This is a genomic window from Companilactobacillus nuruki (assembly GCF_002872255.1).
Taxonomy (GTDB): Bacteria; Bacillota; Bacilli; order Lactobacillales; family Lactobacillaceae; genus Companilactobacillus; species Companilactobacillus nuruki.
This window is the reverse complement of sequence record NZ_NIPR01000021.1, coordinates 1-57,671: the sequence shown is the minus strand read 5'-3', so window position 1 is coordinate 57,671 and position 57,671 is coordinate 1. Positions and strand designations below refer to the sequence as shown.

General features: G+C 33.7%; 56 protein-coding genes, 2 pseudogenes and 2 riboswitches (1 of these 60 running past the window's edge). Of the genes and pseudogenes, 13 read left to right on the top strand and 45 right to left on the bottom strand.

Features of this window, described 5'->3' with window-relative positions; all coding sequences use genetic code 11:
• The 7 genes in view from dprA to CBP76_RS06840 are tightly spaced (at most 49 nt apart) and all read right to left on the bottom strand, a layout consistent with a single transcriptional unit that may run on beyond the window.
• Window positions 1-712 carry the 5' portion of a DNA-processing protein DprA gene (dprA, locus tag CBP76_RS06870; RefSeq protein WP_102196193.1) on the bottom strand. It extends 107 nt beyond the left edge of the window, so only the first 712 of its 819 coding nucleotides appear in the window; it begins with the start codon at window positions 710-712; its stop codon lies off the left edge, out of view.
• A gap of 49 nt (window positions 713-761) precedes the next feature.
• On the bottom strand, window positions 762-1,535 hold the full coding sequence (locus CBP76_RS06865) for a ribonuclease HII (protein ID WP_102196192.1): 774 nt from the start codon (window positions 1,533-1,535) through the stop codon (window positions 762-764).
• A complete protein-coding gene (gene ylqF / locus CBP76_RS06860; RefSeq protein WP_102196191.1) occupies window positions 1,525-2,379 on the bottom strand; it encodes a ribosome biogenesis GTPase YlqF in 855 nt (284 codons plus the stop codon). Before ylqF ends, CBP76_RS06865 begins: the two co-directional genes overlap by 11 nt.
• Window positions 2,380-2,398: 19 nt before the next feature.
• The gene (locus CBP76_RS06855; protein ID WP_102196190.1) at window positions 2,399-2,623 is read right to left on the bottom strand and encodes a YozE family protein; all 225 of its coding nucleotides are present in this window, start codon (window positions 2,621-2,623) and stop codon (window positions 2,399-2,401) included.
• A gap of 12 nt (window positions 2,624-2,635) precedes the next feature.
• Complete coding sequence (locus CBP76_RS06850) at window positions 2,636-3,229, bottom strand: YpmS family protein (protein WP_245865661.1); 594 nt, start codon at window positions 3,227-3,229, stop codon at window positions 2,636-2,638.
• Window positions 3,230-3,231: 2 nt separating this feature from the next.
• Window positions 3,232-4,080, bottom strand: coding sequence for a DUF459 domain-containing protein (locus CBP76_RS06845; protein WP_102196188.1), 849 nt, complete (start codon window positions 4,078-4,080; stop codon window positions 3,232-3,234).
• Window positions 4,081-4,126: 46 nt separating this feature from the next.
• On the bottom strand, window positions 4,127-4,969 hold the full coding sequence (locus CBP76_RS06840; protein ID WP_102196187.1) for a DegV family protein: 843 nt from the start codon (window positions 4,967-4,969) through the stop codon (window positions 4,127-4,129).
• A 219-nt stretch (window positions 4,970-5,188) separates the two neighbouring features.
• Here CBP76_RS06840 and trhA point away from each other — a divergent pair, with 219 nt between their 5' ends.
• A complete protein-coding gene (gene trhA, locus CBP76_RS06835) occupies window positions 5,189-5,839 on the top strand; it encodes a PAQR family membrane homeostasis protein TrhA (RefSeq protein WP_102196186.1) in 651 nt (216 codons plus the stop codon).
• On the opposite strand, the gene CBP76_RS06830 is transcribed toward trhA, so the two are convergent.
• From CBP76_RS06830 to CBP76_RS06810, 6 genes are all read right to left on the bottom strand, one after another.
• Window positions 5,836-6,327, bottom strand: coding sequence for a dihydrofolate reductase (locus CBP76_RS06830; RefSeq protein ID WP_102196185.1), 492 nt, complete (start codon window positions 6,325-6,327; stop codon window positions 5,836-5,838). The two genes, trhA and CBP76_RS06830, sit on opposite strands and share 4 nt — an antisense overlap.
• Before the next feature lie 9 nt (window positions 6,328-6,336).
• Window positions 6,337-7,287: a thymidylate synthase gene (locus tag CBP76_RS06825; RefSeq protein ID WP_102196184.1), complete on the bottom strand. Its 951-nt coding sequence runs from the start codon at window positions 7,285-7,287 to the stop codon at window positions 6,337-6,339.
• Between the two features lie 9 nt (window positions 7,288-7,296).
• The gene (locus tag CBP76_RS06820) at window positions 7,297-9,195 is read right to left on the bottom strand and encodes an ABC-F family ATP-binding cassette domain-containing protein (RefSeq protein ID WP_102196183.1); all 1,899 of its coding nucleotides are present in this window, start codon (window positions 9,193-9,195) and stop codon (window positions 7,297-7,299) included.
• 104 nt (window positions 9,196-9,299) lie between these two features.
• A complete protein-coding gene (locus CBP76_RS13175; protein WP_166667212.1) occupies window positions 9,300-9,473 on the bottom strand; it encodes a hypothetical protein in 174 nt (57 codons plus the stop codon).
• A 67-nt stretch (window positions 9,474-9,540) separates the two neighbouring features.
• Complete coding sequence (locus CBP76_RS06815; RefSeq protein ID WP_102196182.1) at window positions 9,541-10,005, bottom strand: hypothetical protein; 465 nt, start codon at window positions 10,003-10,005, stop codon at window positions 9,541-9,543.
• Between the two features lie 53 nt (window positions 10,006-10,058).
• Entirely contained in the window at window positions 10,059-11,261 is a 1,203-nt protein-coding gene (locus CBP76_RS06810) for a CCA tRNA nucleotidyltransferase (RefSeq protein WP_102196181.1), read from the bottom strand.
• A gap of 218 nt (window positions 11,262-11,479) precedes the next feature.
• Here CBP76_RS06810 and CBP76_RS13170 point away from each other — a divergent pair, with 218 nt between their 5' ends.
• Entirely contained in the window at window positions 11,480-11,668 is a 189-nt protein-coding gene (locus tag CBP76_RS13170; protein WP_102196180.1) for a hypothetical protein, read from the top strand.
• Between the two features lie 59 nt (window positions 11,669-11,727).
• On the opposite strand, the pseudogene CBP76_RS06800 reads toward CBP76_RS13170, so the two are convergent.
• The 3 genes and pseudogenes from CBP76_RS06800 to CBP76_RS06790 form a co-directional block, all read right to left on the bottom strand.
• Window positions 11,728-12,570: pseudogene (locus CBP76_RS06800) on the bottom strand (IS3 family transposase); the annotation flags it as partial.
• Window positions 12,571-12,575: 5 nt separating this feature from the next.
• A complete protein-coding gene (locus CBP76_RS06795) occupies window positions 12,576-13,109 on the bottom strand; it encodes a helix-turn-helix domain-containing protein (protein ID WP_102196178.1) in 534 nt (177 codons plus the stop codon).
• Between the two features lie 135 nt (window positions 13,110-13,244).
• On the bottom strand, window positions 13,245-14,372 hold the full coding sequence (locus CBP76_RS06790) for an LCP family protein (protein ID WP_102196202.1): 1,128 nt from the start codon (window positions 14,370-14,372) through the stop codon (window positions 13,245-13,247).
• Window positions 14,373-14,624: 252 nt separating this feature from the next.
• A riboswitch (M-box (ykoK) riboswitch) is annotated at window positions 14,625-14,788 on the top strand.
• A 55-nt stretch (window positions 14,789-14,843) separates the two neighbouring features.
• Between CBP76_RS06790 and CBP76_RS06785 the strand changes: the two are divergent.
• The 3 genes and pseudogenes from CBP76_RS06785 (at window position 14,844) to CBP76_RS06775 (ending at window position 18,367) form a co-directional block, all read left to right on the top strand.
• Window positions 14,844-16,597, top strand: a pseudogene (locus CBP76_RS06785) (ABC transporter permease subunit).
• A gap of 12 nt (window positions 16,598-16,609) precedes the next feature.
• The gene (locus CBP76_RS06780; RefSeq protein WP_102196177.1) at window positions 16,610-17,410 is read left to right on the top strand and encodes an ABC transporter ATP-binding protein; all 801 of its coding nucleotides are present in this window, start codon (window positions 16,610-16,612) and stop codon (window positions 17,408-17,410) included.
• A 90-nt stretch (window positions 17,411-17,500) separates the two neighbouring features.
• Window positions 17,501-18,367, top strand: a complete 867-nt coding sequence (locus CBP76_RS06775; protein ID WP_102196176.1) for a LysR family transcriptional regulator — start codon at window positions 17,501-17,503, stop codon at window positions 18,365-18,367.
• A 239-nt stretch (window positions 18,368-18,606) separates the two neighbouring features.
• On the opposite strand, the gene CBP76_RS06770 is transcribed toward CBP76_RS06775, so the two are convergent.
• From CBP76_RS06770 to CBP76_RS06685, 18 genes are all read right to left on the bottom strand, one after another.
• Window positions 18,607-19,440, bottom strand: coding sequence for a metallophosphoesterase family protein (locus CBP76_RS06770; protein WP_102196175.1), 834 nt, complete (start codon window positions 19,438-19,440; stop codon window positions 18,607-18,609).
• Entirely contained in the window at window positions 19,433-20,524 is a 1,092-nt protein-coding gene (locus CBP76_RS06765) for an ABC transporter ATP-binding protein (protein WP_102196174.1), read from the bottom strand. Before CBP76_RS06765 ends, CBP76_RS06770 begins: the two co-directional genes overlap by 8 nt.
• A 9-nt stretch (window positions 20,525-20,533) precedes the next feature.
• Window positions 20,534-21,355, bottom strand: coding sequence for a carbohydrate ABC transporter permease (locus CBP76_RS06760; protein WP_102196173.1), 822 nt, complete (start codon window positions 21,353-21,355; stop codon window positions 20,534-20,536).
• The gene (locus CBP76_RS06755; RefSeq protein WP_342746075.1) at window positions 21,348-22,028 is read right to left on the bottom strand and encodes a carbohydrate ABC transporter permease; all 681 of its coding nucleotides are present in this window, start codon (window positions 22,026-22,028) and stop codon (window positions 21,348-21,350) included. The genes CBP76_RS06760 and CBP76_RS06755 overlap by 8 nt, the downstream gene beginning before the upstream one ends.
• Window positions 22,029-22,215: 187 nt before the next feature.
• Entirely contained in the window at window positions 22,216-23,493 is a 1,278-nt protein-coding gene (locus CBP76_RS06750) for an ABC transporter substrate-binding protein (RefSeq protein ID WP_245865658.1), read from the bottom strand.
• 160 nt (window positions 23,494-23,653) lie between these two features.
• On the bottom strand, window positions 23,654-25,069 hold the full coding sequence (gene nhaC, locus CBP76_RS06745; RefSeq protein ID WP_102196170.1) for a Na+/H+ antiporter NhaC: 1,416 nt from the start codon (window positions 25,067-25,069) through the stop codon (window positions 23,654-23,656).
• Between the two features lie 522 nt (window positions 25,070-25,591).
• A complete protein-coding gene (locus CBP76_RS06740) occupies window positions 25,592-26,839 on the bottom strand; it encodes a tetratricopeptide repeat protein (protein WP_102196169.1) in 1,248 nt (415 codons plus the stop codon).
• Window positions 26,840-26,908: 69 nt separating this feature from the next.
• A complete protein-coding gene (locus CBP76_RS06735) occupies window positions 26,909-27,184 on the bottom strand; it encodes an HU family DNA-binding protein (RefSeq protein ID WP_010019909.1) in 276 nt (91 codons plus the stop codon).
• 186 nt (window positions 27,185-27,370) lie between these two features.
• Window positions 27,371-28,684 carry a ribosome biogenesis GTPase Der gene (gene der / locus CBP76_RS06730; protein WP_102196168.1) on the bottom strand — a complete coding sequence of 438 codons (1,314 nt, stop codon included), beginning with the start codon at window positions 28,682-28,684 and terminating at the stop codon, window positions 27,371-27,373.
• 15 nt (window positions 28,685-28,699) lie between these two features.
• Complete coding sequence (gene cmk, locus CBP76_RS06725) at window positions 28,700-29,359, bottom strand: (d)CMP kinase (RefSeq protein ID WP_102196167.1); 660 nt, start codon at window positions 29,357-29,359, stop codon at window positions 28,700-28,702.
• A gap of 59 nt (window positions 29,360-29,418) precedes the next feature.
• Window positions 29,419-30,528 carry a LysM peptidoglycan-binding domain-containing protein gene (locus tag CBP76_RS06720; protein WP_102196166.1) on the bottom strand — a complete coding sequence of 370 codons (1,110 nt, stop codon included), beginning with the start codon at window positions 30,526-30,528 and terminating at the stop codon, window positions 29,419-29,421.
• An 82-nt stretch (window positions 30,529-30,610) separates the two neighbouring features.
• On the bottom strand, window positions 30,611-31,162 hold the full coding sequence (locus CBP76_RS06715) for an ECF transporter S component (RefSeq protein ID WP_102196165.1): 552 nt from the start codon (window positions 31,160-31,162) through the stop codon (window positions 30,611-30,613).
• A 68-nt stretch (window positions 31,163-31,230) separates the two neighbouring features.
• Window positions 31,231-31,353, bottom strand: a riboswitch (FMN riboswitch).
• A 460-nt stretch (window positions 31,354-31,813) separates the two neighbouring features.
• On the bottom strand, window positions 31,814-32,533 hold the full coding sequence (locus tag CBP76_RS06710) for a pseudouridine synthase (protein ID WP_102196164.1): 720 nt from the start codon (window positions 32,531-32,533) through the stop codon (window positions 31,814-31,816).
• On the bottom strand, window positions 32,520-33,065 hold the full coding sequence (scpB, locus tag CBP76_RS06705; protein ID WP_245865655.1) for an SMC-Scp complex subunit ScpB: 546 nt from the start codon (window positions 33,063-33,065) through the stop codon (window positions 32,520-32,522). The genes CBP76_RS06710 and scpB overlap by 14 nt, the downstream gene beginning before the upstream one ends.
• Before the next feature lie 2 nt (window positions 33,066-33,067).
• The gene (locus CBP76_RS06700; RefSeq protein ID WP_102196163.1) at window positions 33,068-33,790 is read right to left on the bottom strand and encodes a segregation and condensation protein A; all 723 of its coding nucleotides are present in this window, start codon (window positions 33,788-33,790) and stop codon (window positions 33,068-33,070) included.
• Window positions 33,790-34,176 carry a RibT protein gene (locus CBP76_RS06695; protein ID WP_102196162.1) on the bottom strand — a complete coding sequence of 129 codons (387 nt, stop codon included), beginning with the start codon at window positions 34,174-34,176 and terminating at the stop codon, window positions 33,790-33,792. The genes CBP76_RS06700 and CBP76_RS06695 overlap by 1 nt, the downstream gene beginning before the upstream one ends.
• A gap of 10 nt (window positions 34,177-34,186) precedes the next feature.
• Window positions 34,187-35,107 (bottom strand): site-specific tyrosine recombinase XerD, encoded by a 921-nt coding sequence (xerD, locus tag CBP76_RS06690; protein ID WP_174683321.1) that lies wholly within the window; start codon window positions 35,105-35,107, stop codon window positions 34,187-34,189.
• Between the two features lie 12 nt (window positions 35,108-35,119).
• On the bottom strand, window positions 35,120-35,989 hold the full coding sequence (locus CBP76_RS06685) for a CvfB family protein (protein ID WP_102196161.1): 870 nt from the start codon (window positions 35,987-35,989) through the stop codon (window positions 35,120-35,122).
• A 316-nt stretch (window positions 35,990-36,305) separates the two neighbouring features.
• Here CBP76_RS06685 and CBP76_RS06680 point away from each other — a divergent pair, with 316 nt between their 5' ends.
• Genes CBP76_RS06680 through CBP76_RS06665 form a run of 4 tightly spaced genes read left to right on the top strand, consistent with a single transcriptional unit; the run spans window position 36,306 to window position 39,658 of the window.
• Window positions 36,306-37,178 carry an ABC transporter ATP-binding protein gene (locus CBP76_RS06680; RefSeq protein WP_102196160.1) on the top strand — a complete coding sequence of 291 codons (873 nt, stop codon included), beginning with the start codon at window positions 36,306-36,308 and terminating at the stop codon, window positions 37,176-37,178.
• A complete protein-coding gene (locus tag CBP76_RS06675) occupies window positions 37,171-37,932 on the top strand; it encodes an ABC transporter permease (RefSeq protein WP_102196159.1) in 762 nt (253 codons plus the stop codon). The genes CBP76_RS06680 and CBP76_RS06675 overlap by 8 nt, the downstream gene beginning before the upstream one ends.
• The gene (locus CBP76_RS06670; RefSeq protein WP_102196158.1) at window positions 37,929-39,047 is read left to right on the top strand and encodes a sensor histidine kinase; all 1,119 of its coding nucleotides are present in this window, start codon (window positions 37,929-37,931) and stop codon (window positions 39,045-39,047) included. The genes CBP76_RS06675 and CBP76_RS06670 overlap by 4 nt, the downstream gene beginning before the upstream one ends.
• A gap of 2 nt (window positions 39,048-39,049) precedes the next feature.
• Window positions 39,050-39,658, top strand: coding sequence for a response regulator transcription factor (locus CBP76_RS06665; RefSeq protein WP_102196157.1), 609 nt, complete (start codon window positions 39,050-39,052; stop codon window positions 39,656-39,658).
• A gap of 102 nt (window positions 39,659-39,760) precedes the next feature.
• Here CBP76_RS06665 and CBP76_RS06660 read toward each other — a convergent pair whose 3' ends face one another.
• From CBP76_RS06660 to dnaE, 4 genes are all read right to left on the bottom strand, one after another.
• The gene (locus tag CBP76_RS06660) at window positions 39,761-40,564 is read right to left on the bottom strand and encodes a DUF4931 domain-containing protein (RefSeq protein ID WP_102196156.1); all 804 of its coding nucleotides are present in this window, start codon (window positions 40,562-40,564) and stop codon (window positions 39,761-39,763) included.
• 118 nt (window positions 40,565-40,682) lie between these two features.
• Window positions 40,683-42,452, bottom strand: coding sequence for a pyruvate kinase (pyk, locus tag CBP76_RS06655; protein ID WP_102196155.1), 1,770 nt, complete (start codon window positions 42,450-42,452; stop codon window positions 40,683-40,685).
• Between the two features lie 67 nt (window positions 42,453-42,519).
• Window positions 42,520-43,479 carry a 6-phosphofructokinase gene (gene pfkA / locus CBP76_RS06650; protein WP_102196154.1) on the bottom strand — a complete coding sequence of 320 codons (960 nt, stop codon included), beginning with the start codon at window positions 43,477-43,479 and terminating at the stop codon, window positions 42,520-42,522.
• Window positions 43,480-43,582: 103 nt separating this feature from the next.
• Entirely contained in the window at window positions 43,583-46,909 is a 3,327-nt protein-coding gene (dnaE, locus tag CBP76_RS06645) for a DNA polymerase III subunit alpha (protein WP_102196153.1), read from the bottom strand.
• A gap of 93 nt (window positions 46,910-47,002) precedes the next feature.
• Here dnaE and CBP76_RS06640 point away from each other — a divergent pair, with 93 nt between their 5' ends.
• A complete protein-coding gene (locus CBP76_RS06640) occupies window positions 47,003-47,209 on the top strand; it encodes a YjzD family protein (RefSeq protein ID WP_102196152.1) in 207 nt (68 codons plus the stop codon).
• Window positions 47,210-47,394: 185 nt separating this feature from the next.
• Here the strand turns inward: CBP76_RS06640 and CBP76_RS06635 are convergent, their stop codons facing one another.
• The 7 genes from CBP76_RS06635 to obgE form a co-directional block, all read right to left on the bottom strand.
• Window positions 47,395-48,129, bottom strand: coding sequence for a hypothetical protein (locus CBP76_RS06635; RefSeq protein WP_102196151.1), 735 nt, complete (start codon window positions 48,127-48,129; stop codon window positions 47,395-47,397).
• Between the two features lie 60 nt (window positions 48,130-48,189).
• Window positions 48,190-48,372, bottom strand: coding sequence for a 50S ribosomal protein L32 (rpmF, locus tag CBP76_RS06630; RefSeq protein ID WP_057881784.1), 183 nt, complete (start codon window positions 48,370-48,372; stop codon window positions 48,190-48,192).
• A gap of 89 nt (window positions 48,373-48,461) precedes the next feature.
• Entirely contained in the window at window positions 48,462-48,776 is a 315-nt protein-coding gene (locus tag CBP76_RS06625; RefSeq protein ID WP_102196150.1) for a lipopolysaccharide assembly protein LapA domain-containing protein, read from the bottom strand.
• Window positions 48,777-48,787: 11 nt separating this feature from the next.
• A complete protein-coding gene (locus CBP76_RS06620; protein WP_102196149.1) occupies window positions 48,788-49,585 on the bottom strand; it encodes an SDR family NAD(P)-dependent oxidoreductase in 798 nt (265 codons plus the stop codon).
• Window positions 49,586-49,600: 15 nt separating this feature from the next.
• Window positions 49,601-50,527, bottom strand: coding sequence for a ribonuclease Z (gene rnz / locus CBP76_RS06615; RefSeq protein WP_102196148.1), 927 nt, complete (start codon window positions 50,525-50,527; stop codon window positions 49,601-49,603).
• 13 nt (window positions 50,528-50,540) lie between these two features.
• Window positions 50,541-52,466: an acyltransferase family protein gene (locus tag CBP76_RS06610; RefSeq protein ID WP_102196147.1), complete on the bottom strand. Its 1,926-nt coding sequence runs from the start codon at window positions 52,464-52,466 to the stop codon at window positions 50,541-50,543.
• A gap of 14 nt (window positions 52,467-52,480) precedes the next feature.
• Complete coding sequence (obgE, locus tag CBP76_RS06605; protein ID WP_102196146.1) at window positions 52,481-53,761, bottom strand: GTPase ObgE; 1,281 nt, start codon at window positions 53,759-53,761, stop codon at window positions 52,481-52,483.
• Window positions 53,762-53,962: 201 nt separating this feature from the next.
• Here obgE and CBP76_RS06600 point away from each other — a divergent pair, with 201 nt between their 5' ends.
• From CBP76_RS06600 to CBP76_RS06590, 3 genes are read left to right on the top strand one after another with little or no spacing between them, the layout of a single operon-like run.
• Window positions 53,963-54,715 (top strand): DeoR/GlpR family DNA-binding transcription regulator, encoded by a 753-nt coding sequence (locus tag CBP76_RS06600; protein WP_102196145.1) that lies wholly within the window; start codon window positions 53,963-53,965, stop codon window positions 54,713-54,715.
• Entirely contained in the window at window positions 54,716-55,636 is a 921-nt protein-coding gene (pfkB, locus tag CBP76_RS06595; protein ID WP_102196144.1) for a 1-phosphofructokinase, read from the top strand. It abuts the gene before it with no gap.
• 20 nt (window positions 55,637-55,656) lie between these two features.
• Window positions 55,657-57,594 (top strand): PTS fructose transporter subunit IIABC, encoded by a 1,938-nt coding sequence (locus tag CBP76_RS06590; RefSeq protein ID WP_102196143.1) that lies wholly within the window; start codon window positions 55,657-55,659, stop codon window positions 57,592-57,594.
• The last annotated feature ends 77 nt before the right edge of the window (window positions 57,595-57,671 follow it).

Below are 57,671 nucleotides of genomic sequence, written 5' to 3'. Positions count from 1 at the left end.
GACCATTCTCCAGAGCCAAATCAGCAGTTATCAAGGCCCCACTTCTTTTTCTTGCTTCAGTAACAATAATTTTTTTACTCAATCCGGCAATAATCCGATTCCGTGCCGGAAAATGTTGTCGCTGTATATTAGTATGTGGTGGATACTCACTGATTACCAAACCATTATTCATAATTTGATGCTGCAAATCAAGATTTTCTTTTGGATAAGCAATATCTAAGCCACTGCCTATAACCGCAATTGTATTTCCCTGATTATTTAGTGTGTGCCTATGAGCAAAAGTATCCGCTCCCATAGCCATTCCGCTCACAATAGTATAACGATTTACTAAGCGTGGGACAAGGCCACCAATGCAACGAAAACTATAATTTGTCGCCTGTCTAGCTCCGATTATAGAAATACATTCAGTTTTAAGTAAAGCAATATTACCGGAAAAATACAAGAGTGCTGGTGGATTATAGATATTCCTTAAAATCTGCGGATAGGCCGAATCCAAAAAATTAATGGCCTGAATAGCTACATCATTTTGATGTCTTAATAATAGAAGAAACTGAGTAAATTTTTCTAAACCTAATTCATTTTTTAACAAATTAAAAGTTTCACTCTTTAGATTAGCACTATTTATTGATAATTTTATAATTTTTAGCATTATTTGATTAGAAACTAATCCTGTTCTGTTGCATTGCACTAAAAATTCCGTTAATTTTGTCATAATAAAAACATCACTCCCTTATAAGAAATTACGGAAGTGATGTTCTGATTTAATACAATTTATTAATTTTTTTAACTGGCGAGAAACTCAAACGATGGATCTTAGTACGTCCAACTTTATCCAAAGCTTGTAAATGTTGTTTAGTTCCATAACCATCATTTTGTTCAAAGTTAAACTCTGGATAAATCTTACCATACATTGTCATAAGACGATCTCGAGAAACTTTGGCTACAATACTGGCGGCCCCAATACTTAATGATTTAGCATCACCTTTAATCAATTTAGTTTGTTCAATATCAACTGGTATAGTCATTGCATCAACTAAAATATGGTCTGGCTTTAAATAGAGACGATTAATAGAATCGCGCATTGTTAGTTCAGTAGCATGATAAATATTTTCAGTGTCAATTAATTTAGAAGAACCAACGGCCACACTAATATCAATTGCTTGATCACAGATTTGTTTATAGAGTTCTTCACGCTTACTTCGCGATAATTTTTTGGAATCATCCACTTCATAAAGGGTATTATTAGACGGCAAAATAACCGCAGCTGTAACGACTGGTCCAGCCAACGGTCCCCTGCCAACTTCATCAACCCCAGCAACAAATTGATTATTATCCCAAAAAGGTCTCTCTAGGAATTCTTTTCGATGAAATTTATCGATTAATTCTTGATGTCTTGTTTGAATTTTATAATATTGTTCTAATAATTTTTTAACCCCTGTACGAGTATCATTCGATAACTCTTGCATAGTAGTTTTATCAAAATCATTATTTAATAATATTTTTTTGACATCTTTAATCGTATATTTATTCTTCATAGAATTCCCCAGGAACATCAAATGTTAGACGCCCTAATTTCAGCTTACGCACATCATCGATTATTCGTCTTGATGCTCGATCATAATCCTCTTTATATCCAAACTTCTTTGTCAGATCCATTAATAACTCAGGCGTTGTATGATTAAAAATATCTGAATTGGTCAAACCATAGCTTTCTTGTAATTGATCCATATAGTGCGTTTCAAGGAAATTTAGAGCATAAATGGCAACATCATCGGGAGCATAGATTTTATCCTTGATAGCCCCTGATAAGGCCAATTTCATCCCTACTTTAGGATCATCGATTTTAGGCCACAGAATACCAGGCGTATCTAATAAATCAATTCCAATACTTGTTTTCAACCAGTTTTGATTTTTGGTAACACCTGGTTTGTTTCCTGTAATAGCAACATTCTTACCCACTAAACGATTTAGAATAGTAGATTTACCTACATTAGGGATACCGATACACATCGCTTTTATACGATAATTTTGAACACCATTTTTTTCATAACGAGCAATTTTATCCGCTAGCTCTGAACGAATCAAACTTTTAATTTGTCCCAAACCTTTATTATGCTTAGCATCCAACTCGACCGACTTAGTGCCTTCTTGTTGAAAATTGATTTTCCAATCGTTTGTTACTTTAGGATCTGCTAAATCAGATTTATTTAAAATGATAATGTGTTTTTTTTGATCAATTATTTGTTCCAAAACCGGATTTCGGGACGAGAAAGGTAGACGTGCATCAACAATTTCCAATACAATATCGACCAACTTTAAACGATCTTGTACTTGGTTTTTTGCTTTGTTCATGTGTCCTGGATACCATTGTAAAGCCATTACCATCACCTATTTTCTTTTATTTTTTATCTACTTCTTGATACTTTTGATATGCTTCATCAAAAATCGTCATGCTTGGTAAATAACCGGCGTTTAACTCCAAATATTCAGAAATCTTTTGATAATTTTCCTCATGTTTAGGAAAAGACGAATCATGAAAAGCATTATTCGCAAACTCTGCTTCAGGTTCGACACTTTCCGCATTGCGAAGAGTCATTAAAAACTCATAAAAACTGCGCCTCATATCTGCTCCTTCCTACTGATTATCGGTAATTTTACTATTCATTACTTCAAAGGACAATTTGTTATTTTGCAAATCAATCTTCTTTGCTCGAATACCATATCCTTCTTTAGTAGTAAATTTAGTAAATTTCAACAAAATAGTTTTACTTTTACCATCAATGCTTACCCACTCAGGAGTCTTAAAGCTATTCTTAATATAATTCATAACAAAAGAAATTGGCAATGATAAATCACCTATTTTCATTTCTTTTGCTTTCAAAAGAACATCCCCATTAGTTTTTGCATATGGTTGCATCAAAATCGTAAAGTGAATTTTAGCTCCTAAGAATGCAATTGAGCCTGTCAATTCAGCATCTTTTTTTAAAATTAATTGATAATCAGTTTTCCCATCGTTTAAAGTATTTTTTAAATAATATTGAGCCATTTTATTGGCTTCCTGCTTGTTCATATTAACTGTAAAGACTTTATCATTTTGATTTGTGATCTTGGATGAAACTTGATAATTATCACTTGGTGAACTCATTACTTTTGTTCCGACAAAGCCCAAGCATAATACAATGATTGCTATTAAAGTGATAAATGCATATTTCCAATAATTTCTTTTCATGATTATTTATAAAGCCACTCCTTCGTTGTTCCACTTACTTGTTCAAATATTTTGTCCGTCATCATATCATAACCTGTCCCATTAGGATGGAAATGATCTTTCTTATAAAGATATGGATTAACGCCATCTTTTTTAACTTTAGCATTAATACTCTTAGTCTGGTAAAGGTTATTAATATCTACAAAATGTATATCGTTAAAATTGCTTGCTACTTTAGCCGACCCTTTATTCCAATTAACAAAGGCTACCTTAGCATTTTTAACGTTAGATAAATAAATACTAAAAGGATTATAGATACCGACTAAATAAATTGGAGCTGTTTTATTGTAACTTCTAATATCAGTCAATAATTTATTCAAACGCTTATCAAATTTCACTTGTTCATCAGCAATATTGCCCTCAGTTAAATCTAGACCTTTTCTTTGTAATAAATGCATAAAGTCATTTCCACCGACGGTGACTGTTATAATGTCCGCCTTTGGCAAATCTTGATGCATATTTTTATCTGATTCAATTCTGGCCATAATTTGTTGGCTAGTATCACCTGAAACACCATAATTATGCGATTCAGTTTTCACCTTATACTTTCTCTGTACCTTTTGAGTTAAGCGGGTAACATATCCACCGCCAACTGATTTTGAATCACCAACTCCTTGAGTCAATGAATCACCAATGGCAACAATACTAATTGCTTTTTTCTTTGGTATTACTTTCTTCTTGGGTTTAATTTTTTTAATTGTCTTGGTCTCTTTTATTTCCTGATTATTATTTTTAACAAAATAATAAGTTCCACCACTAATTGCTACTAAAAGGACAACTAATATTATTATCCAAATACTTTTTTTCTTCATTTTTTAATTCCATCTTTCAAAAAAAAGCTGATGTATTCATCAGCTTTTACTCTGTATAAAATTCAATTGCGAAAGCACCTGATCCAGCGTGAGTTGCAATAACTGGACTTGTTACTCTAATTAATAAAGGTACATTCGGTACAATTTCTGCTAATTTTTCCTTCAACTCATTTACATAATCCATTTTATCAACATATGAGATTCCAATGGCCTTAATATTTTCTAAGCTCTTAATTTCTTCCATAACATTATTCATATATCTCTCAATAGTTTTGCGGCCACGGCCACGTTTGGCAATATCCAAACTATTATTCTTTAGAGTTAAAACTAGATTAATATTCAAAAGTGTTGATAAGGTTCCTGCAAAACGACTCAAACGCCCACCACGTAGGATGTTTTCAATACTTGTTACACCCATATAAAGATATGTATGATCACGTAAAGTCTTAATTGCTGCTTTTATTTCTTCAACCGACTTACCTTCTTGAGCCATTTTGGCAGCCTGAATGACTTGAAAAGCTTGAGCCCGATCAGTAAACTCTGTATCAATGACTTCCATATTGCGATCAGTCATATCTGCTACTTGTCTAGCAGCATTGATTGTTCCACTAATTGCAGGTGTCATAATTAATGCCAATATGTCAGTATAGTCAGCTGGAATATCATCAATTACGTTCATAAACGTACCAATTGATGGTTGCGAGGTCTTAGGTAGATCCTTAGAGGTGTCCATTTCCTTAACGAACTCTTCTCTAGTAATATCAACACCATCTACATAAGTCTTATCATCAATGCTTATTGTTAAAGGTACAACACTAATATCATATTTTTCTATTTCTTCTGGAGTTAATTGCACCGACGAATCGGTAAGGATTTTTACTTTACTCATTTTATCCCTCTTTCATAGGGTCTTAGTTCTTAATTGTTTCAATTATAACAAACAAATCTTGATAAATTACCAAATTATTAACAATATCCAGTAATTTTAATTAATAAATATGTCTTAAACAATAACAATAATTAATTATACAATATTGTCATTGTCTGTGAACCCATTAGTTGTTTATAATGACTAATGAACCTTTATTAAAATATTGGAGTCATTATAATGTCAAAAAAAACTAATTTTTCAAGAGCATATTTGATTACTGATCAAGTATTTAGCGCTGTGACTCACGGAATTGGAATCATACTAGCAATAATCGGTGCAATATTTTTATTGATCAAGGGATTTCATCAAGGAAACCCTCTGAATATTACAGCCTATTTCATTTATGCTTTTACACTATTTTTCCTATATCTCAGTTCAACTTTATTTCATAGTCTCTACTTCACCAAAGCAAAAGGCGTCTTTCAAATTTTTGATCACAGTTCAATTTTTTTGATGATAGCCGGCACCTATACACCTTATTGTTTAATTGCTTTACATTCAGCTTTTGGATATAGTATCCTAGCTTTCATTTGGGCCTTAGCTATTGGCGGTATTCTTTATAAAATATTTAACGTTGGTCGTTTTAAATATTTTGAAACCTTACTATATGTCCTAATGGGATGGGCCATCATAATTGCTATGAAACCACTCTACCATGCAATCGGATCAATCGGAATTGCTTTACTAGTTGCCGGTGGAATCGCCTTCACACTAGGGGCTTGCTTATATCTAATGAAGAACTTACGTTACATTCACGTTATCTGGCATATCTTTGTAATGATCGGTACTGCTCTAATGTACTTCTCAGTTTATTTATATGTTGGTTAATGTTTTTGATAGGTTTCGAAGGTATATGGATAAATATTTTTATCATCCATAATACCTTCTTTTTTTTCGATTAAATTAAACTGATTATAGTCAATTTTAATCATTTTTGTATCTCCAGCAAATTTATGATCAATTTTAGTTACATACAATCGGTCAACATCGTTAGTGAAGAGCTTAAAAATTCCTTCACCGCCAATAACCATAATCTCTTCGTCAGGTTTTACATAATCTGATAATTGTTTTTTATTAGTTATTAAGATTACTCCCTTGGCAACTTGATAATCTGGATTTCGAGAAATAACAATATTCAAACGATTCGATAAAGGTCCATTAGGAAAACTTTCATAAGTTTTTCTTCCCATAACAATAGGGTGCCCCATCGTGACATCTTTGAATCGTTTCATATCATTTGGCAATCTCCATGGCAAGTGACCATCAATACCGATAACATGATCAACTGATTCAGCCCAAACAAAACTTATCATCATAAAACACCTCTATACAGCAACTGGAGCTTTAATAGCAGGTTGCGGATTATAATTTTCAACTTTAATATCTTGAACATCAATTTCAAAAATATCTTTATTGCCGTCAATACTTAGCTTTGGTCCATCGGTAGGAGTTCTACTTAATTGCTCTTTTACCTGTTTAATATGATTAGAATAAATATGGGCATCACCTAGCGTATGGATAAATTCTCCAACTTCTAAGCCGGTTTCTCTAGCAATTAAATGAGTCAATAATGCGTAACTAGCAATATTAAATGGCACGCCAAGGAACAAATCTCCCGACCTCTGATATAACTGACAAGATAATTTACCATCGTTTACATAAAACTGAAATAGCGTATGACATGGTGGTAAAGCCATTGTCGGAACATCCTCGGGATTCCAAGCACTTACAATCAAACGGCGAGAATCAGGGGTTTTCTTAATTTGGTCAATAACATTCTTTATTTGATCAATAAATCCACCATCACGTTTTTGCCAGTGTCGCCATTGAGCTCCATAGACATCTCCCAAATTGCCAAATTTAGAAGCAAATTCAGGGTCGTTTAAAATTGCCTGATCAAATTTAGTTTTTTCAATTTTATAAACTTTTGAAAATTCATCATCAACTAAAGAGCGACGTCCAAAGTCAGTCATATCTGGTCCTTGATAGTCAGAGCTTTCAATATAATTCTTAAAAGCCCATTCATCCCAAATATGGTTATTATGTTCCAATAAGTACTTAATATTAGTATCGCCATGCAAGAACCACAACAATTCACTTTTGATTAAACCAAAAGGTATTTTTTTAGTTGTCAATAGAGGGAAAGATTCTTGTAAATCAAAGCGCATTTGGTAACCAAAAGTACTTATCGTGCCTGTTCCTGTACGGTCACCCTTTTTATGACCATTTTCTAAGACATATTTCAATAAATCCAAATATTGTTGTTCGTTATGCATAACTTTCTCCTAAATAAATTGACCTAAGTATTCCCAACGATCCATTAATTCATCTGATTCTTTAGTTTTTTCATCAAGTTCACGTTGATAATCCATTAGTTTTTCGTAATCATTTGATGGGTCATTAAGTTGTTTCTTTAATTCAGCTAACTCATCATCCAACTTTTCAATCTTAGGTTCTAGTTTATCAAATTCCATTTGTTCAGCATACGTAAGTTTCTTTTTTGGTTCTGGTTTTATTTCACTATTTTCCTTTGCTTCTTCATGCTTTTGCTCTTTTATCTCATGATGCTTAGCCTGCTGCTTCTCGGTTTCTTTTTGTAAATATTCAGAATATGAATCATAACTCTCTTCAATCTTTCCCTGACCTTCAAAAATCAAGAGTTTAGCAGCTACTTTATCTAGAAAATAACGATCATGAGAAACAGCTAAGACTGTTCCCTTAAAACTATCTAAATAATTCTCCAAAATCGTTAAGGTTTCAATATCTAAGTTATTAGTAGGTTCATCAAGTAATAAAACATTCGGTTGATCCATTAATATGGCCAAAAGATAAAGTCGGCGTTTTTCACCACCTGACAACTCTCTAATAAAGGCCCCTTGCATTTGATGATCAAATTTAAAAGTATCAAGCATTTGTGAGGCCGACATATGTGTCCCATCGTTATTCTTAACGCCTTGTCCAATTGACTCCAGATACCTAATCACTCGCTTATCAGGGTCCATATCACGAGTATGCTGTGTATAATATCCCAAACGAACTGTCTGTCCTGTTTTAATAATTCCTGAATCTAGTTCAAGTCGACCTGCAATTGTATTCAAAAGGGTAGTCTTTCCTGAACCATTAGACCCAGTAATCCCAATCCTATCTCCTCTGGAAACAAGATAATTGAACTTATTAAGAATAACGTGTTTTTCAAATTTTAAACTGGCATCTTTAATATCAAAAACATCATTTCCCAAGCGTTGTTGTGCAATATCAATAGACATTTCTTTTTGAACATCAGGCTTATTTTGCAAATCTTCTTTTAATCCAGTGAAACGGTCTTTCCTCGCCTGTTGCTTAGTTCCACGAGCCTTTACACCCGCACGCATCCATTGTAATTCTTGCTTATAGAGCTGTGTCTTATGGTGTTGAACGGATGCATAAATTTCTTCATTTGTAGCTTTTTGTTGTAAATATTTCTCATAGTTACCGTCGTACTCAGTCACATTACGGTTTTCGATTTCAAATATTCTTGTTGCAACCTCATTTAAAAAGTAACGATCATGAGTTACAAAAAGAACTGAACCCCTATATTTACTTAAATAAGTCTGTAACCAGTCGATCGCCTCATAATCCAAATGGTTAGTTGGCTCATCTAAAATTAATAAATCTGCCTCTGAAATCAATGTTTGTGCCAAGGCAACACGTCTTTGTTGTCCACCAGATAGTTCAGAGATTTTTTTATCTAATTCCGTAATTCCTAGCTTATTTAGAATTGACTTCACATCTGATTCCATTTGCCAGGCTTCGGCTGCATTCATTTTCTCCTGAAGTTTAAAAAACTCATTTTGGACTTTTTCGTCAGTTGAATTCGCATTAAATCTTGCTAAAGAATTCTCATATTGACGAATCAATTGAAATTTCTCCCCACTACCATTAAAAACAGCATCAATAACTGATGAATTACCATCTAAGTCTGGTTGCTGCTTTAAATAAGAAATTTTGTAGTTTTTAGGCTTTTCCATTTCAATTGTATTTAAATCGCTATTATTAACAATTCCGTCTAATAGGGTTGTCTTTCCAGTCCCATTTAAACCTAGCAATCCGATTCGATCGCCCTCGTTGATGGTAAAAGTCACATCAGTAAATAAAGTTCTTTCGCCAAAAGATTTCGATGCATTAGTTATGTTTAAGGTTTTCAATTATTTCACCACTATAAATAAAAAATTCCTCTACCCGAATAGATAGAGGTATATTGTAACTTTTCAAGTATTATTATCACATGTAAATCAAGGATTGTAAAACATCAGCTATACTGTTTCAATTGTTCCAAATCATAATACAGCTGCTGTGTTCCACCAAAACGAACCAGTATTTTATCACGTTTTTTGTCAAAGTAAACTACCGTTCCAATTTGATTCTTAAATGCATCTGATTCATCACTGATAGTTACCGTTGTTCCTATTTTTAAATTTCCCATTTTCCACTCCGCTCAAGAAAATACGGGACTTAGTTAAAACTAATTAACTAATGTCCCGTATTTAAAATTAAAGATCTTCTTTATATATATCGTAAACAGTATTCTCCGGATCAACTGAAATATAAAGATTTCCAGTTTTAGTTGAAATAGCTGATGATTGATAGGCGTTATCTAAACCTTCGACATCCTTTTGTTTGAATGGGAAGTAGATTTGCATTGGTTCTTTATCTTGATCATCTTCAAAGACAATATCACATTTTTCAATATCTTGATATTTAATAATACGGTTGAACATTCCATCTGCCATCGCTGCTGTAGAAACATCAGTATCCTTAATATAGTCAGCTTCAGGAAGAATTTCAATTCTAAAACGCTTGCATGGATGAATTTCTTGCATACGTCCACCCTTGATACGTCCATAACTAGTTGTTACACGAGCAATCCAAACATCACTCATTTCACTGTGGCTAACCGTCCAAGTATCGTCATTTCTAAAGTAGAATTTTAGTTCTTTAAAAACATGTTTAGTCATATTATCACCCTTTCGAATCCTAAAATACTTACTATTTTCATGATACCACAGCATTATTGATTAATTAACAAATAATGTCTTAAATCATCAAAATTATTGGAAACGTTTCCTTCTACGACAGACCGCTCTATTCGAGACATCGACTTACCAATAATTGGACCTGGTTTCACATCCAAAATTTCACAAACATCTTTACCCGTTAAGGCCAAATCATGATTATTTTTAATCGGAATATTATTAACTTGTTCTTTTAATTTTGTATAATCAAATTCAATTTCAAACATTTGGCATAGCTTAATTACTCTCTCAAAATTACCAACACCCAATTTATAAATATTCCAAAGATCCAAATCTTGATTTTCAAAAAGATGCAACATATTCAAAGTATTAAGGCTAGTCTCTCTAGTTTTATTTGAAACTTTCCAGTCCCTTAGTAACTTATTAAATTCTTGATGATTTAAATTCAAAACAAATCCTAAAGCACTCCAAGCTTGATCCTCATCTTCAAATATCTGGTCATTTATCTTTAACAAATCTAAAAGTTCAGTTTTATGATTTGAAAAGTCTGGACAAAATTGTGATAGACCTAATTTCAAGAAATCATCAAAACCTGCTTGCCAAGTCTGGCTTATCATCATTTTTATAAACTCTTCTCTGATCCGTTCAACAGCTATTTTTTTTAATAACGGTGCGTTATCAGAGATTGCTTGTGCAGTTTTAACTTCTACTTTAAAGTTCAGCTGTGCTTGAAATCTTACCGCCCGCATCATTCTTAACGCATCCTCATGGAAACGTTCCTCAGGTTTACCAACAGCCCGAATTATTTTTTTATCCAAATCTTGTAAACCATCGAATTTATCAATCACATTACCATTGCAATCAACTGCTAATGCATTAATAGTGAAATCACGACGCTTCAAATCGTCTTCTAGTGACCTAACAAAGGTTACCTTATCCGGTCTTCGGAAATCCTGATAACCTGATTCAGTTCTAAAAGTAGTGATCTCATAAGAATCATCACCCATTAAAACTGTAACAGTACCATGTTGTATTCCTGTATCAACAGTACGTTTAAATATTTCCTTAATTTCTTTCGGATAAGCACTCGTAGCAATATCAACATCATGGATAGGCAATCCTAATATGTGGTCGCGCACACTTCCTCCAACGAAATAAGCTTCAAATCCAGCTTGTTCAATTTTTTCTAATACAGGCAGTGCCTCTTTAAAATCTGCAGGAAGTTGTTTGATTTGCATACATTTACCTCAATTCTTTAATTTTGATAATAATTATTTAATTACTATTATATACCAATAATCAACTCTACCTTACTAGTTTCCTAGGCCATATTCAGTGATTATTTTCAACGGCTATTTTAAGAAAATATAATAATTATTTAAGGGTTCCTTGTATACGTTTTCCTAAAAAAATATATAATGGAATTAAATAAGGATGTGAGAGAATACCAGATGTAATGGATCTTCAAAAAATAAATCAAATTTTCTGGCGTTCGATAAATATGGTAGATATAATTCTTTTGATTTCATTAATCGGTATTTGGATTGGTGCCATTTGTGGCATTGATTGGCTAACCTTCTCTGCCCTCCTTCTTAATTCCGTTGTCTTCATCATCAGTATGGTGGCAGGTAAAGAAAAAAGATAAACAAAAAGCAGATCTCTGAAGTTGAAGTGCAATAAAAAAGTTAGACATTTTTATAAGTTTTAAAAAATCATGGATTGTTCCCTGTATTCTACAAGGGACAATCCATTTTTCTTTAAAGAAATACGTTTATTGTTGTACCAATTGATATATTTAGCGACTAAGTTCTTTAATTCGGTTAGGTCATCGATATTATACCTATAAAGACATTCTCTTTTGAGCAGATTAAAGAAACTCTCAATTGGGGCATTGTCGTGACAATTGCCTTTCCGAGACATACTTTGTTCAATACCCATTGTTTTTAGGGTATCTCGATAATATTTAAGTTGATAATGCCATCCTTGATCAGAGTGAAGGATTGGCTTTAAAGAGGGAACTATATTTTGCTTCAATTTTTCTAGAGTATCTAATATTAGTAATTTATTAGGGCTCAAACTTATTGAATAAGATAATATTTCGCCGCTGGCCTGGTCCAGCACGTCGGATATATAATCCCATTTGTCTTTATGCAAGCGTATTTGAGTTATATCCGTATGTAATACTTTTAATGGTTCTGTCTCAGTGAATTTTTGTTTGATTGTATTAGGAGCTATTTTTCCAAGGTTACCTTTATAGGAACAGTAGCCAGATGTATGTTTTGAAAAAATAACTATTTTTAATTTAAGTTTGGTCATTAAATGCCGAATTGTTTCTGGAGAATTCTTGAATCCAAGCTTGAGGGATTCTTTCCAGATTCGACGATAACCGTAGGTTGAGTTTGAATCGTGATATGTTTTAACAATGAACTCTTTTAATTGAGCGTATTTATCTGTTTTATAAGTTTTACTAAGGCGTTCATAATAAGTTGATCTTGGCAGACTGGCCTTAGTTAATAACTCGTTCAACTTGTATTTTTTAAGTAATGATTTGACTAATTTTGCTTTTTCGAGTTGGGATCGTTTTCTCGCAAGGTCTTTAGTACTTTTAAAATATCACGGTCCATTTCGGCATCGTGTAGTTTAGCTTTTAGATCAAGAATTTCTTGTTTATATTTCTCTTCTTTTGTGGAATTTAAACGTGTTTGTTTCTTCTTTTTCTTGGCCATTAACGGTCGTCTCCCTCTGGGACGACGCCTTAATCCAATAACACCATAGTGATTGTATCTATATATCCATGAATTAACCTGGCTAGGTGATATTTTGAAATAAATTGCAGTATCAAGGCGACTGATCTCATGTAATTTATAATATTCTACCACGGATAATTTGAAATCTTGAGAATAGTCTTTATGAGATTTTTTAGTTATCAAATAATTAAGTCCATTTGCCTCCGCTTCATGGACCCAGCGATAAATCGGTGATTCGTTGGGCATTCCATATTTTTTTGATAATCCAAGTATAGAGATTTTTCCATCAAAATATTCGTTTACTAGTTTAACTTTGAATTCTGAAGAGTATTTGGTCATAAAAAAAGTGCTCCTAAAGTTGTTAGATTATGTCTAACAATTTTAGGGCACTTCAGGATCTGCTTTTTGTTTATTCAATTAAGAACTTCTTCAACAAACTCAATATCTTCAGCGTCAATATATTCGATAAATCAATTATTTGGTAACAAAGCCATTTTTTGTTTTAGTCGTTGGTAATGGACCTGTTTTGGTATTTCCATTAATTCCAACATAATTATTTCCATTAATGCTAGTTGATTCACTATCTTCATCGAACTTATCTTGGACCGTATAATCACTTTGGAAAAGATAATTTCCATTTGTATGAAATTGATACTGTGCTTTATCGCGATAATCCGCATTTGATAAACCTAAGGAAACTCTTAATTGATGACTAACATTGCTGATACTATCTGGGTAAAGTTCAATCATGCTCCGTCCTTGGTTACTAAACGTTCGCCAATCGAAGGTAATCCGTTGTTTTTTATAATTCGCATATTCTGGGGCATTTTTAATCAGTTTATCAAGTTCATTTGAATTAATATTAGTTTGAATATTATGGTCAATTGCATCAACTATTCCAGGAATTTTGGTAATAGTTTGAGGTGATTTTAGTTTTTTCTCTACTGCTTGAATTATTTCTTGTTGACGATAGCCACGCATAATATCATTATCACTGTGTCTTTCGCGTGCATAAGAGAGGGCCTTAAGTCCATTAACATGTTGTTTACCCTTTTTAAAAACTATACCTCCAGACCCATCCTTAGTAACACCAACAAAATCATGTTTTACATTAATATCAACGCCACCAATCGCATCAATAATCTTAACAAAAGACAAGAAATTAAAAACATAATAATGATCAATTGGTATATTCAATAATTTTTGAACAGTATTGACTGAAGCTGTTGGTCCATCATAAGTGTATGCAACTTCTACCCTTTGCATACCATGATATTTATCCGCATCAATCTTTACAAAACTATCCCGAGGTAAACTGCAAAATGTTATTTTTTTAGTTTTGTGATTAATCGTAACGACCATTAACGAATCTGTTCTAGTAGTACCTAATTTTCTTTCGATGGTATTATCTAATCCCATAATTAAAAAGGATTCGCTAGTTTTGCTATTTTTTCCTTTGTAATCATTTTTAATGGGTAAATATCCCTTACTTACCACTTGTTTCAAATGATTACTTGACGATGATACATATCTTGTCATCCCCCCTATTAAAATAACTAACACGGTTACTATAGCAATAATTACTTTTTGACTTTTATTCATCATAGTTCATCTTCCTAGTCTAATTTACTAGTTTGAATCATAGCCGTTAAACTATTTCAAAAACAACTATCAATGTTTAAAAGTATTTATCCTATGCACCCAATTAATAGTAAATACTACGATATGGCTCCTTTTACAAATTTTAAAAAACCTATTACGTATCCAAGCAAATAGTTGTATATCTATTAATTAAATTATTTACTTTTATATTTCCTATTGACATTATTTTTAAAACTCTTATGATAACCATTAGAATAATCATATTAGGTGAGGTTACTCTGAAAACACAGGTTATCGCTCGGAAATGTCGAGAGACAGTAACGAGTAAAGCAGGAATTGTCGAATTAAGGCTTTTCCAAGATAACTAGATTAAGTCTTACGTTTCAGAGAGCCAAAGCTCAATTAAGTGGTTGCGATTCACGCTTATTTAAGTTTGCCGCCTTCCATATGATAAATAAGGAGGCTTTTTTTATGTTTTCATTTAATCACGATATACGTCAGCGTAACCGGCGCAATATCTTAGGGAATTTAATTTTAATTGGAATTATCGCATTATTTGTAATAATTATAATTGCTTCATTACTTGAAATGAATCGACCAATTTCAACTTTACCTTCCCAAAACTCTCTAGCGAAGGTCAGTCATACTAATGATTTTTTATCCATTAGTCACTTAGTCTACTATTCAATGCGAACCATGTTTCGTATGATCATAGGTATGCTTTGGTCTTTTCTCTTCTCTATCATTTTTGGTGTTCTAGCCGCTCGTTATAAAACGGCCCGTCGTATTATTTTGCCTTTAGTCAATTTCTTAGAGTCAGTCCCACTACTTGGTTTTTTAACTTTCACGACTGCTTGGCTACTAGGCTTATTTCCTGGCAATGTTTTAGGTGTAGAGGCATTAGCAATCTTCGCAGTTTTCACTGGCCAAGTTTGGAATATTGTTTTGACGTTATATCAAACCATGGAAGTAGTGCCCGATGATCTATTAGATGTTGTTACCCAATTCAAATGCAGTGCCTGGGAAAAATTTTGGCGCTTGGAATTTGTTTATTCTATTCCTGGTTTGCTTTGGAATGTAGTTATCTCACAAACTGCTGCTTGGTTTGCACTGGTAGCTAGTGAACAAGCTACTGTAGCAATACCTAGGAATACAACTTTAATATTACCCGGTATTGGTTCCTATATCCAAATAGCACTTGATCGTGCAGATTATAAAGCCTGTATTTGGGCTGTCCTCGCATTATTAATCAACATTCTTATCCTTAACTTTTTAATTTTTCAACCACTAATAAAGGCTAGTTTTTATTTTAAATATGATAACGGGACCGGCAAATCACAACCACCTAAGTCAATTATTTATGATCTAGTTCAACCCTCAACACTTGGACAATTTTGTTTAAAAATAATTAATCAATTCAAAAATTGGTGGCTTTATAGTTTACCTCGCATTTGGTACATTTTAAAACTAAATATTATTTTTAAATACTTAAATAAATAACGCCTTTTTTAGTGACTCTTTGGTATGTTGGTTTGACCATTGTTGGTATCTGGTCAGTAATTAAGCTCTATGCCTTTTTACCTCACCAGGATTTCGCAATAATTCCAAAACTAACTTACTACACGACTTTACGTGTAGCTTTAGCAATGATAATTTCAGGGGTAATCTTTATTCCTTTAGCCGTTTGGGTCGCCGATAATACGCGACGTTTAAGCTGGATCCAACCAATTGGTCAGGTTATTGGATCTATTCCTTCTAATGTATATACACCATTAATCGTCATTTTTATCACACTAGGACATAATCAATTAGAATGGTGGGTTCTACCGTTAATAATGGTTGGTTGTCAATGGTATTTCTTCTTCAACGTAATTGGGGGTTATCTAGCTATCCCAACTGACATAAAAGATGTCACTCATATTTTCAAAATCACTAAATGGCGCTGGTGGACGCAATATTTGATTCCGTCAATTTTACCTTATATTATTACGGCTATCATTAATGCAGCTGGAGCTGCTTGGAATGCCGATATCGCCGCTGAAAGTATTCAGTGGGGTGCTCATAAAATTGAAGTTACCGGTTTGGGTCAATACATTGCCACAAACAATGGCATTCAAAATAAATCTGCTTTAGGTACCTTGGCAATGTGTTTTGTTGTCGGTTTATGCATTGCTTTCATTTGGCAACCACTTTATAAATTTGCTCGCGAAAAATATCATTACTAGGAGGATATTAAAATGGATAATAAAACATTATTAACAGTTGAATCTGTTTATAAGGAATTTCCAATTAAAGGAAATCATCCCAACTTAAAAGTACTTAAAGATATTAATTTTTCAGTTGAAACCAATGAATTTGTAAGTATCATTGGCCAATCAGGTGCTGGTAAATCTACTTTATTGCGCAGTATCGCTGGTTTACTAACACCTACTCAAGGAAAAATTGTCTTTGAAAATAAAGTAATTTCAAAACCGGACGCAAATATCAGTATGGTTTTTCAACACTTTGCATTATTTCCTTGGTTAACAGTTAATCAGAATATTGCATTTGGACTTCAAAGTAATCGTGATCTATCTCCTACACAACGTGATCATCGAGTTGCTAATCTAGTCAAAATGATTGGCCTTTCTGGTTATGAACAGTCTTACCCACGGGAATTATCAGGTGGTATGAAACAACGTGTAGGCTTCGCACGTGCCTTAGCCACCGAACCAAGTCTACTATTACTTGATGAACCTTTCTCTGCTTTAGACGTTGTTACTTCAAAACAACTTGCAAACGATTTAATTACAATTTGGTTGGATAACCAAATTGCCACAAAATCAATTGTGATGATTACTCACGATATCCAGCAAGCCGTACAACTATCCGATCGCATTATTTTATTAGATACAGATCCCGGTCGTATTGCTAAGATTTATCAAATTAATGTTGCACGTCAAGACCGTACAATTCGAAATATTATTGACATCATCGAAGAAATCACTAATGAATTAATTGCTCGTACTAATGCCTATCAAAAGCCTAAATTAATTTAAAGAATATTAGACTTTTACTTAATTATTAAATTGCGACGGCCTAAAAAATATCATATTAGTTTTATACCGCTATAAAGGAAGAATCTTGTCATGATAATCGAAAAATTAGAATATTTTTATGTCATTGCAAAATATAATAGTCTCTCAAAGGCTGCTGAGGAATTGCACGTTAGTATTTCTTCACTAAGCACCGCTCTAAAAAGTTTAGAGAACGAACTTGGATATCCTTTATTCAACAGAATCGGGAGAAGATTGCAACTTAACAAGCAGGGTCAAAGTATCTTACCCTCTATTTCTAAAATTATGATTGAAGCACAGAAAATTCAACTACCGCTATGTGATTCAATCACTAATCCTACTATTAAGGTTGGTACTTCTAGTTCTTCATTCATTTTTAAATATCAACAATCTACACCATGTTACAACCAGACAATCCCAAGATTTTCATATGATTCAACATTAACCTTGTTCAATCAACTATTACAACACGATCTTGATTTTGTTATTAGCTCCTCGATTGTTGATAGTTCGGAATTTGATCAACAATTACTTACTACATTGGATTTCAAAATAGCAATCAGTAGAAAACAAGTACCATCAAATGAACAAGTGTTTTCAACTCAAGAGCTCAATGAATTTAGTTTTTTATTGATGAGTGACCATCCTTCACATTGCGAAACAACTCACAGAATTGCTGATTTATTAAAAATCAAGCCTCATTACGTCTATTGCCCAGATAGCCTCGGTCTTTATAAACTAATTGATAGTGGGCAAGGTGTTGCTCTACTTACTTCACTAGAACAAGAACTCTTAGACACACATTCTGTCGAGTTTTTCCCACTTCCCATACCATATACCATTAATTTTTATCTTTATCAAAGTAGCCAGTGGCCACTTTCCTTCCAAGCATTAGAGGTAAAGAAACAATTATTATCACTATTTTGTAATCAAAATTAGCATAATTGCTATCTTACTTCATTTCATCTTGATACATCTATCACTTATAAAAGTCGACCTCATTCAATTATGGACTGAATGAGGTCGACTTTTATATATATTTTTGTGTATTTTGGATTCCTATGTCATTCTAAAATTTAAATTAGTTATAAAAAAACCTTAGTTTGGCTTTATATCCAAACTAAGGGTTCACTTCATACAAGCAAAATTGTAGAATTGCTTTTTATTATAATAATTAATTACAAAATTTCTTCATTAACAAAATCAGTATTTTCTACATCAACATAGTTAATAACATCTTGTCCCTCATAAAGACATCGTGTTTCCGTGCCAATCTCACCATCTTCAATCGTAATCACATCATAATAAGCTGCATCATAAATCAAATGCCTATGCTTATTATCACAATCAATATGATAAGCACTAGAATCAGTTGAATGTAATAAAATATTGTTCTTCGTAAAAGATGTCTCAAAATGAATATGTCCTGAAAATACGGCCTTTACAGAACTATCCTTAATCACTTTCATTAACTCAGCACCATCCTGCAAAATGCTATATCTCATATGATGAATCGCCGGTCCATCTATAGGATGATGAAGAAATATAATCGAATCCTTTTTATTATTTTCTAGATTGATTTTCAACCACTTCAATTGTTCTTGACCAATATAGCCTTGTTCATAATTTCCAAATTTACTATCTAAAAAGTAAAAGTTGTCCGCTTCAGTTTCAATTAGATAATAATATTTATCTGCACATTGCTGATTAAGAAAACCTTTGAAGAAAGATTCAGTGCGATCATGATTTCCCAAAATAACGTGAATAGGAATATCAAGTCTGCTTTTTTGACGCTTAATCAATTTAGCTAAGTTATTATAATCATTCGATTTGCCCTCATGAATAAGATCACCGGTTATAACGATCATATCAGGTTTCTTTGGCATTTTATCAATATCCATAAAGATACTATTTAATTTTAAATAAGGATCGATCTTTTGATTATTTGCTGCTTCAGACCCTTCTGGTGTCAAATGAGTGTCAGTAATTTGAACTATTTTATATTTACTCATAGTTTCCCCAATATAAATTTTTTCCCGTTGTTTGATCAAATATAATACTTGTCGATTGATCCAAGGTCACATTGATGGTCTCACCTTTTTGAAAATCAAATTTATTTACCGTCGCTTTCAAATACTCATTATCTTTTGTAATTAAACTCAGTTGAACGAACCTTCCATAATCAATAATATTATCAACCATAACCTCAAAACTAAATTCGTTTCTTTCTGTTTTAGAACAAGAAAAGTTTTCAGGTCTAATTCCCAAATAGTATTTTTTAGAATCCAGTTTATATGTAGAGGGTTTCATAATTGGTTTGTTATTAAATAATACTTGGCCATTATTTAATTCAATTTCAATTATATTGATTTGAGGTGTTCCAATAAATTTGGCAACAAAGAGATTAGTCGGTTTATTATAAATATTCTCAGGTGTATCAATCATTTGAATAATCCCCTGATCCATTACTGCTATCCGATCTCCCAAAGCCATAGCTTCTAATTGATCATGCGTAACATACACAATTGTCTGTCGATTTTCTAAATGCATATTTTGAATCTCATCTCGGGCCTTTTCGCGTAATTGAATATCAATATTTGACAATGGTTCATCAAGCAAAAAAATCTTACTTTTTTTTACCATCCCTCTACCAACTGCAACACGTTGTTTCTGTCCACCAGACAATTGTGAAGGTAATCGATTCTTATAGTTTGTTAAATTTAATATTTTCAAAACCGCTTCAATTCTTGATCGTCGACTTTGTACAGGAATTTTATGAACTTTCAAAGCATATTCTAAATTTTGATAGACTGTCATATTTGGGTAAAGTGCATAATCTTGGAAAACCATCGCAACTGTATGTCCATCTTCATCAATTTGTTTTAATTTTTTCCCATTGATGAGAACATCCCCCGTTGTTGGTTCTTCTAGACCAGCAATCATTCTTAAAGTTGTTGATTTCCCACAACCTGACGGTCCTAATAAAACTAAAAACTCACCGGCTTGAATAGAAAGATTTAATTCATTAATTATTTTATTATCTTTAAATTGTTTTGATATTTGTTTTAATTCAATCGTAGCATTATTCTCACCCATAGATTCCTCCTACTTTAATCCACTAGTACTGATGCTATTAAGAATATATTTTTGAAAAATCAGATAAATAATCAATGGCAAAATGACCATGATTGTTGATAATGCCATTGCTAAAGGAAAATTAGTCCCGCCCTCACTAGAAATATAATTTTGCAAGGCCAATGGCAAAGTAAAACTAGCTTTGTCTTTTAAAATTAATGTAGGCCATACATATTCATTCCAGGAATTAATGAAGAAAATTGCTCCAACACTGACAATACTTGGTTTTAAAATTGGAATAACAATGTTAAAAAAAATCTTTCGATTAGGAATATTATCTACTTTGGCAGCATCAATTAATGTATTAGGAATTTTTTCCATTGTTTTTAAAAAAATCATTATTCCTGTGGCATCACATAATTGAGGTAAAGCAACACCAAGAACATTATTCAGAAGGTTCAACTTGGCTATTACTAGGTAGTTCGGAATCATTATAATCGTAAAAGGGACAAAGATAGTTGATACGAAAATAAGATATACAAACATTTTGCCTTTAAAACGATAACTTCTAAACGCATATGCTGTTAATAGACCAGTTAATAATTTTCCAATTGTTACTATAGCTGCCATCAAAAAAGTATTCCATGTTAAAGTTAAAAGATTTACTTGTCTATTCAACATCAAATAATTATTCAAAGTTGGTCGTAAAGGAATTAAACTTAGCATCGTATTGTATGAATCGCGTAGAGTTTTAAATGAATTAGATACCATGAAAAGAATTGGCAAAATCGCTATTAATACAACTAATATCAATAATAAGTGCCAATAATTGATTTTTCCTTTATCAAACATATTTGTCAGACCTACCTTCTACAAAACGAATTTCAATAAATAATAATATTAGAAATATAATGAAAGTTACAATTGCTAGAGCCGAAGAAGTTCCTGTTTTGTATAAAACAAAGGCATTTAAATATGTTTGATAAATCATATTGGAAGATCCGTAATAAGGCCCTCCTGTAGTTATTACATTTATAGGTGTAAAAACATATTGCAATCCCTGAACAATAGTTAATATCAAAACATACACACTAATGCCTCGATTCATTGGCAACACTACATTAAAAATTAAACGCCATTTAGGAATCCTATCAATTTTAGCGGCATCAATTATATTTTGAGGGATCGATCCTAACCCCGTCAGTAAAAGAATAAAATTGTAGCCAAATACTTTCCAGTTAGTAATAAAACAAATGACAGTAATTGCTAAGATACCCGAATTAGACCAGTTAGGCATTGAGATACCAATATTTTTTAATATAAATGCAATCGGCCCCGAAACAGGATTTAGCATCCAAGTAAATATCATTGCACCAACTACTAATGAAAAAAGACTAGGAATAAAAAATAATATTTTGTAGGTCTTTTGCATCTTATTGATGAAAAACTTTACAATTAATGAAATAAAATATGGTATCAAAAAATTTAGAATAATTAAAAAGACAATATATATTATTGTGTTCAATATGACCTTCTGATTAATTGGGTCAATAAACACATCTATATAATTTTTAAAACCCACAAATTCCTTCGTAGGTGCTATCAAATTCCAATCAAAAAAGCTTAAGTAAAATGTATATATAATTGGAATTATCATAAATACAAGTAATAAAATTGCCGTTGGTAGTAGGTAAAGAAATGGTAATATCCTTTTATTCTTGTTGTGCATTTATCTTGTCCTGTGCTGCTTTCAAAGTTGAAGAAATATCACTACCTGAGAGTATCTTATCTCTGGCATCAATCATTGTTTGTTCTGCTTGCAATCCTTTTTTAGGAAACGATGTCCATGGAACAGCATTATCTAATGTCTTAACTGCTGGTTTAAGCATAGGGTTAGCATTTGTATAATCCTTAAAGTCATTTGATTTCAGGGCTGCCTGGGTCGCAGGTAGATAACCAGTTCCCTTGCTCCAAGTTACTGCAGACTCGGCCGAATACATCCATTTTTCAAATTTCCAAGCTGCTTTTTGTTGTTCTGAATCTTGAGCTGTAATTGCTAACATTGATCCACCCACTGGAACTACTGTTTTATATTCTTTAAAATGTGGTGCTACAATTGCGGCAGCGTTAAAACTAGCACTCTCTTTAATATGGGATGCCTGTGCAATTGTCGTAAATGCCATGGCTACGTCTCCTTTGACAAAAGAATCTATCCCTTGAGCCCAAGGCGTATGTAGTGCCAACTTTTCACTGACCATTTCTTGATAATACTTATATGCATTAACACCATTTGAACTAGCAAAATCGGCTTTACCATTTTTTTGAATCTTCGCACCATTGCTTAACATAATTGCTTGTTGTGCCCATGTATCACCTGGCTCTTGAATATATAAGCCATATTTACCCGATTGATCATAAATTCTCTTAGAGGCTTCCTTAACACCTTCCCAAGTTGTTAGTGAATTTTCTTGAACACCATACTTATTTAAAATATCCTTATTAATAAATAAAACTGGCGTACTTAATGAATAAGGCAATCCGACTAATTTTCCATTACTATCCTTAGCGAAAGATAGTGTTTTCTTAGTAAATGAACTATCAATGAATTTGCTATTGCCATCAAAATTTTTAGCGGCATCTGTTGGCGTTAGATATTTAAAATTACTTGCAAAGTAATTATCATAGGCCCACCCAACCTGAACAACATCTGGAACTTTCCCTGAGGCTTGAGCCGATTGTAAATTCTGCATCAATCCTTTATACATATCTGGATTATATTTAGCGGTCACTTTAATATTCTTATGAGTTGAATTAAATTTTTTAACCAACTCATCGACTGTGGCCCCACCCTGAGTCTGGGCATTAACATGCCAATAAGTAATATGCTTAACTGACGAAGCCGAGGTCTTTTTCCCACATCCAGTAAAAACAACTGCTAAAGATAGTATTCCTAGTATTAAAAAAATCTTTTTTATCTTGCTACTTTTCAAAATTATTCCTCCCATTCATGGGAATAATCATATATTCAAGTTGTATAGAAAAAGTATATTTAATGTTTAGATATTGAAAAGTTTATGTATAAATTATTTACACAAAACATAAAAAAAACTTGTCTAAATTAGTTAAACTAATTTAGACAAGTTTTACATTTTAATTTAATTGTTCAGCAACTTTACCAACTAATTTGATTTGACTAGACTTGCTGTAACTTTTGCCAAAGGCAAATGCAAAAATCACTGTTAATAATGGATTCAACCAAACGTAAAAGGCACAAGAGATAAAGACCACTGGGCTAACACCTAAAACTCCGGAAATAAATATACCTGTGACACCCCATGGAACCAAAGCGTTAATATCAGCACCACCACTAGCAAGTACTCTTGAAAGATATACTGGTTGAATGTACTGCTTATCAAAATTTTCTTTGAAAGTAGTTCCAGGTAAAATAATTGATATATATTGTTCTCCAACTAAGAAGTTAACACCAATAGCACTAATCATTGATGTTAAAATAAGTTTTCCTGGGGTATTAACCTGACTATTCAATCTACCAATCAGATTATCGACTACACCCATTTTGATTAAAACACCACCCAAAGTTAAAGCAACTAAAATCAAAGATATACTACCTAACATACTAGTAATACCACCACCACTTACAATTGCATTAATCTTTTTATCAGCTGAATTCAATTGAAAACCATTCATAATCTGATTGCTGATAGTCTTGACCGTGGGATGATCAATAATAATATGCATGACAATCGCCGTAATCGATCCAGCCAATAATGTAGGAATAGCTGGAATTTGTATAATTGCACAAACAATCAAAACAACAATTGGAATTAACATTAAAGGTGAAATGAAAAAGTTAGCGTTCAAAGCATTAATGATGTGATGAACTGAACTCATATTAGGGTTGGCCGTTGAATGTCCAGCAATTAAAAAGATAATCGCTGTAATCGTAGCTGCCGGAATCGCAGTATGGGAAATCGTTCTAATGTGATCAAAAACATTATCAACACCTGCAATCCCAGTTGAAAGGTTGGTAGTTCCGGATAAAGGCGACATATTATTTCCAAACAATGCACCTGAAACAATTGAACCAGCAGTCAATGCAACGTTAATGCCCATAACATGACCAATACCCATAAAAACAATTCCCATAGTACTAATAGTCGTAAAGGAACTGCCAACGATCACTCCGACTAAACAACAACTAACAAAAACTGTGAATAAGAAAAATCGAACATTTAATAATTCTAGTCCATAAACCATAATGGTAGGAATAACACCAGACATTGACCAGGCTGAAACCAAAACGCCAATCATAATAAAAATAATCATGGGAATGATTCCTGGCTTGATTCCTTCAGAAATTCCATCTTGTAACTCCTTCCAAGAAAAACCTCTGAATCTCCCGTAAAATAATAGCAAGGTAAACGTTAATAAAATTGGAATCTGTGGCGTCATTTTCCAAACAATCATCATTGTTCCCAATAATCCAAACATAACTAACATAATTATTAAACTTTCCCAAAACGTTAAACGATTTACTTTTTTCATATTCTTCACCTAATTCTTTCCCAAATGTCTTTTACTAGATTTACTATTTGAAGCACTGATAGGGACGGTAAAGATAATTTCTTTTAGCTTTTTTAACTTCATTTTCGTTAAGTATTTGACTAAATGTTGCTTGCATTTTAAGTTTCTCAATAAACTTCATTCTTATTTCCTCCCTTTACGTATCTCCTTCGAGTATAAAAAAAGCGCCCCTGCATAAATTAATGCAGGGACGCTTTTTGCGCGGTACCACCCAAAATTCAAATAAAATGATCAATTTTATTTGCTCTTTATTCCCGAAACGTGGGATACGTGACTTGACTTTGTATTTTATAAATATATCCTGCATGGCTCACACCAACCGCCAATTCTCTGTACACTCAGATATACCACTACTTAAATTAAAGTCAAAATCAATCTATGTATGTAATACTAACAGGAAATTTTAATTTTGCAAGAGTTAAATTACATTTTCTTAATTTGGATTAATTTATTTTTAATAAAAAACTAGTGAAGCGGACATTTCTATTGCAATTGATCCCACAAACTTTGCATAGATTCATTGTCAGGATCTTGTTTCAAGTACAAAGCTAATGCCGGTTTGAGCACATCATTATTGCCTGTGCTTCTTAAAATCTCAATTAAATCCGTCAAATAGTCCAAATTATCCTTAAAATCATCTAAGACCAATAAAATATTTTCCTGGGCAGCCTCAATATCATCCGTTTCAAATTGAGACTTAGCCAAATTCCAAGTAAGTTTAGGGTTATTGGAGACATCTTTACCAGCTAAAAGATCCAAATTGGCCTTGAATTGGCCCTTAGTAAGATAATAATCACTAAGTTTAATAATCAATGGCAATGGGTTTTCAACTTTTTTAATTCCTGTTTCAATTATTTTAATTGCTTCTGACGAATCTTCGGCTAAACCTGCATCAAAGGCGATTTGATAAAGTCTATCGTCTAGTTCGTTTAAATTAAGTCCTAATTGTGCATACTTAAAAGCATCAGAGTTTTTCTTAATATTTAAATAATCCTCGGCCAGAACCGGATATGCTGTTGGATAATCTCGATTAGATTCCAAAAGTGTTTCCAAAATTGTAATAGATTTATTATAATTTTTCACTTGATTGTATAAGAAGCCTAACTGAAATTGAGCATCTTCATTTAATTCCAAAGCATTCAATTTCTCATATTCACTGATAGCCTCTTCATATTGCCCATCTCCAGCCAATGAACTGGCCTTTCGCAAGACAATAGAGATTCCTGAATAGTTTTTGATATCCATATCTAAAAGCATGTCATAATACGTTAACGCCTTGCTAAATTTATTTTCATCAAAATAAACCTCGGCTAAAGCAAATTTGAATACTTCTTCATCTGGATATTCACGAATACCAGTAAGTAATTTTTGTTCACTAACCTCATAAAGCCCCTGGGATTGATAAATATCTGCAGAAACTAAAAGGTTTTCAGCATAAGCGGGTGAATCCGGAGTTATCTGTGAAATATAATCAAGTGCTTGATCGCTATTACCATCGGAAACGGCAATTTCAGCCAGTCTAGAGAGAATTTGACCTTCATTAGGGTAATTGATCATAAGATGATCATAAATCGTCTTAGCTTGAACTGAGAGTCCTCGGCTCATTAATGTTTCAGCCAAAGAAAATTGAGTCTGATCATCATCTTCTCTTAATGATTCGTGTATCAAATTATCTACATCTGAAAAATCACCATCATCAATTGTTTCTATAACCTCATCTGCTTTACTCAAATCTATACCTCCATATTTTTGCGTAAAAAAAGACGGTCAAATTGACCGTCCTTTAATATAAAAATTCAATTATTTAACTGAATCCTTCAAAGCTTTACCTGGTTTAAATGCAGGTACTTTGCTTGCTGGAATCTTAATTTCTTCGCCAGTTTGTGGGTTACGACCCTTACGAGCAGCACGTTGACGAACTTCGAAGTTACCAAAGCCGATCAATTGAACTTTGTTTCCTTCTGATAAGTTTTCTTGGATTGTTTCGAAGACTGCATCAACAGCTGATGTTGCATCCTTCTTTGTCAAACCAGTTTTACTAGCTACACTATCAATAAGTTCAGCTTTATTTGCCATATGTGAATACCTCCGGAAATTTGTAAAAATTTTAGAACACATGAACTTTTATTAATGCGTTCATTATTCTATTTACAAAATTACCATAGCAATGCCGATGTGGCAAGCATTTACGCCATTTTTTAATATAAATCTTATAAAATATAATTATATTTATAAAAACGGATAAAATAGCCACTTTATATGCTATTTTCGCTTCCTTGGTAAAATCTTAATAGGTGTTCCTTCAAAGTCAAAAGTTTCTCTCAATTGATTTTTCAAAAATCTTTCGTAAGAGAAATGCAACAATTCTGTTTCATTAACAAAAACTACAAATGTTGGTGGTTGAATTGCAACCTGAGTCATGTAGTAGATACGTAATCTCTTTCCATTAACTAATGGTGTCGGTGCAATTGACGTAGCACGCAACAATAAATCATTCAGAACAGATGATTGTATACGACGATCACGGTTTGCATATACACGTTCAACCAATTCTGGGATTTGATCTAATCTCTGACCTTTAGTAGCTGATGTAAATAGAATTGGAGCATAAGCCAAATATTGAAACTCAGTTCTTATTTGATTTTCAAAGTCCTTCATGGTATTAGTATCTTTTTTCAAAGTATCCCATTTATTAACAACAATAATAACACCCTTACCAGCATTATGTGCATATCCAGCTACACGTTTATCTTGTTCTCGAATCCCTTCTTCGGCATTCAAAACAACACAAACAACATCTGATTTATCGATAGCACTCAACGCACGCAAGACCGAATACTTTTCAGTATTCTCATAAACCTTGCCTCGTTTTCTAATACCAGCTGTATCAATCATTGTAAAATCTTTATCTAGTTTCTCATCATGATACTTTGTATCAATAGCATCACGAGTAGTACCTTGCATATCCGAAACAATAACCCGCTCATCGCCCAAAATGGCGTTAACTAATGATGACTTTCCCACATTAGGGCGTCCAATGAAACTAAATTTAATGGTTTCATCTTCTTCAGCTTTATCATCACTTGGAAATGCCTTAACAATCTCATCCAAAAGATCACCCAAACCAGTACCTTGAGAACCAGATATTGGATTGGGATCTCCTAACCCTAGTGAATAAAAATCGTAGATACTCTCACGTTGTTCAGGATTATCAGCTTTATTTACTGCCAAAATAATCGGCTTTTTAGTGCGGTAAAGAATCTTTGCTACATCCTCATCCTCTTTAGTAACACCATTCTGACCATTGGTAATAAAGACAATAACATCAGCCTCATCAATCGCAATTTCAGCTTGATTCTTAATTTGAACAGACATCTTTTCTCCGCTCATTTCAATACCACCAGTATCAATTAAGCGAAATTCTTTCCCTAGCCAACTTGCTCGTGAATAAATACGATCACGGGTAACACCAGGTGTATCTTCAACAATCGAAAGTCTTTCATTAATAATTCGATTAAAAATCGTAGATTTCCCAACATTGGGGCGTCCTACTAACGCAACTACTGGAACAGACATATTTTGCCTCCCTGCTTATTTGTGTTCATTAACTATCTCAGTTACTCGATCAACAACTTGTTCAATAGTCATATCTGACGTATCAACCTCAATTGCATCATCGGCTTTTTTCAAAGGCGATATTTCCCGATGTGAATCTTTGTAATCTCTTGCGGCAATCTCATCTTGTAGTTCTTTTAGAGGCGTATTGATACCACGCTCAACATTCTCTTTAAAACGCCTTTGAGCACGAACTTCGACACTCGCAATGAGGAATATCTTTACCTCAGCATTAGGCAAAACGGTTGTCCCAATATCACGACCATCCATAACAATATTAATATCATTTGCCATATCTCTTTGCATTTGAACCAATTCAGTTCTAACTTCCTTGATAGCAGAGACTTGTGAGACGTTGTTAGTAATTTCTTCAGTTCTGATTGCATCGGAAACATCTTCATCATCTAATAAGACATGTTGTCCATCATCTTTATTTAAAAAATGAATTTTATGTTCTGACATTAATTTTAAAATATTGAGAGTATCACCATAACCCACATTATTCCTTTTTGCAAGTAAAGTTACCGTACGATACATTGCCCCTGTATCACAATATACAAAATTCAAATTCTTTGCAATTAGTTTAGCAATTGTACTTTTTCCCGCTGAAGCCGGGCCATCTATCGCAATTTGCATTGATTTCTCTCCTTAATAAAAGGGCCCAGACAAAATTGTCAGAGACCCTCCAATTATAATTATTTAACTCTTAGTGTAGTACCTGGTGTTAAGGTTCCAACATTACCATTCAAACTCTTCAATTGAGCAGTTGTTAAATTGTTATTATAAGCAATTCTGAACCAGTTATCACCGGCTTTAACCGTATAATATGATTCGCTTGAACTGTTGTCAGTTGAATTTGATGAATTATCTGTTGCTCCATTTGATGCTTGTTGATCAGTTTGTTGTGTATTATTACTTGCAGTTGACTGACTATTATTTGTACTATTAGAAGCATTGTTATCAGAAGCAGCGGTATTGCTGTTTGTATCACTGTTATTCGTATTGGCAGAAGCATTAGAATTACTACTATCAGTCTTCTTTGCTTTAGTTGTTGTCTTAGCAGTTGTCGACTTTTTAGCGGTAGATTTCTTCGCTGATTTCTTGGCAGCACTCTTTTTCCTCTTAGTTGATTTATCTTTATTCTCAACTGATTTGGCTGATTGAGAACTATCCAAATCACCGCTACCACTGCCCTTGACAGCATTTATTACAACAGGTGTGAACATGATGACAATCAGTGCAATAACTAAAGTAACTACTAAAGTATGATTTCCACGTTGTTTTTCTTTAGAAACCTTACGTGAAACATGTCCCTCATCATCAGTATCAGAATCAAAACTCTTTTCCCAAGGCTTAACATCTTCAGCCTTCGATTGAGATTCCTCAGTTGCTGATGATGTGTCATCTTTAACTGATTCTTCATCATGTTTTATATCTTGATCTGGTTGAACTGGTGTAATTGGTGGTGTTGCCACAAAATTAGTATCTTTGACATCACTATTCTCAGACTCCGATTCACCAGATTGCTTAGCTTCGCTTAAATGATTGTTGCTTTCTTCAGATTGAAGATGATCCTCTGATTGAGGTGCTTGAGTATTAAGATTATCAGCACTTGCTTCAGATTCAGAAACATCATTAGAAGTTTGATCATCAGAAACAGTATCATTTATTGGTGTTGTATTATCATCACCTTTAATTAGATGATATTTCTTCAAATCCTCAAGACTGACTGATCCTTCTAGTCCTTGAGTGGATTTAGGAACAAAGGAATCGCCAGATGTATTGTTTTTATCATTATCGGCCATTAAAAACCAACCTCCTAATTTCTATCTCTTAAAGCATATCATAAAAGTTTAAATTTTTTCTTTAAAGATTTATAAAGTTTAACTATTTAATCAAAAAATGTCCTTTAATACGTGGATAAACGATCATTACGGCCGCAGAAATGATCAACGCTTTAATAATATTGAAAGGAATTACCCCAGTTGCCACATATTGAGCCAAACTCATATTCAGTTTCATCCCCATTACACTCATATATAAAGGCATGATTACAAAATAATTTAAAATTGACATTACTACTGTCATAACAATTGTTCCAATTATTACTGCAGAAATCTTTTTATTTTTTGTCCAAAAATGATTAAAGGGTAACAATAATGCTACTGAACCAACAAACGCTGCTCCATTACCAATTAATCCTCCAATTCCACTGCCTGTCACCAATACATGAACCATTGACTTTATTAATGCAATTAATGTACCCCCAACTGGTCCATATGCAAAAGTACCAATCAACGTAACGACATCGCTTAAATCTACTTTTAAAAAAGGCATCCACAATAAGACTGGGAACTCAAAGAACATTAAAATTGTCCCTAATGCCGCAAAAATTGCTACTCCAATAAACTCTTGAAACTTGACCGTACTATTTCCCATAAAATCAACCTCTTCCAATTGATTTCCAAAGAAAAAGGCCTGTTTTGGGCACACCAAAACAGACCTTACTCTGTTTTCTTCCATCTAGACTTTAACTATCGGTATGGGATACTAAGACCCATTCAACCAACTTGCGTTGGGTCGCGGACTACACCGCCGGTCGGGAATCTCACCCTGCCCTGAAAACCAATTTATTTTTATGACTTTAATATAACAGAGTCATTGTTACAGTTCAACTACAGAGTTTTCATAGGGAGTATTTCTTTTGGTTATTGATACTGTTTATCTTGATCATTTAATAATTCAGAGCAATTAAAATAACATTTATTTTATCATCAATATATCATTTTAAAAAATTAGTAAACCATTCCGTATTTTTCTATATAATAAAGACATTGATCTTTCTACTGTATCCAAACCGAGGTGATTTTTTATGTTTAAATTTATTGGTATAGCATTGATTATTTTAGCTATCTTTGGATTTGTTGGCTTTATTAGTAACTCAAAAGCATCAGGACAGAGACTGACACTTAAAAGGCCACTCGTTTTCTTGATAATCCTATTGATTGGTCTATATTTGCTCTTTTTATACTAACCGTTAATACCAACCTACAAAAAATCACCAAAAACCGTGAAGGTTTTGGTGATTTTTTATTTCTTCTTCAACTCAGCAACCTCTTGACGAGTCAAGTCTCGATATTGGCCAGATACTAGTCCATTCAAAGTTAGAAAATCATAACTCTCACGAGACAATTTCTCTACCTTATGTCCAACTGCATCAAACATATTCTTAACTTGATGATTATGTCCTTCATGAATCACAATTCTAACAATTGTTGAATTCTTCTTTTTATCCTTAGACATAACTTTAACTTTGGCTTTTGATGTTGTATATCCTTTTAGTTTAATACCATTTTCTAACTTCTTAATCTCTTCTGTTGAAAGAAAACCTTCAACTTTTGCAATATAGGCTTTTTCAACATGATATCTAGGATGCATCAAATGATTGGCAAATTCTCCATCATTGGTTAATAGCAACAAACCAGACGTATCATAATCAAGTCTACCGATCGGATAGATTCGTTCATCAACATCTTCTTCCAATAAATCAGTGACAACTTTACGTCCCTTATCATCTTTAACTGCTGAAATAACTCCACGAGGCTTATACATCAAAATGTAACGCTTTTTCTCTTCCTCTAGTGGCATCCCATCGACTTCAATTTTGTCGCGATTATCAACCTTTATACCCATCTCAGTCACTGTCTTGCCATTGACCTTAACATGTCCTTTAGCAATCAATTCTTCCGACTTACGACGTGATGCAACTCCCGCTTCAGCCATAAACTTTTGTAATCTAACTTTCTCCATCTATATCTCCCATATCTGAAACATCTTCAAAATTTTCTATTTCTGGTAATTCTTCTAAACTTTTAATTCCAAAATAATCAAAAAACTCATCGGTTACAACATAAAGATTTGGGTGTCCTGGAACATCCTTTTTACCATTTTCTTTAATCAATTTACGCATCAATAAAGTATTCAAACTACCTGAACTTTGAACTCCACGAATTTCATCAATCTCAATTCGTGTAATCGGCTGTCTATAAGCAATGATCGACAATACTTCCAAAGCAGCCTGACTAAGTTTACTACCTAAACCTGATTTAAAATACTTTGTTAATAATTCACTGAATTCACTCTTAGTAATCAATTTGTATAAAGAATTATATTCCGCTAATTGAATACCAGAATCGGCATCCGTTATTAACTTAACTTTTAATTCTTCAATATTTTGTCTCAATGCAGCACTATCTATCTCTAACAGCTCAGCTAAATCTTTTTCTTTGATACCTTGATCTCCAGCCACAAATAATAATGCCATTATTTTCGCTTGATACACATTTAATTCCTCAATTCAATAAATAATTCACTCTTAAAATCTGATTGTTGAAGTGAAATGATCTGTTTTCTAGCCAATTCCAAAATAGCCATAAAATCAGTGACTATTTCCTCAACACTATTATTTAATTTTAAAAGTGCTTTAAAAGTGGTCTTCTTGACTGATTTTAATTCACTCATAATATTATCAGTTGCATCCTCAATCGAAAGTGTTTCATTTTCAATTGTCTCTGTTTCTGGTTGTCGATTCTTTCTGCTACGTAATAATTCTGTATAGGTTGAGGCCAAATCATCCAAAAGAACTGACCCTGGTTCCAAAAATTGTTCCAATTGTTGTGTTGGTACACTAACTTCTTTATCAAAAAATTGTTTCCTAGTTTGTTCTTTTTCTTCAAAATAAGCTGCTACTCTTTTATAAGTTTGATAAGTCAGCAATTGAGAAACTAATTGGTCACGCGGGTCTTCTTCAAAATCATCCTCAATTTCATCTGGTGCTTGAGGTAAAAGCATTTTACTCTTAATAGACATCAATGTTGAGGCCATGACCAAATAGTCGCCAGCAATATCCAATTCCAAAACCTTCATACTTTTTAGATAATCCAAATACTGCTGTGTAATTTGTGCAATCGGGATATCATAAATATCTACTTTGGACTCCCTGATCAAATGTAGCAACAAATCAATTGGTCCCTCAAAATCGGTTAAAACTAAATTCAATTTTTGCATTAATTTGTTTCTTTCATATCTTTTTCAAGTTTTTTCTTATTCTTATTCCACTGTTGTATTTGTTGACTCAAATTAAAATTCCCTAACATTACTAGTTTAGGAAATTTTTGACTTATATCATCAAAAATTTTAAACACATTGCTTTGAGAACGATACGAAGGGTTTAACGAAATATACTCAATAAAAACGGTTTTTCCGGAAAAGGACAATGCCACGATACCAGAATAATCTTCAATATTACTCTTCCAAAGATACAACTGACGATTCTCATCTTCTGAATAAAGTTTCAATTCTTGTTCCATATTATCTAAATCTTTTAAATCATTAATATAAGATAAAAAGCCCATAGCTATTTTTTTATTTTCATCGCTATATTTATTAAGCATTCAAATCCTCCTAAGCTCGTGGAAATGATTCATTATAGACTTGCTTCATTCGTGTCTTATTAACATGGGTATAAATTTGAGTGGTTGAAATGTCTGAATGACCCAACAATTCTTGAACCACTCTCAAATCGGCTCCATTTTCCAATAGATTCGTGGCAAATGAATGACGTAATGTATGTGGCGTTACATCTTTTTTTATACCAACTTGAGCAATATATTTCTTAATCATTCGCCAAATGGACTGCCGTGTTAATTTTTTACCACGAAAGTTTAAAAAAACTTCCTTTTGTTGACCATATTTCTCTATCAAATGATCTCTAGTCTCTAAGAAATACTTTTTCAGCCATTTAACCGCGGTATCGCTAATTGGCAACAATCTTTCCTTATCGCCCTTACCAAGAGTCTTGATCAGCCCCAAATCCAAATGCAAGTCATCCATATTTAAGTTAACTAATTCGCTTACTCGTAATCCAGTTGCATACATTACCTCAAAAATAGTTCGATCCCTTACCCCTAAAGGAGTAGAAATATCTGGTGATTCGATCAATGAATTAACCTCATCCATTGATAAAACAACTGGTAAATGAGTACCTTTTTTAGGAGCGTCCAACTCGTTCATTGGATTAGCATGAATCTTATCGACTAATTCCATCCACTGATAAAATTTTCTTAATGATGAAAACATCCGCATTTGTGATGTCTTAGATTTACCCTGCTTGTCTTGATTAGCAAAAAACTGCGTTACTACAAAATGGTCCTCCGGATAAGATTTAATTGACTTACCTTCTAAAAAACTACTGAATTCCAATAAATCTTGTTGATATGAAACAATTGTATTTTTTGACAAACCCCGATCTAATCTCAAATAACGAGCATAATCAGCAATTGTATCAATCATTTCTTGATTTTTGATAGATAATTTATCACTCATAAATTATCACCTCTATTTGAGATAGGTATAACCATCTTTTTGTTCAATTTTTCCTTGTTTCATTAAATTACCCAAGGCACGTTTGAAACTCCCCTTACTAATACCAAAATATTCTTTGATATCATCAGGATCAGATTTATCTGTATAAGGCATCTTCTTATCTCGAGAATGTTCCAATACCGCAACAATCATCTGAGCATCAGGTGTAATCTCCTCATAAGCTCGTGGCTTCATAGATAAATTCAAGCGGCGATGGCTTGAACCAATTACTCGCGCTTTAATATGTTGTCCGATATGCAATGGTTGGCCTTGTTCATCAGTATAGATAAAAGCCATATAATAACTATCAGTCATAACAAAAGCACCTGATTCTCTAATAGCAATCACCGTACCTTCTTCATCTTTGTTCATCAAACTCTTTAAATCAGAATCAGGGCTACGGGCAATCTGTGTATATAATTCAATATCAGCCAATTTTCCCCATAAACGGCCTTTATGATCGATTTCTAATTTTACCATGACGCTGTCGCCTTTTTTAGGCCATTCATTGTGTTCCAAAGGTAAATCATCCAATGAAACAACAATATCCTTGTCATCCAAACCAACATTAACAAAAACACCTAGGTCAGTTCTAACCTCGGTTACTTCAGCAAAGTCCCAAACTCCTTCAGTAACAAATGGTAAAACCGTCGTCATTTTATTCTTATGAGCCTGATTTTCATATACAAAACCAGCAACTTCATCACCAAGTTCTGGTATCTCTGTTAACTCATTTAGATCTAAAGCAAACGTGTATCCTTCGATTTGAACAAATGCTTCTTCCTTATTAAGGTCAGTAACTGTTCCAGACAATACTTGACCATACATCTCTGTTATTTCCATTTTTCACCATACTCTTTTGTATTTACTTAGCATTAACCATTTTACCTTATTTCAAGGTTACATAAAACTTTTTTCGTTTAATTAATAAAAAAAGTTTTTTAACTACAATTGACGATATTTTCATTTTAATAAAAAGCCATTGATCATAACATAATTTAGTAATTAGGCTTGTATTTGATTTTATGTTTTCGTAAAACATTTAATACTACTAAATTAAAATGACATTTGTCATATAAAGTAGTGACATCCCTTACTACCGCTGTATAGCTAATTTTTCTAAAATAAAGTTAATCAATAGAAATCGAGGTCAAAGAATATGACTATTTTAGAAATCCAACACGTGAATAAAACTTTTGGTAAAAGAGTTGTTTTAAACGATATCAGTCTTCAAATAGAATCATCATCGATTATTGCCTTAGTCGGTGCTAACGGCGCTGGAAAAACCACTTTAATTAATATTATTTTAAATTTAATCCCTAAGGATTCCGGCCAAGTAACATTCTTAACTAAGAATAATTGGAAACAAATTACTGGTGTGATGATGCAAGATAATATTGCATTACATAGAATTACCATTAAAGAAATCATCAATCTAACCCGAAGTTATTTTAACCATCCTCTTTCTTACGAAGAACTTTTGAGTGTCTCTGGTTTAGAAGATCATCAAAATAGTTTAATGACTGGCCTTTCTGGTGGTCAGAAACGTCGATTAACCTTCGCACTAGCTTTGGCAGGTGATCCGAAAGTACTCTTTCTAGATGAACCCACAGTTGGTATGGACAGTAATTCTCGAAATGCTTTTTGGCAAGAGATAGATCATTTGAAAAAATCTGGGAAAACCATTTTTGTTACTAGCCATTACTTAGAGGAATTGGAAAATATTGCCGATCGTTTTTTAATTCTTCAAAATTCAATTATTGCTTTCGATGGCACCATCAAACAGCTTCGTAGTCGTGAAGGTCAAAGTTTAATCGAATTTGACAGTGAATTAAATCAAATGGATTTTAAAGGCTTGCAAGATATTGTTTCACTCAATGTAGTCGGACATCACTTTCAAATCATTACTAATGATGTCAATCAACTACTCGCTGAATTAACACCATATCTAAAAGCCATTGATAATTTACAAATAAAGCAAGCGACTCTAGATACGCTATTACTTAACTATAAGGAGAACACTCATGAATAAATTTATTTTTCAAACTAAAATTAACTTTAAACGAATAGTTTTTAGAAATAAGAGTTTTTTCTTTTTCGACATGTTGCTTCCTATCGTTTTCTATGTTTTATACACTAAGATTCTTGTGACCGGCATTCCCGCTAGTTATCTGAAAGTTTGGAATGAAGATTACTTAGTTAGCATGATGATCTACGCTTGCATGCTAGGCGGTATTATTACTACAGCCAATACATTATTAGAAGACCAAATGTCTAATTTCAAATTATTTGTTACTTTAAGTCCTCTTTCTAACCTGCAATACTATACTTCCATGGCAATTGTCCTAGTCACATTGAATTTAGTCTCTTCCATTGCTATCACTGTTGTGGCAATAATCGTTAATCATGTTACACTTTCAATTGGATTACTAATCGCACTAATTTTGGTTAACCTTTTAGGTACTACGTTATTAATTCTAATTGGCGTTTTGATTTCCTTTGTTAAAAAAGCCAGTACAGTTAATTTATTAACCAATTTGATCGTATTTCCTTTAGCCATTATCAGTGGTTTATGGTGGCCTATCAAACTCATGCCTACTTGGCTTCAAAGTATCGGTAAATTAATGCCAACTTATCAATTATCGGTCATTGACAAAAACGTTCTACATCAGACCCCTCAGCACATTGGTTCCTTTATCAACTTATTCATTTGGTTTGTCATCATCTTGGCTATACTATTATTAGCAAGCAAAATTCAAAAACGAAAAGGAATTGTTACTCAATGAAAACTTTCGTCCAAAAACATATTTTGTTCCCAAAAAGACTGGGCTTTATGCCCTATTTTTGGGTTTTTTCGTTATTTCTTATGGCTGGTCAACTTCTAGCTCAAGAGCCACATTTTAATTGGTTACATTTAATTTTGATAATTATCTTTCTTAAATTCTATCATGATGGTTACTGGATCAATCAATATTTATGGTTAGATATTTTTGTACAACTAGCCATTGCTATTTATTTTACGGTTACATTTCCTGATGGTGGTGGTACATTCTTTATTTATACAGCTTGGGAAATCGGTTCATTACCATTAAAGTCAAAAAAGTTCTTTCAATATTATTTTATTTTTCTAATAGCTTCATTGGGCTGTATTGCCACCTTTGTTATTTTCAATCCATTGATGGATAAATATGGAATTTTCGGCATGATCATTACTTTGACCTTTACAATTGGCTCACCACTTGCTGCCAGATCTGTAGCTAATAGTTATCGCCGTAGCTTTCAAACCAGACAGAATAATAAACGTCTGGAATCCATTATTAAACAAAATGAACGCGATAGAATTGCCAAAGATCTCCATGATAATATAGGTCAATCATTCTCAATCATCACTCTTAAGGCAGAGTTGGCTTCCAAATTAATTGACAAAGACCCTCAAAAAGCTCAACAACAATTACAAGATATTTCTAAAACCTCTCGTGAAGATTTAAATTTGGTTCGTAAAATAGTTGCTGATCTTAATGAAAAAACCATCGCCAGCGCTATGATCGAAGAAGAAAATAATTTACAATTAGCTGGCATACATCAAAATTCAATCAATGAAGAAATATCAACAAATTGGCCTAAATCAATCCAACATGTTCTAGCAGCAGTCATTAAAGAGGCCTCTACAAATGTCATCAGATATAGCAAGGCTAATACAATGAAACTTACTTTTGAAGAGGATCAAGATAATTATTTATTAGAAATTAAAGACGATGGGATTGGTTTTCAAAAATCAGACAATCACCAAACGTTTGGTCTAGTTGGTATGAGGACACGACTGAATGCAATTAATGGTAAAATTGAAATAGAATCTAATCACGGTGTATCGTTAAAAATATCTGTTCCTAAAAAGGAGTAATCATGACATCCATTTATATTGCTGAAGATCAAGAAATGCTTAATTCTGCCCTTTCTGCAATTCTCAACTTAGAGGACGACTTTACAATTATTGGTAATGCAACTGATGGTCAGACGGCTCTCAGAGAAGTAATCTCTTTGAAGCCTGATATAGCCATTTTAGATATCGAAATGCCTAAAATGAGTGGTTTAGAGGTTGCTGGGGAACTCCGTCTAATAAAACAAGATTTAAAAATTATTATTCTTACAACTTTTGCGCGTAAAACGTATTTTGAATCAGCCGTTATTGCCCAAGTAAATGCTTATTTATTAAAAGACAGTCCAACAGATAAACTGGTTGAGACCATTCATAAGATTTTAGATGGGCAAACCATTTATGATGCTAATTTAGTTTCAACCATCCTAACCTCCGTCAAGAATCCTTTAACCCCACAAGAATTAAAAATTATGAGAGAATTTGCTCAAGGTAAATCGACTCAAGAGATTGCCGATGCTGTATTTCTTTCTAATGGTACCGTTAGAAATTATATTTCTTCGATTCTTAGCAAAACCGGAACCCATTCTCGGATCGAGGCCCTAAATGTAGCTCAGAAAAATAATTGGATCGATTGATTCTTTTTTATTTTCAATTAAGGTTACATAAGATTACTACTCCGAAGTTAAAATGCTATAAAAAAATCGTTCAATTATATTACTATAACCAAACGATAATATTTATTCAGAACTAATCTCTTTAGATTGAACATTCTCTTTAAAACGCGCCAACAAAGACTCAGCTATATCTTCAACCTGTTTATCTCCATCTCGCTGAGAAAGACGATAACCAACAAAATATGGTGAAACCACATATCTAGCCGTTACCTTGCAAATAATCTTTTCATTCTCACGATAAAAAAAGATATTATACGAATCGAATTTTCCTCCGTAAAAATCATCTAAAACATACTTGACCGTCACACGAGTAAATTCAGCCAAATCATCAATATATTTAGGATTATTGATCACTACATTAAATTCAACAAAACCCATCACTGGTTTCTCAGAGACATTGACATTAATGTGCTTAGAATTAAAAACATTTAATCCTGTGAAGTTCTCTGGTTCAACATGCTTATATCCATTAACCTTATTCAATCCAATAATCTGAAAATGTGGATGCCGCAAAGATCCGCCTGATAATGGTCCAAAGTTTTTATACATTAATACACTAGTATACTTTTTCGTTTGAATCATCTTATTCCAACATTCATAAATATAGTTAAATACCTCCTGATTCTTCTTAACTGAATAATTAGAAATATCACCATTATGATCATGAGATTCTATCACGATGGTTTGATTAGTATCTTTTAAAGTTTTAAATTTATTTTCTAACCAAATCATATCACCACGTTGATCAATAATATTGGTTAAATTTTTAGTGTCACAGAATGGACAGTAATTAGCCCTTTTCTTTATATCATGTGGCTTACCTTTGGCTTGTTCAATCTCAAAAACAAGTACATCTTTATTTGACAATTATTTCACCTCTAAAATTCATTATTAAAATAATACCGCAAACACAAAAAAACTGAAAGAGACTCGTCAGTCCCTCTCAGTTTTTTATTTAAAAAATTTTATTCATATTAATTAAAAATTAAAGTGAACGTGAAGCACCTTTGTAAACAACACCACGTCTTGAGTCAACAGTAACAGTGTCACCATCATTAACAAGACTTGTAGCATTCTTAGCACCAACAACTACAGGTAGACCCATAGCAATACCAACAACAGCAGCATGTGAAGTTAGACCACCGTTTTCAACAACAACGGCACTAGCTTTTTCAAGAGCTGGTAGGTAATCTTTGTCAGTCATTTCTGTAACAAGGATGTCACCTTCGTTGATCTTTTTGTTTGCTTCTTCAGCTGAATGAGCAACTACAACGTTACCAACAACTGATTCTTCACCAACACCTTGGCCTTTAACCAAAGTTGAACCGATCAATTGAACCTTCATAACATTTGTTGTACCACTTTCACCAACGGGAACACCGGCAACAACAAGAATTAAATCGCCTTCCTTAGCAAAGCCAAGTTCTTGAGCCTTCTTAGCAGCAAGGTCGAACATTTCATCTGTGTTATCTGGTTTGTCGACAACAATAGGATCAACACCCCAGTTAACAGTCAAACCACGTTGTGTAATTTCATCAAATGTAAGGGCCAAGATATCAGCACTTGGACGATACTTAGAAATCATACGAGCTGTGTAACCTGATTTAGTAGCAGTAACAATTGTATTGATGTTTAGTTCTTCAGCAGTTCTAACAACTGATTCACCGATTGATTCTGTAACATTTGAACCCTTGTAATCTTCAAAACGTTGGATTGCAAGTGAGTTGTTCTTATCTAATTCTTGTTCTGTACGTTCGTCAATACGAGCCATAGCAGCAACAGCTTCTACAGGGTAGTCACCGTTAGCACTTTCACCTGAAAGCATTGTAGCATCTGTACCATCAAGAACAGAGTTAGCAACATCAGTAACTTCGGCACGTGTAGGACGTGGGTTTTCTTGCATTGAGTCAAGCATTTGTGTAGCTGTGATAACTGGTTTGCCAAGGGCATTACACTTCTTGATCAAACTCTTTTGTACAAATGGTACGTTTTCAAATGGAATTTCAACACCCATGTCACCACGAGCAACCATTAAACCATCTGATACTTGAAGGATTGAATCGATATTATCGATACCTTCTTGTGATTCAATCTTAGGGAAGATTTGTACGTATTCACAGTGTTTTTCTTCAAGGATTGCACGAATATCAAGAACATCTTGAGCTTTACGAACGAATGAAGCTGAGATAAAGTTGATTCCTTCTTCAAGACCAAAACGAATATCATCAGAATCTTTTTCTGTGATACCTGGTAGACGAACTTCAACACCAGGAGCATTGATACTCTTTCTTGAACCGATCATACCATCATTTTGAACAACAGTAACCAATTCACGGTTCTTGTCATCTTTTTCTGTGATCTTCAAGTCAACAAGACCATCATCGATCAATACGTGACCACCAACATGTGTATCATCATATAGACCAGGATATGTAGAAGCAATCTTTTCTGGTGTACCTGTTAAAGTATCATCCATTGAGATACGGATTGTTTGACCAATCTTAGCTTCAAACTTGTTGCCTTCTTGAACAGTAGTACGAATTTCAGCACCCTTAGTATCAAGAACGATACCAACAGTCTTACCAGTAATCTTTTCAGCTTCATGAACCATTTCCATACGAGATTTATGTTCTGCATGGTCACCATGTGAGAAGTTGAAACGGAAGATGTTAGCTCCGGATTCAATTAATTTAACGATTGTATCGATATCGTTACTGGCAGGTCCAAGTGTACTTACAATTTTAGTTCTTTTCATCGAGAAATCCCCTTTTCTTGTTTTATACATTGTATATTGTAACAAATTAAAACTTTGTATGTTTAAATTATCTGCTTAAAGATTCATTTAAATCATACAATGATAAATCAGGTTTGTGCTTGCTATCGAATAGATCAAGAATATCATGCGATGTAATCTTGTTATCTTCGATACCTACAGCCAATCCACCTTTACCATCAAGAAGCAAATCAACAGCATAGGCACCCATCTTACTTGCTAAGACACGGTCTCTAGCAGTTGGTGAACCACCACGTTGTACATGTCCTAAAACAGTTGCACGTGTTTGGAAGTCGCCATACTTATTCAATTCATCTACGAATTCTTGAGCATGCATAACACCTTCAGCCAAGACAATAATCATTTCCTTATTGCCCTTTTCACGGCCTTCTTTAACTTCTTCTGCAATTTCTTTAATATCGAAATTACGTTCTGGAACGATGATCTTTTGAGCACCACCGGCAACACCAGCCCAAAGAGCCACGTCCCCAGCGCCTCTACCCATTACTTCAACAACGAAAGTTCTTTCATGGGATGTAGCAGTATCTCTTAACTTATCAATGGCGTCAACAGCAGTAGAAACAGCCGTATCAAAACCGATTGTAAAGTCAGTAAATGGAATATCATTATCGATTGTTCCTGGTAATCCGATTGTGTTATAACCATGTTCAGTCAAACGCAATGCGCCATGGTAAGAACCATCGCCACCAATAACTACCAATGCATCAATTCCAAATTTCTTTAATTGCTCAATACCCTTAAGTTGTCCTTCTACGTTAGCAAATTCAGGATATCTTGCAGAATACAAGAATGTACCACCACGTTGAATACGATCAGATACTACTTCGCTTGTTAATGGGAAAATATCCCCAGCAACTAGACCAGCATATCCATAATTGATACCAAACACTTCAAGCCCTTTGTCAATAGCTCTACGTGTGACTGCTCTAATAGCAGCGTTCATACCAGGGGCGTCGCCACCACTGGTTAAAATACCAATACGCTTCATTTGTTCACACTCCAAAATTATTTGTTTCTAAAACAAAACCTAATCAAATATAACATTTTTATCGATTAGTTTGTAGAGCTGAAAACGTTTTAAGATAAATTAATCATTCTTTTTTTACGAAAACACTTTTTTTACCTAAAAACTCTTCCAATTTGCCCTTTACATCCCCGTTAAAATCAATCCATCGATTAGATTTTAAGAGAATAGCTTGTTTCTTTTTTTCACGATAAATTATTACCGGCATTGTACCACGTGAGTTTTCGATGATCTGATAAAGTCTCTTTAAATTATCTGGGGTATCCATCTTATTAAGAACACGCAAATATAACTTTTCATCTGGAAGTTGAACTGTATATTGTTTAGGATCATTTAATTTATCAGCAATTAGTTCCAAATCACCACGTTGTCCAACACTGCAGCGACCTACAAAAAGAAATATTTTTCCATCTAAATCCATTTCTTCAATCTTTTGAAACAACTTCGGGAAAATAGTTACGGAAATATTTCCTGACTCATCTTCAATTGTCATGAAGCACATTCTTTGACCTTTTTTAGTTCGAATCACACGTAAGTTTTTAACCAATCCTAAAACATTAACAATTTCATTCTTATTATCAGTCAAATCAGCTATTTTAACTGTTTTAGTATCTAAGATTTTATTACGATACCGCTCCACCGGATGTCCCGATACATAAACTCCTAAATACATTTTTTCCTGATTCAATCGTTCAGTTAGTGTATAATCATCCACTTGATGTTTTTTGGGATCTAATACATCAAACAATGATAAATTACTACCAGCCAGTTGTATGCTCTCAATCAGATCTCTAAAATCATACAATAACTCTTTTCGATTTCGATTAAACGAATCAAATGTCCCTGATAGAATCATTGGTTCCAAATAATCCGTTTTAACAAAACGCTTATCAATTCGTTGCAAAAAGTTTAAAGCACTCGTATATGGACCATTTTTTTCCCGCTGTTCAATAATTTCCTTAGCCAAATCGCGGCGCATTCCTTTAATACTTAAAAATCCAAATCGAATTGACTGATCCGAATCGATAAACTCATACATACTTTGATTAATATCGACATTTAAGATTTTAACCTTAGAATCCTTAGCATCTTGAATATAAGTCATAACCTTAGTTTCATTATTAAGATTAGAATTTAGTAAACAAGCATAAAATATATCCGGAAAATGAACCTTAATATAAGCCAACCAAAAAGCTATCATTGAGTAAGCAACCGAATGTGATTTGTTAAATCCATAGTTACCAAATTTTTCTATATATTGATAGACCTTCTGAGCCGATTCCTTATTATGTCCCTGTGAAATAGCCCCAGCAATAAATTTTTGGCAATTTTCTTCAATTAATTGCTCATTTTTCTTACTGATTGCTCTACGCAAGATATCGGCATCTGCTAATGAAAAATTGGCCATTTCTGAAGAAGCCTGCATAACCTGTTCTTGATAAACAATTATTCCATAAGTTGGTTGAAGAATTTTTTCCAATGATTTATCAGGATAAGTGACTGGTTCTTCACCATGTTTACGAGCAATAAAGGTTGAAATATTTTGCATTGGTCCCGGACGATATAAAGCATTAGTCGCTACTATATCGTCAAAACTAGTTGGCTTAAGCTGCCTTAATACACTTCTAATACCATCAGATTCAAATTGGAAAACCCCATCCGTGGCCCCTTTTTGGAACAAATTCAAAGTTTGGACATCATCCAAAGGAATCTTCTCAGGTATAAATTGACGTTTACATCTTTGGGAAATTGCTTGAATAGACTTATCCAATATGGTCAAATTCTTCAAACCAAGAAAATCCATTTTTAGCAAACCAACACTCTCAACATTAGTTTTGGTCTGCTGAGTCAAATTAATTCCATCAGCCTCCAACTGCACAGCTACAATATCGGTCATTGCCTTTTTACTTAAAACAATTCCGGCAGCGTGAGTGGAATAATGTCTTGGAATACCCTCAATCCGACGAGCAACCTTAAAAATCAATTGATTTTCACGAGAATTGTCAACTAAATTTCGTAAATTAGCAGACTCATCAAACGATTCTTGTAAACTGATATTAAGCTTTCTAGGAATCGCATTAGACCACTGGGACATTTGGAATTGTGTTTGACTAAAAGTTCTAGAAATATCACGCAAAGCCATCTTTGCGGCTAGAGTACCAAAAGTAATGATTTGAGCCATATGATCAGAACCATATTTATCATGCATATACATAACCATTTCATCACGTCGATCATCTGGTAAATCCAAATCAATATCCGGCATATTAACTCTTTGAGGATTCAAGAAACGTTCAAATAACAGATCATATTTGATTGGGTCAACTTGAGTAATACCTAAACAATACGAAACTAATGATCCTGCTGCTGAGCCACGACCCGGTCCAGTTTTGATACCTACTTCATGCGCATGTTTAATAACATCCCAGACAATCAAAAAGTAATCTGAAAAGCCCATCCTATCGATTACACCTAACTCATAGTTCAAACGCTGGATATAATTAGATGCAACATTACCGTCAAAACGTTTTGCTAAACCTTTACGCGTCAAGTCAGTTAAAAAATCAATCGATGAAATATTCTTTGGAGTTTCAAACTTAGGTAATTCAGTTTCTTTGAATTCAATTTCAACGTTGCATTCATCAGCCAGTTGATAAGAATTTTTGACTGCATCACCCATATCAAATGATTCAAAGTCAGTTTCAAAATCAGTTGCTTTTCTTAAGAAATGACTCCCATTCTCAACAACCTGATCTAAATTTTCAAACTTTTGACCTGTCCGTAAATTGTTTACTACCTGATATGCCAAATGATCGTCCTCATTAACATATCGAACATCCCCAAGAGCCACTGTTTTTAGACTTTGTGAGGACGCCACTTGTCTAATATTTTTAACATTATCAATTTGTTTGCCATAAATATTTACGCCTAAGAAAATATTTTGAGACTCAATAATACTTGTTAAAATTTTAAAATATTCAGATACATCTACTTTTACTTTCAATATCTCTGCTTTACTAGCAGGAGTGATAATAAAGAGATCATTCAAATACTTTTTTAAATCAGTAATTTGAACTGCATCTTTAGTTGACATAATTATTGAAGAAATTTTTATAAGATTGCGATAGCCTGAATTATTTTTAGCCAATAATATCAATGAGTAAATATTTTCCGTGTCAATGAGACCAGATATTTCAATAGTTACACCTATAATCGGCTTGATACCAATTTTTTTAGCATATTTATAAAAATCAATTGAACCATACAGATTATTAATATCTGTTAATGCCATTGCAGAATAGCCTAAAGCCTTGCTCTGATCAATTAATTCGGTCAGTTTTGCGGGACTATGCAATAGACTATAACTACTCATAACTTGTAGTTGTGCTTGCAATTTGTCGCCCCCTTTATATAAAATTATATCAAAATCAAGTGAAATCTTATTGGGTAAAATTCCCTTTTGTGCTAAACTACTTGAGAAAGTGAGATGGAAGAAATGAGATATATTGCTGTTATTTTCTGGTCTATCATGTTAGGTCAAGTTGCCGGCTTTATCGGTGGTGCTTTGAACCAACAAAAATTTAATTCAACTTACTCAATTATTGTAAGTATAGTATTTGCTATCATTTTCAGTGTAATTCCATTGATTCTTGATAGTTCCGTTAAAGATACAAAGAATGAAAAGAACGCTTAATTAATTTTAAGCGTTTTTTTTATAGAAGTGTTGCAATTTGCAAAAGAAATTCAATACCATCTAATTTTAACTTTAACAAATATTTAAACAGCTTGTAAATTTTACAATACCATACCTAGAATATAAATTATTAACTTCTATTTACAAATAAAGAGCTTCAGCAAATTTGCTGAAGCTCTTTTTACTTAATATTTAGTAATATAAAGATAAAACTCTTTTGTACTCAAATTGATATTAAAGTTTACCCCATTTGATGTGATTTGATTCATAGATGTCTTAGTTGAATTTTTGCTAGCATTCTTCGTTTGCTTACCAAATTCTTTTAGAACTTTTTTACCATCAGCTCCAAGCAATTTTGAAACAATCATTAAATCAGTTGCAAAATTCTTTTGACCAGTTTTAGATTTCAAATCTTTATAAGAAAACTTTGTTGCAATTCCCATTAATTGATTATTTTGGACATTGTAATACCATTTGGTTCCATCATTCTTTGTATGCGTAGAAATACCATCTTTTTGGATCAATTGCAATTGATCAGTTGGTTGACCTAATGACAATAACGTATAATTATATGTCTGCGCAAAAGTTAGATAATCCTGAAGAGCCTTGGCTTTTTTTACTTTCACCAATTTAGTTTCAGTTTTATCACCATTGGTTGCCTTAATCCTTACATTTTGATCATCTGTTGAAACTGGAACAGAGATCGCAAAATGTCCACCGTTTACAGCTACCTTTTTTGTCTTACTATTAACTGTATATGTTAATTTTTTATAGTTTGTGGATTTACCTTTAATAACAGCAACTAATCCATCAGCGCTATATTCTTTTTTGGTAGTTGTCAAGCTTAATTTTGAACAGCCAGTTAGTAATAGAAAGAATAGTGGAATAACCATCAACAACATGTATTTTAGTTTTTTCATAGTTGTTTCCCCATCTATTTAAAATATTAAAAAAAAGCCAAGTTCAACTTGACTTTTTCTTTAAGCTTCTTTGCTATCGTCGATAACTTTTTCACCTTTGTACATACCTGATGGTGATACATGATGACTTAAACGATATTCACCAGTAGCAACGTCGAATTGCATGTTTGGTGTAGCTAATTTAATATGTGCACGTCTTTGACGTTTTCTTTGTTTTGATGTTTTTCTCTTTGGAACAGCCATATTTAAAAACTCCTTTATTTATAATTAACCTAATCAAATCTAACGTTTAATATGATACTATCATAAAATCGTTTGAGCAAGCAAAATTACTATTTTGTTTGCTTTTTTGTATTATTTTCCTTTAAAGCATCCGCAATTTGTTTATCATTTGAAACTTTAACTTTAGAAATTTGTTTTTGAGCATGACGACTCAAGCCGTTATCATCCTTCTTACCAGTGTTAGCCAAAAGCATTGTAATAACTGCCCCTAATAACAAAGTAACAATGATCAAAATGATTAATGGCAACTTAACTCTTGTAAATCCAAAACTAACGGTGACCGGATTTACATTCAAGACGGCAAATATCACCACTATTAGAGCAATTATTAGACCAATAACAAATCTTGATTGTTTTCCGTTCATATTAATTCCCCCTATTTACGGTTACCAAGTGTAGCAGCAAAATAATCGCCTAAACTTGGAGCCAATTTATATAATACCGCAGCCAATTCCATATAGCGAGGACGATTGATCTCACGTTTATTTTTATTAAACGTATTGACGATCTCCCATGCCAATTTATCTGGATCTAAGACAAAATACTTCACTGAATCAAGATAATTACCATCATGATCAGCTACATTAAAGAAATTAGTATTCACTGGACCAGGATTAATGGTTGTTACATAAACTCCAAATGGCTTCAATTCCAGTCTCAAGCCATCTGAGAAAGCAATTACAGCTGCTTTAGTGGCAGCATACGCTGCTGACTTAGGCGTCGTAATTTTTCCTGCCATAGAACCAACATTAAAAATATGTCCCCGGCCATTTTCAATCATCTTAGATGCTACCAAACGTGTCATTAACATCAATCCTAGTACATTAACACGAAACATCTTCTCAATTTTGCCAAAATCTGTCTCGAGATAATTAGAGAAATCGCCAAATCCAGCAGCATTAACTAAAACGTCAATGTCTTCGTTAATTTCATAGGCCTTCTCGACCCCCACTGCTATTTGCTCTGGATCACTCATATCAACGCTTAAATACTCATGGTGAGCATTCTCGGCCCCAACACGGATGCATTCATTCTTAACTTGTAATAAATTATCCTCATTACGAGCAATTAAAATCAAATTGGCACCACATTTAGCTGCGTTGATAGCAACATCTTTACCAATACCTGAAGATGCACCAGTTACAATAACCGTTTGATTCAATAAATTAGCCATCTTTATCCTCTTTTCCTACTTAAAGGGTATTTCATATAAGTCGAAATCACTAGCCACTTTAGTATTCTTAAAAATCTTCTGAGCCTCTTTTTTCAAAATCAAGGCCCCTCTACCTGTATATCTAGCTGATATATGGGTCAAAATCAACCCTTTGGCATGGCAACGTTTAGCTACCTCAGCCGCTTGAGTGGCAGTTGAATGGAAGTAATTATATGCCAACTTTTTTTCATCATTGGAAAAAGTCGATTCGTGAACAATCACATCAGCATCCTGAGAAAGTTTATCAATCTCTGGAGTATAACGTGTATCCGAAATAATTGTTACAATTTCACTCGGTTTATCTGGTCCAATAAAGTCCTTACCATCAAGTTTTGTGCCATCGGCTAGAGTCACCAACTGACCTGCTTTCAATTGACCAAAAATCGGTCCATTTGGGATATGGTAGTCAGCCAACTTATCAACTAACAATTCTCCGGGACGAGGTTTCTCAACAATTCGGTATCCAAAACAAGTTACACGATGCTTCAATTTTCCAGCATATACACTATAAGTTTTATCATTAAACACTTCGCCATCATTTTTTAACTCAATATATTTAATCTGATAACTCAGTTTACTTCCTGTAACCTTCAACGATGTTTCCACGTACTCTTTTATACCAACCGGACCATAAATCTCTAGAGGTGAGTTTCCACCTTGATTAGAGCGACTAGACAATAACCCAGGTAAACCAAAAATATGGTCACCATGTAAATGAGTAATAAAAATCTTAGCGATCTTTCGTGGTTTGATCGTTGTTCTTAAAATTTGATGTTGTGTAGCCTCGCCAACGTCAAAGAGCCATACTTCATTACGCTCATCTAACATCTTTAAAGCAGTGCTAGAAACATTGCGACTCTTTGATGGAACTCCGGCACCAGTTCCTAAAAATTCTAATTCCATAAAAAAATCCTATCTATTTTTTATCTAATGACTTCAAAATCTCTTTAGCAACAAATGATGTATAGTACATCGAACCATCTGGATTTGGATGAACGTTATCATCATAGAACCAGTCTGTGTGACCGGCTGAATATGTATTCCAGTCTATCACTGTTAGATTCTTATACTTCTTTGTAGCTTGAGATAAGACACCATTGACTGTCTTCTCCCATGGTCTTGTTGGTACATGAACATTGATCCAATAAACATGACGCTGAGGTCCAACCAAATTCATAATTTGTCCAACTTGTTGTAAATTGAATGGTCCATTAGTTCCTAAACCAACCATAACATTAGGAGCCAAAACTCCTTGATCCTTATAATTCTGTAACAAATCAACACTGGCATCCATCTGACGACTGACAGCAGCATCAATAATGACTTTCTTATCATCAAATAATTTCATAAAATTATCAGACCCGTCAGCCATAACGGAATCACCGACTGCAGTTAAAGGAACATCCTTCAAACGTTGTAAGTCAATCTGTGACAAACCATACTTTTCAAATTCAGTATTGATTGGATGTGCTTTGGCAGCTTTCTTATAACGAGCATAATCAGCTGCTGACATCTTACCAGTCGCATTCTTTTGTGATTTGGACTTCTTTAAATTCTCAATTGCCTTTTGTTTCTTTAATTTATTAGTTTTCTCATTCTTAGTAATTTTATCAGCCAATTGACTATGGTTAACATTTGGCTTAGGAGCACTCACTGCTTTAACGACCCCATACGAGCCAGTCAAACAAATAATTGCAATAACTAATGCCAAAATACGTTGAACACCACTTGATCTGTGGAAGAAGTTCTTAACATCACTCCATTTTGCATGGGCTAGTGGTTGTTCTACAAATCTAAATGAGAATTCAGTGATCAAAACAATCAAAACAACTTCAATTACTGGATAAAGTATTGGATGATCAGCAACATTTTTGAATTTTGATTCAAAGAAAATCATTACTGGAAATTGATATAAGTACAATCCGTAACTTCTAGTCCCTATATAATGAAAGACTTTATTAGACAAAATCCCATTCCAGAAAGAATCAGGATGTGCCACAACAGCAATAAAGATACATGTTGTCACTGAAAAAATAAACATTCCACCACGATACAAGAATGGATCTGAATCTTTAATGGTAAAAATCATCAATAACATTAAAGCAAATGACAATAAACCAACTAGATTTAACTTGAGCTTATCATTTCTTCTTAAACCAGCTTTTAGTTTTTCGGCTGGCCAAATCAAAGCCAATCCGCATCCCAAAAGAATTGAAAATAATCTTGTATCAGTACCGTAATAAATTCTACTTGGATCAACGCCTGGCTTATATAAAATTGCCATCCAAATAGCCGAAGCAATTGAAACAATCATAGCGAAGCCAAAAATACGGCTCTTTTTAATGCCATACTTAGCAAACAAGATAAGTAGAATTGGCCAAACAATATAAAATTGACCTTCAATAGACAAAGTCCATAAATGTGTAAATGGTGATTCATTATTAGCAAATCTTTCAAAATAAGATTGACCATTAAAAATTTGCCACCAATTATAAACATTTAAAACATTTGTCACAAAGATTTGATCCAAATGATACAACAAACCCTTTAAAAACATGACAATATATGCCCCAGATGCTAACAGTACAAATAACATTCCAGGATATAATCTCTTAACTCTCTTCACATAAAAATTACTTAATGAGAATGAACCACCATAATCAACAGTATTAAAGAAATGATCTGTGATTAAGTAACCTGATATAAGGAAAAATATTGGTACTCCCAAATATCCGCCAGAAAAAACATTAGGATTTAAGTGATACATAATAACACCTATAACCCCTAAAGTACGTAGTCCATCAAATCCAGTAATAAATCTTCTTTTCGGTGATTTACCCATTATTCTTATTGCCCCTAAATAAATTCAAAAGTGAAATCAAGGATTGTTACTGAATCTCCAGACTCAGCTCCAGCCTCAATCAATGCATCTTCAATACCCATAGACTTAAGTTGTCTAGCAAAACGCATAATTCCATCTTGATGATCCAAATTAGTTCTTTGAAGAAGTAGTTCTACCTTAGCACCATGAACAATAAAACTATGTTCATACTCAGGATCCTTTTCAATAGTAAAATCATTGGCCTCTGGTTCATAATTATATTCTTTTGTTTCATCTGTTTGAACATCAAAATGAATTGGTTCAGCCTTCGATAGAACTTCACTGGTATGATTCAATAACGCCTTCACACCAGTATGTTGAATACTAGAAATTGGGAATATATCAGCATCTTCTGGTAATTTAGATTTAAACTCTGCTAATCGTTCTTCAGAACCTTCGACATCCAATTTAGTAGGTACAATTACCTCTGGACGGCTTAAGACATTCTCATCATAGTTACCCAATTCTTTTCTGATTGCCAAATAATCTTCATAAGGATCACGACCATTATTTGGGTCCATGTCAACCAAATGCAAGATTACCCGCGTACGTTCGACATGGCGTAAGAATTGAATTCCTAATCCAACACCATTAGATGCACCTTCAATTAATCCAGGCAAATCAGCAATAACAAAATCACGACCATCATCTAATCTAACCATACCAAGATTTGGTGACAAAGTTGTAAAATGATAAGCCGCAATTTTAGGCTTAGCTGAGGTTGCAACTGATAATAATGTGGATTTACCAACTGATGGAAAACCTACTAAACCAACATCAGCAATCAATTTTAATTCAAGTTTAATATGCTTCTCTTGGCCAGGTTCACCATTTTCGGCAACCTCTGGTGCTTGATTCTTAGAATTAGCAAAGTGAATATTTCCACGACCACCGTCGCCACCTTTTGCTACTACTAATTCTTGATTGTTTTCAACTAAGTCTCCAATCAATCGGCCAGTTTCCTCATCATAAACTGAGGTACCAGTTGGAACTTTGATGTATACGGGATCAGCCTTATGACCATACATCCCCTTAATCTGACCATTTTGACCAGGTTCAGCCTTAAAAATTCTCTTATATCTAAAGTCCATTAAAGTATTCATACCTTCATTAGCCTTTAAGATGATATCGCCACCGCGACCACCATCACCGCCGGAAGGTCCACCAAGTGGAACATATTTTTCGTGACGAAAGGCTACTGCACCATCGCCACCCTTTCCGGATCTAACGGTGATTTTAACGTTATCTACAAACATTAAAATCCCCCTTTCTAAACTATAATTATCATTCCTAAATTTTAGCACAAAAACAGTCTTCATAATACTTTGAACTAGTATAGATTGTCCAGTTTTTTATTAAAGTCGAATTAATCTTTGAATGTTTTTGACAGATTTTGATATTTTATGATTGATTTTGAATGAATATGGTTGTATTATATTTCTTGCGAGGTGATGTAAGTGCTTACTGAAGAAAGACAACAAATTATCCTGGAGCAATTAAAAATACACAATATTGTTAAACTTCATGATTTGATTCCATTAACTGGGGCATCCGAGTCAACCTTGCGTCGAGATTTGCAAGACCTGGAAAATTGTCATAAGTTATTAAGAATCCATGGCGGTGCTCAAAACGTTATTTCTTTGCATGAAGAACCAGCACTTTCTCAAAAGGCTGCCGTTCATATTAATGAAAAGAAAATGATCGGTCAGCTAGCAGCTAATCTAGTTAGAAATCACGAAGTAATTTTTCTTGATTCTGGAACTACTATTCAATTCATGATTCCATATCTTATTGAACATACAGATCTACTAGTCATTACCAACAGTGTCGATAATGCTTCAATGTTGGCTGACTATAATGTCAATACTTTCCTGCCTGGTGGTAAGTTAAAATCTTCCACTAAGGCTTTAGTTGGTGCAAACATCATTCAAACCTTAGAGAACTATCATTTTGACCGTGCTTTTATTGGTACTAATGGATTCTCCGTCGATGCTGGATATACAACTCCAGATCCAGAGGAAGCTGCTATTAAAAGTTTAGCCATTGCACAATCAAATCAATCGTACATTCTTTCTGATAATTCTAAGTTTTCTCAAGTTAGCTTTAGTCGTTTTGCTACTTTGGATGAGGTTCCATTGATAACAAACAAATTATCTGAGAAAGAAACAAGTGTTTTAAGCAAACATACTAAAATAATGGAGGCAATTTAATTGATCTATACAATTACAGTTAACCCTTCAATTGATTATGTTTTACAATTGAAGAATTTGAATACTGGAGAAGTCAATCGTACATCTAGTGATGTCAAATTACCCGGTGGTAAAGGAATCAACGTTTCTAGAATCATGAAGGAATTGGATATTGATTCAACTGCCTTGGGATTCGTTGGTGGTGCCACTGGTTCTATGTTTGAAGAATTACTTTCCCAACATAATCTAAAAACATCATTTACTAAAGTTAAAGAAGACACACGTATTAATGTCAAAATTAACGCTGTTGATCAAAATGAAGAAACTGAAATAAATGGTGTTGGTCCTGCTATCACAAATGATGAAAAACAATCATTTATGGATAATCTAAAGAACATTGGCAAAGGCGATATTGTTATTATGGCTGGAAGCCTTTGTAAAAACTTAGACCAAAAATTTTATTTAGATATTGCTGAGGCTATTCAAAAACAAGGTGCTGAATTTGTTATTGATACGACTGGTCAAGCTTTACTTGACACATTGCCATTGCATCCATTAGTTGTTAAACCTAACCACCATGAATTGGCCGATCTCTTCAATGTTACTTTCAAAAATGAACAAGAGATCATTGACTACGCTAGAAAGTTATTGGACAAAGGTGCTAAGCATGTATTAGTTTCTATGGCTGGAGACGGAGCTTTACTTGTTACTAAAGACAAAGCCTATAAGGCAAATGCTCCTAAAGGAACAGTCATCAACTCAGTTGGTGCTGGAGATTCAATGATTGCTGGTTTTGCTGGAACATTCATGGAAACAAAGGATCCAATTGAAAGTTTCCATATGGGTGCTGCTTGTGGATCAGCTACTGCATTTAGCCAAGATATTGCGGTTAAAGAAAAGATCGACGAAGTTTACAAAAATATTAATATCACTGAACTTTAATTAAGGGGGGACTTTTAAAAATGGATTTGAAACAACTACTACTAAAAGACGCCATGATTATGGACTTGAAAGCCACTACTAAAGAGGATGCCATTGAAGAAATGGTTGATAAGTACTATCAAGTCGGTGTCATTGACGACAAGGAACTATACAAGGCCGATATTCTAAAACGTGAAGCCCAAACAAGTACTGGTATTGGTGATGGTATCGCTATGCCTCATGCTCGTGACAAGGCCGTTAAACGTGCTACCGTACTTTTTGCTAAGAGTGCCAAAGGTATTGATTATCAATCACTTGACGGACAACCTGCTTACCTATTCTTTATGATTGCTGCTCCAGATGGTGCTGACAATCTTCATTTGCAGGCCTTAGCCGCTTTATCATCATTATTAATTAACCCTGAACTAGTTAAGAATTTAAAGGCTGCCAAAACAGCAGACGAGGTTCAAGAATTATTTGATAAGGCTATGCAAGAAAAAGAAGCTAAAGACAAAGCTGATGAAGAAAAGCAAAAAGCTAAAGAGGCAGCAGCTGCCTCAGCTTCCGACGATGAAAAGAAACCTTACGTTGTTGCTGTTACAGCTTGTCCAACTGGTATTGCACATACCTATATGGCTGAAGCCGCTTTAAAAGAACAAGCCGAAAAAATGGGCGTCGACATCAAAGTCGAGACTAACGGTTCCGAAGGCGTTAAGCACAAATTAACTGCTAGTGAAATTAGTCGTGCTGATGGTGTTATCATCGCTGCTGACAAAAAAGTTGACATGCCTAGATTTGATGGCAAACACCTCGTAAATCGTCCCGTTAGTGACGGTATCAACAAGGCCGAGGAATTGATCAACTTGGCTGTTGAACAAAAAGCCCCTGTCTTCCATTCTGAGGGTGGTGCTGTTGAAGAAAGTGCTGATTCAGGCGAAAAGAAATCACTTTGGTCAAAAATCTATGCTGATTTAATGAATGGTATTTCTAATATGCTTCCATTCGTTGTCGGTGGTGGTATTCTAATGGCCATTTCATTCCTATTAGAAAATTCCGTTGGTGCACATTCACAATGGTTCCTATTCTTCAATAATGTTGGTAATTATGCTTTTAGTTTCTTAATTCCTGTTCTAGCTGCTTATATCGCTGTTTCAATTGGTGATCGTCCTGCCCTACTACCTGGTTTTGTTGGTGGTTATATGGCTTCACAAGCTACGGCTTCTGTAGTCAGTTCTAAGAGTCCTGCTGGTTTCATCGGTGGACTTCTTGCTGGTTTCATTGCTGGATGGGTCATCGTCTTCTTAAAGAGATGGCTTAAAAAATTACCACATACTCTTGATGGTCTAAAAACCATTTTGATCTACCCTGTTCTTGGTTTACTATTAACCGGAGCAATCATGTACTTTATCGTTGATCCTGTTTTCGCTGTTGTTAATGCCGCTATTACTCATTTCCTAGAATCAATGGGTACTGGTAATGCCGTCATCTTAGGTACATTACTTGGTGGTATGATGTCCATCGATATGGGTGGTCCTTTCAACAAAGCCGCTTATACATTTGCTATTGGTACATTTACAGCAACTCATGATGGTGCCTTGATGGCCGCTGTTATGGTTGGTGGTATGATTCCACCTCTAGCAATTGCTATTGCAACAACATTCTGGAAAAACAAGTTTACTGATCAAGAAAGACAAGCTGGTCTTTCAAACTACATCTTAGGTTTATCATTTATTACAGAAGGTGCCATTCCATTTGCTGCCGGAGATCCGTTGCATGTTATCGTATCAAGTGTTATCGGTTCTGCCATCGGTGGTGGCTTGACACAACTATGGGGCGTTAATGTTCCTGCTCCTCACGGTGGTATCTTCGTTACACCACTTGCTAATAAACCTTTACTTTACCTATTGGCTGTTTTAATCGGTGCTGTAATTTCAGGTGTTATCTATGGTGTTTGGAAACCTGCTAAGAAAAACAATTAATTAAAAGACATTTAATTTATGAACAATAAAAAATACCGATTTAATAACTACCATAATAGTTATTAAATCGGTATTTT

Excerpts from the sequence above, each read along its gene's own strand:
- CBP76_RS06865 (WP_102196192.1), bottom strand. The coding sequence starts at position 1,535 with ATGAAGAATAAATATACGATTAAAGATGTCAAAAAAATATTATTAAAT.
- ylqF (WP_102196191.1), bottom strand. The coding sequence starts at position 2,379 with ATGGCTTTACAATGGTATCCAGGACACATGAACAAAGCAAAAAACCAA.
- CBP76_RS06855 (WP_102196190.1), bottom strand. The coding sequence starts at position 2,623 with ATGAGGCGCAGTTTTTATGAGTTTTTAATGACTCTTCGCAATGCGGAA.
- CBP76_RS06850 (WP_245865661.1), bottom strand. The coding sequence starts at position 3,229 with ATGAAAAGAAATTATTGGAAATATGCATTTATCACTTTAATAGCAATC.
- CBP76_RS06845 (WP_102196188.1), bottom strand. The coding sequence starts at position 4,080 with ATGAAGAAAAAAAGTATTTGGATAATAATATTAGTTGTCCTTTTAGTA.
- CBP76_RS06840 (WP_102196187.1), bottom strand. The coding sequence starts at position 4,969 with ATGAGTAAAGTAAAAATCCTTACCGATTCGTCGGTGCAATTAACTCCA.
- trhA (WP_102196186.1), top strand. The coding sequence starts at position 5,189 with ATGTCAAAAAAAACTAATTTTTCAAGAGCATATTTGATTACTGATCAA.
- CBP76_RS06830 (WP_102196185.1), bottom strand. The coding sequence starts at position 6,327 with ATGATGATAAGTTTTGTTTGGGCTGAATCAGTTGATCATGTTATCGGT.
- CBP76_RS06825 (WP_102196184.1), bottom strand. The coding sequence starts at position 7,287 with ATGCATAACGAACAACAATATTTGGATTTATTGAAATATGTCTTAGAA.
- CBP76_RS13175 (WP_166667212.1), bottom strand. The coding sequence starts at position 9,473 with ATGGGAAATTTAAAAATAGGAACAACGGTAACTATCAGTGATGAATCA.
- CBP76_RS06815 (WP_102196182.1), bottom strand. The coding sequence starts at position 10,005 with ATGACTAAACATGTTTTTAAAGAACTAAAATTCTACTTTAGAAATGAC.
- CBP76_RS06810 (WP_102196181.1), bottom strand. The coding sequence starts at position 11,261 with ATGCAAATCAAACAACTTCCTGCAGATTTTAAAGAGGCACTGCCTGTA.
- CBP76_RS13170 (WP_102196180.1), top strand. The coding sequence starts at position 11,480 with ATGGATCTTCAAAAAATAAATCAAATTTTCTGGCGTTCGATAAATATG.
- CBP76_RS06795 (WP_102196178.1), bottom strand. The coding sequence starts at position 13,109 with ATGACCAAATACTCTTCAGAATTCAAAGTTAAACTAGTAAACGAATAT.
- CBP76_RS06790 (WP_102196202.1), bottom strand. The coding sequence starts at position 14,372 with ATGAATAAAAGTCAAAAAGTAATTATTGCTATAGTAACCGTGTTAGTT.
- CBP76_RS06780 (WP_102196177.1), top strand. The coding sequence starts at position 16,610 with ATGGATAATAAAACATTATTAACAGTTGAATCTGTTTATAAGGAATTT.
- CBP76_RS06775 (WP_102196176.1), top strand. The coding sequence starts at position 17,501 with ATGATAATCGAAAAATTAGAATATTTTTATGTCATTGCAAAATATAAT.
- CBP76_RS06770 (WP_102196175.1), bottom strand. The coding sequence starts at position 19,440 with ATGAGTAAATATAAAATAGTTCAAATTACTGACACTCATTTGACACCA.
- CBP76_RS06765 (WP_102196174.1), bottom strand. The coding sequence starts at position 20,524 with ATGGGTGAGAATAATGCTACGATTGAATTAAAACAAATATCAAAACAA.
- CBP76_RS06760 (WP_102196173.1), bottom strand. The coding sequence starts at position 21,355 with ATGTTTGATAAAGGAAAAATCAATTATTGGCACTTATTATTGATATTA.
- nhaC (WP_102196170.1), bottom strand. The coding sequence starts at position 25,069 with ATGAAAAAAGTAAATCGTTTAACGTTTTGGGAAAGTTTAATAATTATG.
- CBP76_RS06735 (WP_010019909.1), bottom strand. The coding sequence starts at position 27,184 with ATGGCAAATAAAGCTGAACTTATTGATAGTGTAGCTAGTAAAACTGGT.
- der (WP_102196168.1), bottom strand. The coding sequence starts at position 28,684 with ATGTCTGTTCCAGTAGTTGCGTTAGTAGGACGCCCCAATGTTGGGAAA.
- cmk (WP_102196167.1), bottom strand. The coding sequence starts at position 29,359 with ATGCAAATTGCGATAGATGGCCCGGCTTCAGCGGGAAAAAGTACAATT.
- CBP76_RS06720 (WP_102196166.1), bottom strand. The coding sequence starts at position 30,528 with ATGGCCGATAATGATAAAAACAATACATCTGGCGATTCCTTTGTTCCT.
- CBP76_RS06715 (WP_102196165.1), bottom strand. The coding sequence starts at position 31,162 with ATGGGAAATAGTACGGTCAAGTTTCAAGAGTTTATTGGAGTAGCAATT.
- CBP76_RS06710 (WP_102196164.1), bottom strand. The coding sequence starts at position 32,533 with ATGGAGAAAGTTAGATTACAAAAGTTTATGGCTGAAGCGGGAGTTGCA.
- CBP76_RS06700 (WP_102196163.1), bottom strand. The coding sequence starts at position 33,790 with ATGCAAAAATTGAATTTAGTTTTAACCGATTTTGAGGGACCAATTGAT.
- CBP76_RS06695 (WP_102196162.1), bottom strand. The coding sequence starts at position 34,176 with ATGCTTAATAAATATAGCGATGAAAATAAAAAAATAGCTATGGGCTTT.
- xerD (WP_174683321.1), bottom strand. The coding sequence starts at position 35,107 with ATGAGTGATAAATTATCTATCAAAAATCAAGAAATGATTGATACAATT.
- CBP76_RS06685 (WP_102196161.1), bottom strand. The coding sequence starts at position 35,989 with ATGGAAATAACAGAGATGTATGGTCAAGTATTGTCTGGAACAGTTACT.
- CBP76_RS06680 (WP_102196160.1), top strand. The coding sequence starts at position 36,306 with ATGACTATTTTAGAAATCCAACACGTGAATAAAACTTTTGGTAAAAGA.
- CBP76_RS06675 (WP_102196159.1), top strand. The coding sequence starts at position 37,171 with ATGAATAAATTTATTTTTCAAACTAAAATTAACTTTAAACGAATAGTT.
- CBP76_RS06670 (WP_102196158.1), top strand. The coding sequence starts at position 37,929 with ATGAAAACTTTCGTCCAAAAACATATTTTGTTCCCAAAAAGACTGGGC.
- CBP76_RS06665 (WP_102196157.1), top strand. The coding sequence starts at position 39,050 with ATGACATCCATTTATATTGCTGAAGATCAAGAAATGCTTAATTCTGCC.
- pyk (WP_102196155.1), bottom strand. The coding sequence starts at position 42,452 with ATGAAAAGAACTAAAATTGTAAGTACACTTGGACCTGCCAGTAACGAT.
- pfkA (WP_102196154.1), bottom strand. The coding sequence starts at position 43,479 with ATGAAGCGTATTGGTATTTTAACCAGTGGTGGCGACGCCCCTGGTATG.
- CBP76_RS06640 (WP_102196152.1), top strand. The coding sequence starts at position 47,003 with ATGGAAGAAATGAGATATATTGCTGTTATTTTCTGGTCTATCATGTTA.
- CBP76_RS06635 (WP_102196151.1), bottom strand. The coding sequence starts at position 48,129 with ATGAAAAAACTAAAATACATGTTGTTGATGGTTATTCCACTATTCTTT.
- rpmF (WP_057881784.1), bottom strand. The coding sequence starts at position 48,372 with ATGGCTGTTCCAAAGAGAAAAACATCAAAACAAAGAAAACGTCAAAGA.
- CBP76_RS06625 (WP_102196150.1), bottom strand. The coding sequence starts at position 48,776 with ATGAACGGAAAACAATCAAGATTTGTTATTGGTCTAATAATTGCTCTA.
- CBP76_RS06620 (WP_102196149.1), bottom strand. The coding sequence starts at position 49,585 with ATGGCTAATTTATTGAATCAAACGGTTATTGTAACTGGTGCATCTTCA.
- rnz (WP_102196148.1), bottom strand. The coding sequence starts at position 50,527 with ATGGAATTAGAATTTTTAGGAACTGGTGCCGGAGTTCCATCAAAGAGT.
- CBP76_RS06610 (WP_102196147.1), bottom strand. The coding sequence starts at position 52,466 with ATGGGTAAATCACCGAAAAGAAGATTTATTACTGGATTTGATGGACTA.
- obgE (WP_102196146.1), bottom strand. The coding sequence starts at position 53,761 with ATGTTTGTAGATAACGTTAAAATCACCGTTAGATCCGGAAAGGGTGGC.
- CBP76_RS06590 (WP_102196143.1), top strand. The coding sequence starts at position 55,657 with ATGGATTTGAAACAACTACTACTAAAAGACGCCATGATTATGGACTTG.